We start from the raw sequence: 57,671 nt of genomic DNA on the forward strand, positions 1-57,671 counted from the left end.
CATAAACTCCTACAGTTTCACATTTGCAGCCCGTGCCCGCATTCACACGTGCAGCCCGCTGAAGGGCCGCCCCACGGTCGTCGACAAGCAAAAAGCGCCGAACCGGCAAACAATTGCTTGCTCAGTTCGGCGCCAGTTCAACGCTCACGGGTCAATGCTGAACCGTCAACGTTTAGAGGTTCGGGAACCAAATACCAATCTCGCGCTCAGCGGACTCCGGAGAATCGGAACCGTGAACAACGTTGTTAGCAACCTCAAGTGCGAAGTCACCGCGGATGGAGCCCGGGGTTGCGGCCTCAACCGGGTTGGTGCCGCCAGCGAGCTGACGCCAAGCAGCGATTGCGTTCGGGCCCTCGATAACACCAGCGACCAGCGGTGCAGAGGTGATGAAATCAACCAGCTCACCAAAGAACGGCTTATCGACGTGCTCTGCGTAGTGCTCCTTCGCAGTTGCCTCGTCAGCAACACGGAGGTCAAGCGCGACCAGCTTCAGGCCCTTGCGCTCGATGCGGGAGATAACTTCGCCGACCAGACCGCGGGAAACGCCGTCCGGCTTGATCAGAATAAGAGTACGTTCAGTCATGGTGAGCATCATACTATGACAAACCCCGCTGCACCGGAGTGGTGGTGCAGCGGGGTGAAAGTCGCGACTACGAGCGCGGGAGACTTACGAGTGCTGGGTGGTCAACAGACCGCGCTCCATACGCTGGATGAGGTTCTTCCGCAGGTGCAGAATGTAGGCCCACACCAGGGCGAAGAAGATACCCACCACGCCCATGGACACATGCGTGAAGATAGCCAGCACACCAAAGACCTGCAGCACAATGTTGGCCTTCAGGGCCCAGGACTGATTCTGCAGGAAGGCCATCGCAATCAGAGCCAGGCCCAGGATGGTGATGTACGTAACCGAAAAGGTCTGGTTGATCTGGCCGTCGGGAATGCGCGTGACCACAGTCAGACCAAGCAGCACCGAAATAGCCTGCATAATCAGCGTGCCGGACATAACACCACGCAGACCCTTCAGCGGGTCCTTAGCCGGATCGTGTCCCGCACCGAGCGGGCCATACTTGCCGCCCTCACTCAGGTCACGCCCCTCGCGGTAGGCGCGCAGGGCCTCGCGGTCGGCAGCGGTGTAATCCTCCGCGCCATTGCCCTGTGACTGGCTCGCCTGAGATTCGCTCATTGCGGGTCCTTTCCAAATAGTGTCCGGGCTTCGCCCGCGGTGACAACAGATCCAGTGACGATCACACCGGAACCAGAGACAATACCGTCTCCGGTATCGGTTTCCTCAGCCAGCGCTACAGCTAGCTCAACGGCGGACGGCAGAGTCGGTACGCGATGCACGCGCTCCTCGCCGAAAATCTCCTCCGCGAGGTCAGCCAGGTCGTCGTAGTGCAGCGCACGCGGCGAGGTGTTCTGGGTAATAACCACTTCTTCGAAGTAGGGCTCCAGCTCCACCAGCAGCCCACGAGCATCCTTCTCCCCCAGCACCGACAGCACACCGATGACACGGCGGAAGTCGAACTCAGCGGAGAGGGCCGTGCGTAGCGCACGGGCACCGTGCGGATTGTGGGCGGCATCGATGAACACCGTCGGGGTCGAGCGCACGCGCTCCAGGCGGCCGGGCGATGCGACCGTCGCAAAGCCTTCGCGAACCGCATCAATGTTGAGCGGACGCCCCGGACCTGCGCCGAAGAACGCCTCCACCGCAGCCAGTGCTGTGGCTGCGTTACGGGCCTGATGCGGACCGTGCAGCGGCAGATGGATGTCGTCATACTCGCCGGCCAGGCCCTTGAGCGTCAGGTTCTGCCCGCCGACCGCCAGCTGATGACTGACGACGCCGTACTCAACTCCAGCGCGGGCGACGGAGGCATCCATTTCCACGGCACGGCGCAAAACGACGTCCATTGCTTCCGGTTCCTGCTCGCCGACAATGGCGACATTGTCCGGTGGCGTGAGCAAGTCGTCCTTATTCCACCGCGACTTGATGATGCCGGCCTTCTCAGCAGCGATTTCAGCCAGGGTATCGCCGAGGTACTCCGTGTGATCGAGACCAATTGGGCAGATGACTGCCACGTCGGCCTCCACCACGTTGGTCGCATCCCATGTGCCACCCATGCCGACTTCCACCACGGCGACATCAACAGGAGCGTCGGCGAAGGCAGCGTAGGCCATGGCCGTGAGAACCTCGAACTTACTCATCTGCGGGCCGCCCTTTTCGGCGGACTTGGCGTCAACCATTTCCACGTAGGGCTGAATCTCGCGCCAGATGCGCACGTAATCGCGTGGATGAATGGGCTGGCCATCGATGGCGATGCGCTCGGTAACCAGCTGCAGATGCGGACTGGTAGTGCGGCCGGTGCGACGACCGAGAGCGCGCACCAGCGACTCAATCATGCGCACAGTGGAAGTCTTGCCATTCGTGCCGGCAACGTGAATGACCGGAGTGGCACGCTCGGGATGGCCGAGGATGTCCATCAACATCTCGATCCGCTCGAGCGACGGGTCAATCTTGGTCTCCGGCCAGCGCTGATCCAGCTCGGCTTCCACCTCTGCGAGTTCGCGCAGCTCCTCTGCGGTGGCCTCCAGCGGAGCCGGCTCGTTGACTGGGCGATCCACATCCACCGGCAAGCTCAGGCCTTCCTCGGACACGGAGACCTCACCGAGGCGCATGTCATCGGGCATGCGGTCATCAGCCATCACACCGGCGATTTCGCGAGGTTCGAGGTCCTCGACAATCTGGGAGTCAGCCGGATCGAATTCGAACTCAGACGCTGCGGTGGACTCTTCTCGCATCGCAGACTCTTCCTGCGTCACCGAATCGTCGCCGCCGCCAAGATTCAAACGAATCTCGCCTGCGGCCTCATCACGTGGTTCAGCATCCCGTGGATCGGTCATGCCTGCGGAAGTCCCTCCAAACGAGCCTTAATACGGTCAATCTCCTCCAGTGCGAACTGGTGGCGAGTCTTAATCTTCTCCACGACCTGCTCCGGAGCCTTGGACAGGAAGGCCTCGTTGCCGAGCTTCTTCTCGGTGCCGGCCAGTTCCTTCTCTGCCTTGGCCAGGTCCTTTTCCAGGCGCTTGCGTTCAGCGGCCACGTCGACGGTGCCGGAGGTATCCAGCTCGATCAGGACAGTGGCCTGAGACAGGCGCACCTCAATGGAAGCGGTAGCGGTGAATCCATCCTCCGGCGCCTCAGCACGAGCCAGCGAACGAATCATCTCTTCCTGAGCAGTCAGATCAGCATCCGCCAGGTTCATGCGTGCCGGCACGCGCTGCGACGGCTTCACACCCTGGTCATTGCGGAAACGACGCAGCTCGGTGACCAACTTCTGGGCATCGGCAATACGACGTGCGGCAACCTCGTCGACAGCAGCGCCGTCGGTGGTCATGGTGGCATCCGGCCAGGCGGAAATAACCAGAGAATCCTCGAAGCCCTCCGCGCCGTCGGTAAGCGCCTTCCACAGCGTCTCCGTGACGAACGGCATGGACGGGTGCAGCAGACGCAGCAGCGTATCCAGCACGCGGCCGAGAACCAGACGAGTGGAGGCGGCGCGGGCGGCCTGCTCCTCGGTCATGGTCTCGCCGTCGTTCAGGCGCGGGAAGTCAACCTTGGTCATCTCCAGGTACCAGTCACAGACCTCGTCCCATGCGAAGTGGTAGAGGGCCTCGTTGGCCTTGGAGAACTCGTACTTATCCAGCGCAGCGTCAACCTCGGCGCGGACCTGTTCCAGGCGGTCCAGGATCCAGCGGTCGGTGTCGGTGAGCTGGTCGCGGTCCGGCAGCTCGCCCACGTGGGCCCCGTTCATCAGCGCAAAGCGGGTGGCGTTGAACAGCTTGGTGGCGAAGTTACGGGAGCTCTGAGCGGCGTCATTACCGACCGGCAGGTCAGAGCCTGGGTTAGCGCCACGCGCCAGCGTGAAGCGAAGTGCGTCCGCACCGTAGTCACGGACCCAGTCCAGCGGGTCAATGCCATTGCCGAGGGACTTCGACATCTTGCGACCCTGCTCATCGCGGACCAGACCGTGCAGGAAGACATCCTTAAACGGCACCTGCGGACGACCGTCGCGCCCCTTACCCAGCGGTGAATCAGCCAGGGTGGCAGCAAAGGTCGAGAACATCATCATGCGCGCGACCCAGAAGAACAGAATGTCATAGCCGGTAACCAGTACGGATGTCGGGTAGAACTTCTCCAGCTCTGGGGTGGCTTCCGGCCAACCCATCGTGGAAAACGGCCACAGCGCAGACGAGAACCAGGTATCCAGCACGTCCGGATCCTGCGTCCAGCCCTCGCCCGTCGGAACCTCATCATCCGGGCCGACACAGACGACCTCGCCATTCGGGCCGTACCAAATCGGGATGCGGTGGCCCCACCACAGCTGGCGGGAAATACACCAGTCGTGCATGTCATCGACCCAATCGAACCAGCGCGGCTCCTGCGAAGCTGGGTGAATAACCGTGTCGCCCTCGCGAACAGCATCGCCGGACATCTTGGCCAGCTCATCGACCTTAACGAACCACTGCAGGCTCAGCAGCGGCTCAATCGGCTCACCCGAGCGCTCCGAGTGGCCGACCGAGTGAACGTACGGGCGGACCTCCTTGACAATGCGCCCCTGCTCACGCAGCGCCTCCGTCAGCGCAGTACGGGCTTCCGCACGATCCATGCCGTCGAAACGCGTGCCAGTGTTGAAGATACGGCCAGTGGTGTCAATGACCTCCGGCATATCCAGGTCGTGGCGCTGGCCCATGGCGAAGTCATTCGGATCGTGTGCCGGCGTGATCTTCACCGCACCGGTACCGAACTCGCGGTCCACATAGTCATCGGCGATGACCTGAATCTTCAGGTCCTCGCGGAACGGGTGGTCCAAAACCTTGCCCACCAGGTGCGTGTAGCGCTCATCCTCCGGGTGCACGGCAATTGCCACGTCGCCCAGCATCGTCTCCACACGAGTCGTCGCCACAACAATGGAGTCTTCCCCATCGCCGTAGCGGAAGGAGACGAGCTCGCCTTCAGCGTCCTCGTACTTGACCTCAATATCCGAGATTGCAGTCTGCAGCACCGGAGACCAGTTAACCATGCGCTTGGCGCGGTAAATCAGGCCGCGGTCAAACAGTTCCTTAAAAATCGTCTGAACCGCACGGGACAGGCCCTCGTCCAGAGTGAAGCGCTCACGGGACCAATCCAGGGAGTCACCAATCTGGCGCATCTGGTTGCCGATACGTCCGCCGTAATCGTGCTTCCACTCCCAGACCTTCTCCACGAACTCCTCGCGGCCATAATCGAAGCGGTCCTTACCTTCGGACTCCTTCAGCATCGCCTCGACCTTGGTCTGCGTTGCGATACCCGCGTGGTCCATACCCGGCAGCCACAGCACCTCGTAGCCCTGCATGCGCTTACGGCGCACCAGCGCATCCATCAAAGTGTGGTCCAATGCGTGGCCCATGTGCAGCTGACCCGTCACATTCGGCGGGGGCAGCACAATAGAGTAAGCCGGCTTGGAGCTAGACGGATCAGCCTCGAAATAGCCAGCGTCTACCCAGCCCTGGTACAGGTCCGACTCCACGTCAGCCGGGTTCCACGACTTGGGCAACTTATCTGCTCTGTTTAGGTCCACGTTGTTCTCAGTCACGCGTCACATCTTAGCGCCTTGCCCGGATTTGTTTTTCCAGGGGCTTTACGACGACCCTTGCGCCCCAACCCATATCTGCTATCGGCGACTTACGCACCGCCGAATTCAAGCTTTACTCACGCCCCGAGCCAATCTGCGATTACCGCAGTAAATGAAAAGGTGCCCTCTTGTGAAACCATCACAAGAGGGCACCTTTAAACAGGCGTTAAGCGACCCTTAGACCAGCAGGTCCTTAACTGCGTCGCGCTCTTCGCGCAGTGCCTTGACGTTGCGCTCGATGCCAGCGCGCTGCACCTCGGAGAGATCCAGGCCCTCAACGCGAACCCACTCGCCGTCCTTGGCGTAGCACGGAACACCAGCAACCAGGCCCTCGTCGATGCCGTAGGAGCCATCGGACGGAAGTGCGACAGAGACCCACTCGCCCTCTGGGGTACCCGTCACCCAGTCACGCATGTGGTCAACTGCGGCAGCTGCAGCGGAAGCTGCGGAGGAAGAACCGCGGACCTCGATGATTTCTGCGCCACGCTTGGCGACACGCGGGATGAAGTCCTGCTCGACCCATGAAGCGTCAACCTTGTCGGAGACCTTCTCGCCTGCAATGGTGGCGTAGGTGATGTCCGGGAACTGGTCTGCGGAGTGGTTACCCCAGACGATCATGTTCTTGATCTCAGTGGTCGGAACACCAATCTTTTGCGACAGCTGGGACAGGGAACGGTTGTGGTCCAGGCGCATCATGGCAGTGAAGCGCTCTGCCGGGATGTCCTTAGCGTGGGAAGCGGCAATCATGGTGTTGGTGTTAGCCGGGTTGCCGACAACCAGAACCTTGATGTCGTCTGCTGCGTGATCGTTCAGTGCGGCACCCTGCGGACCGAAGATCTTGCCGTTGGCGCCCAGCAGTGCGGAGCGCTCCTCGCCCTTGCCACGCGGCTTCGCACCGACCAGGAATGCGGCGTTGGCGCCGTCGAATGCCTTTGCCGGATCATCGGTGATGTTGATGCCAGTCAGAAGCGGGAAGGCGGAGTCAAACAGCTCCATGGCGACGCCTTCGGTGGCGTGCAGCGCCGGAGTAATCTCCAGCAGGTTCAACTCAACCGGGGTCTCAGGGCCGAAAACCGAACCGCTGGCAATGCGGAAGAGCAGGGAGTAAGCGATCTGTCCGGCGGCGCCGGTAACTGCAACCTTTACGGGAGTCTTGTTCACTACAGGCCTTTCTCGAGAGAGAATCAATTCGCTGCCCACTCTAATGCGACTGCAGAATTGGCGCAGACGGGGGCGATGCGCTCAGGCCATTTCTGAAAAACGGATAGCATTAGGCATGACTTACGGTCGTGTACTCATTTCACTAGAAAGAAGTCCGCGACTGACCAATTTCACCCCCGTTAGATAGCCAAAACCCCTTAGTCTCTCTCTAGTCCAAGCAAAGGATTTTCATGAAGTCTCCAGGCTCCTCTGATGCAATCCCCCATGCAGTCTTGGTGGCAGCACTTCAAGAATTCACCGCAAAGGGGTATGCAGATGCCCGTTTGGATGCCATTGCTGCCGCCTCTGGTGTCTCCAAGCGCATGCTTCACTACCACTGTGGTGACAAGATGGGACTCTACAGGGCGACGTGGGTACATGTGCTGGAGACCGTAAGGCCTGACGACGACGCCCTGCGTCCACACTCCAATGTGCCGGTGGAAGCCCTGCAGCATGTAGTCGGCGTTATCTACGACTATTTCTCGGCGAACCCGCTCGCCGTGCGGTTCATCATTCAGGAAAACCTACACCCAGTCCTGCCGCTTGAAGGCGTGACTGGGCTTGGTGGCCAGAGCCCAATTGTTTTGGAGTTTGACCGCATCTTGTTGCTCGGCCGCGATTACGGTGCATTCCGCACTGACATTTCCGCACTTGATCTTTATATTCTCGTGCTGTCGCTGGCCACCTTCCCCACCCTGCACCAACGGACTTTTGAAAACCTCTACGGCATTGAAATGCAGTCGACGGTGCTGTCGGACAAGCTGCGTGAGTTCGCACAGGACACCGTGACCAGCCTGTTGACATCCTCACCTCGCAACGAACCGGGCAGCTCGTACACTTCCCTGCTGGCCTCCCATGGCGCCAACTCGTCCGCGCTTGGCGCAGAGGTCTACGGCGATCAGCCCAACCCAGAGACTCAAGACTTGACTACTGACGATGCCCCGGATTACCGCGACATCTACGGCATGGACGACTAGGGCTCCATACAGACATCAAAAACCCGGTTAGAGCGGCTACTCTAACCGGGTTTTTAGCTACCTTTACGCAGTCTTCTTATCCTCGCTGCGTTCAACGAGTTCCGGCGCTGCACCGTCCGTGATGCATTCCTTGTGGACAATGACCTCCGCGACGTCGTCACGCTCTGGTACCTCGAACATCACGGGAACCAGGATCTCTTCCATGATGCCGCGCAAACCACGGGCGCCGGTATTGCGGCTAATCGCCTTGGCAGCAATGGCGCGCAGTGCCTCATCGTCGATGGTAAGGCGCACACCGTCCATGTCGAACAGGTGCTGGTACTGGCGAACCAGGGAGTTCTTCGGCTCGGTGAGTACACGAACCAGCGCGTCCTCATCGAGGTTGGTGACCGATGCGATAACGGGAAGGCGGCCAATGAACTCAGGAATCAGGCCGAATCGAACGAGATCCTCCGGCAGTACGTCGCGGAATGGATCCTTCATGTCCTCGTCGTTAGCCGAGGTGACATCTGCTCCGAAGCCCAGGCCCTTCTTGCCGACTCGCTCCTGAACGACCTTTTCCAGACCGGCAAACGCACCAGCGACGATGAACAGGACGTTGGAAGTGTCGAACTGAATGAACTCCTGGTTCGGCAGCTTGCGCCCACCCTGCGGCGGCACGGCGGCTACGGTTCCCTCGAGAATCTTCAGCAGCGCCTGCTGCACACCTTCACCGGAGACATCGCGAGTGATGGAAGTGTTCTCGGACTTGCGCGAAATCTTGTCAATCTCATCGACGTAAATGATGCCGCGCTGTGCCTTCTCGACGTCGAAATCAGTAGCCTGCAGCAGCTTCAGCAGGATGTTCTCCACGTCCTCACCGACATAGCCGGCCTCGGTCAGGCTGGTGGCGTCAGCGATTGCGAACGGCACATCCAGCTTGCGAGCCAGCGTCTGTGCCAGGTAGGTCTTGCCACAGCCTGTCGGCCCCAGCAAGAGAATGTTCGACTTCTGTAGCTCGACGTCGTTGTCCGACTTGGTCTCTGCAGCACGAAGGCGCTTGTAGTGGTTGTAGACCGCGACGGCTAGGGTGCGCTTTGCCATGTCCTGGCCGATGACGTATTCATCGAGGAAGTCGCGAATTTCCATCGGACGCGGCAGGCGGTCGTCGTTGCCAGTTGCCTCGCCGCCGGTGTTGAGCTCCTCTTCAATAATCTCGTTGCAGAGCTCGATGCACTCATTACAGATGTACACACCAGGTCCGGCAATCAGCTTTTTGACCTGCTTCTGACTCTTTCCACAGAAAGAGCACTTCAGCAAATCCGCACTTTCTTGCATACGCGCCATGAGGCTCCCGCCGCCGCCTTTCCGCTTCGTTGCCAATAATTGCTTCAGACCAGCCTACCGTGAGTGGGCGCAATTACCGGCTTCCACGCCAGGGCGAGGCGAATTTCACGCAATCTCGCTCGGCGCTTTACGACGGCCAGTGCGCAGCACTCCAGAGAGACCATGCCCCCTTTTAAGCGTTGTGCTTGCGGTACTCGAAGACCTGGTCGATGATGCCGTACTCGACGGCCTCTTCGGCGGTCAGGATCTTGTCACGATCGGTGTCCTTGCGGATCTGCTCTGCAGTGCGACCGGAGTGGCGAGCCAGAGTCTCCTCCATCAGCTTGCGCATGCGCTCGATCTCGTTCGCCTGAATCTCCAGGTCGGAAACCTGGCCCTGGATACCCTGGGTGGCCGGCTGGTGAATGAGCACGCGCGCATTCGGCAGAGCTGCACGCTTACCCGGTGCACCCGCAGCGAGCAGGACGGCTGCCGCGGAAGCAGCCTGGCCCAGGCACACCGTCTGCACGTCGGGACGCACGTACTGCATCGTGTCGTAGATGGCCATCAGCGACGTGAAGGAGCCACCTGGGGAGTTGATGTACATCGTGATGTCACGATCCGGGTCCAGCCCCTCGAGCACCAGCAGCTGCGCCATGATGTCGTTAGCGGCGGTGTCGTCGACCTGGGAGCCGAGGAAGATAATGCGCTCTTCGAAGAGCTTGTTGTATGGGTTGGATTCCTTAGCACCAAAGCTGGAGTGCTCCACGAAAGAAGGAAGCACGTAGCGCGACTGCGGCATCTGCATATTGTTCATCTCCATGTTGATTAAATCGCCTCTAATTATTCGCTACTGTCCGCTTTTAGCGTGCGGTGTCCTTGAGGGCGGTTACGACGTGGTCAACCAGGCCGTATTCCTTAGCCTCAGCCGCGGTGAACCAGCGGTCGCGGTCTGAGTCTTCCTCAATGCGCTCGACCGGCTGACCGGTGTGCTGCGCAATCAGGCGAGCCATCTCCTTCTTGGTGGCAGCGAACTGCTCAGCCTGAATGGTGATGTCGGATGCGGTACCGCCAATACCTGCAGATGGCTGGTGCATCATAATGCGGGCGTGCGGCAGCGCGTAACGCTTGCCCTTAGCACCTGCGGCGAGCAGGAACTGGCCCATGGAAGCTGCCAAGCCCATGCCGTAGGTAGCCACGTCGCACGGAACGAACTGCATGGTGTCGTAAATGGCCATGCCGGCGGTGACGGAGCCGCCCGGGGAGTTGATGTACAGCGAGATATCCGCCTCCGGGTCCTCGGCTGCCAGGAGCAGCATCTGACCGCAGAGCTTGTTGGCAATCTCGTCGTCGACCTGCTCACCCAGCCAAATAATGCGCTCCTTGAGCAGCTTGTCGAAAACCGTGTTCGTCGACATCTGGGCGTTATCGCTCATCTGTGTACTCCTTTTTCGTACGTGTGCGAGTTTTGTCGTTCATTAGAGGGTAACGAAAAGGGCCGCCCCTTTGTTTCGGGAACGGCCCTTGTTCGCTATAAGCGTTGCGGCATGAGGAACGCGCCGCGCTAATTGCGGGGCTTACTCAGCGGAGGTGTCCTCAGCCTTGTCGGACTCAGCCTTCTCAGCCTCCGGCTCGACCTCACCGAAGTACTCGTTCAGGTCGATTTCGTTGCCCTCGGTGTCCTTGGCGGAAGCCTTCAGGATCGAGGTAGCCAGAGCCTTGCCGCGGCGAACGTCTGCGAACAGGTTGCCGAGCTGTCCGGACTGCTGAATCTGCTGGATGAACTGGTTCGGGTCCATGCCGTAGGACTGAGCAGTGAACAGGATGTGGTCGGTGAGCTCCTGCTGGGAAACGTCCGGCTGGATCTCCTCAGCCAGTGCATCCAGGAACAACTGGGTGCGAACAGCTTCCTCAGCGGACTTCTTGGAGTCCTCGTCGAACTGCTCACGGGTGGTGCCCTGTGCCTCCAGCATGGAGTTCAGAACCTTCTCGTCGCCGCCGAACTGACCCAGCAGCTGCTGCAGCTGGCCCTCGACCTGCTCCTTGACAACACCCTCCGGCAGAGCGATGGTGGTCTGCTCCATAGCGGCAGCCAGAACCTTGTCGCGAACCTGCTGAGCCTGCTCACCCTTCTTGGTGTTCTCAACCTGGCGAGCCAAGTCTTCCTTCAGCTCGTCGATGGTGTCGAACTCGGAAGCCATCTGAGCGAAGTCGTCGTCAGCTTCCGGCAGCTCGCGGACCTTGACGGACTGAACGGTAACGGTGACCTGAGCGTCCTCGCCCTCGTGCTCGCCAGCAACCAGCTTGGTGGTGAACTCCTTGGACTCGCCCTGGGACAGGCCGACAACAGCGTCATCCAGGCCGTCAATCAGGTCATCGGAGCCGACCTGGTAGGACAGGCCCTCGGTGGAGGCCTCTTCCAGCTCTTCGCCGTCGATGGTGGCGGACAGGTCGATGGAGACGAAGTCGTCCTTCTCAACTGCACGCTCGACGCCGGTCAGGGTGCCGAAACGAGCGAGCAGGTTCTGCAGCTCAGCCTCAACAGCTTCGTCGTCGGCGACCAGCGGGTCAACCTCAACTGCGATGTCCTCGAACTTCGGCAGCTCAATCTCCGGACGGACGTCGACCTCAGCGGTGAACTCAACGAGCTCGCCGTCTTCCAGCTTCGTGATGTCGACCTCAGGCTGACCGATAACCTTCAGGTCCTCCTCGCGAACGACCTCGTCGTAGCGGGACGGGACCATGTCGTTGAGCACCTGCTCCAGGATCGGGCCGCGGCCGAAGCGGGCCTCAATCAGCTTTGCCGGTGCCTTGCCCTTACGGAAGCCCGGAATCTGGACCTGCTGAGCCAGTGCCTTGTAGGCGTTGTCGAACTCTGGCTTCAGCTCGTCAAACGGGACCTCGACGGTAATCTTCACTCGGGTCTCATTGAGCTTCTCAACGGAAGACTTCACTGGTGCACTCTCCTGCAACTCGATGATTAATTCATAGACCACGGGAGTGCCCGTGATACTGGTCGGGGTAGCGGGATTTGAACCCACGGCCTTCCGCTCCCAAAGCGGACGCGCTACCAAGCTGCGCCATACCCCGTATGCGTCATTCGAAACCTAGCAGAAACCCCTTTGGAGCATCTGCACCGGGGCCCTCATAGGCGCGAAATCGCGTTTCCACAACGGACCCGTATAGATTTACCTGACGATTAATGAAATCACAAAACCACGCGTTCAACCAGGCTAATGCTCTGTCTGAAAACGCTTTACGACGCCATCGAGAGCCAACCTGCCAACTACTACCGGTTTCATGAAAACCATGCATATCACAGGGCGTTTGCATCACCTCGGCACTGCTTTTGGCGGCTTCGTTTACTGCAAACACTCCATTCGTCGGCCGACTCCCCAAAGAAGCCTCTCAAACGACTGCCCCTTTGTTGAGTCGTGTGACAGTGTAATCAACGGCTATACGCCTGTTTCACATACCCCACGTTGCTTTAGCTTCATTTTCTGTTTTTCCCGGCCACAGCCACTTTTCTTTAAAGCCTTCGAGAAAAACCTGGCATCGATTTTTGTATGTGCGCGTTAACGGGTTAATATGCCTTGTACCAAGACACGGTCTGGTGGAGACGATTGAGCGTCTAAGCCGGATTTCTGTCTATGGGGATGTCGTATAGTGGCTAATACCTCAGCCTTCCAAGCTGAAGACGCGGGTTCGATTCCCGTCATCCCCTCCACGTAACCGGGAGCGTTGCTCCCGGTTTTTGTTTTTCCGAGCCGATGTCCGGGGCCAGAAATTCTTCTGCCCTCTGTTCAGGATCCAGTGCCGCGGGTACTCTGGGCACCATGAAGCCCACCATTATCGATGCCGATACTGGACACGAACTATGGACCGCGGTCGAATGCGCTGCTTTTTCCGGCACCGCACGTGGCACTTTCACCAGCTACGCTGGCCGCAAGAAGGCTCCTGAGCCCGTCGCGAAGCTTCATGGGTTGACCCTGTGGGATTCCGAAGAAGTTCGCGCATGGCACGCTAATCGAAAGAGCCGCACCAAGCGCACCGACTCCGCCGAGTCATAGATACCTACCCATACCCAATCTTTTCCTGGTTCCCGAGCTGCCTCTGTCGCACAGAGATGTTAGCTCGGGAACTTTTTGCGCTCTACGTGCGTTATTTCAAGTAATTACTAGCAATACTCGCAATTTCCTTTTGGAGGCCTAGCCCATGGGGGCTTTAATCCTGATCGCTATCACCGTCGGCGGTGCGATTATCATCGCGTCGATGGCTCAAAACCGCTCTAACAGGGCTTTTGATGCCCGCCAGAACAATCAATTGGAAGACGCCGTCGCAGACGCCCGCCGTTGGATTGAGCGGCTGGGCTCACAGGTGCTGAATCTCGCTGGCACCGATTCGGCTTCCACGCAGGCTCTTGCCGACGCATCCGAGCGTTACAACGCCGCTTCCTCGCAGATTTCTACTGCTCGGACCCCGGCACAGGCCCGAATGGCGCGCGAATCGGCGCTGGAGGGCCTGCACTACATCAATGCTGCTCGCGAAATTATGGGCCTGCCGGCGGGGCCGACACTGCCACCGCTGGAGGGGCAGAAGGCCGCTGGTTCTGTGACCGAAACTCGCACCATTGAGCACGAAGGCCACTCGGTTACCGCCTCGCCATACGCCACCCCGGAAACTCCGAACTACTACCCCGGCGGCCGTGTCGCTGGCCGTCCGGTTCCAGCCGGTTGGTACTCCGAGCCCTGGTGGAAGTCCGCGCTCCGCACCGGTGTCTGGACCGCTGGCTCGATGCTGCTGTTCTCTACTCTCTTCCACGGTATGGCCGGTGTTGCCTACGGCGCTGATGAGTTCGCCAGCGGCATGGGCACCGGTGCTGACGACTTCGGCGGCACCGAGGACTTTGGTTCCGATGACTTTGGTTCCGATGACTTCGGTGGCGATGACCTTGACGGCGGCGACTTCGGTGGCGGCGCTGCCGATGCTGGTGACGCAGGCGACGGCGGTGGCTTCTTCGACGGCCTCTTCGGCGGCGACGGTGGCAACGACGGTGGCGGGTTCTTCGACGGCGGATTCGACGGCTTCGATATTTAGGAAAAGCCCGGCGCCGCTATTTCGCTCGATTCGCAAAAGGATCGACAGTGCCGTCTGTCTGGGGCCGATACTCAATTTTTCTGACGGCAAGTCTCCCAGCTTCCTCGCCAAGGATGCTGCTAATTAAAGCAACAGCCATATCCATACCTGCTGCAACTCCTGATGAGCTCCACCGATTACCGTCTTCAACCCATCGGGCTTCTTTCACCCACGTCACTTCGTTTCCGAACGAGGTAGCCCAATTAAAAGCCAACTTATTACTAGTTGCTCGCTTTCCTTCAAGTAGCCCAGCCGCAGCTAGCAGTGCCGACCCCGTGCAGACCGATGCCACTAACCGCGCCCGGGACCCGATGTGCTTAAGCCAGTCCAAAAACTCTGCATCCTCAACTAGTGTTCTGCTCCCTGCTCCACCGGGCACCAGGAGAATATCGACTGCCTCGAGTTCAGCGGTGCAGCGCGTGGCGATAACCTCCGCCCCCTGAGCGCTGGTTATCGGACCGGCAATGTTGGCGACATATTCGACCTCAATCTCTGGGACATGGCCAAAAAGGCCAACCGGTCCAAATACGTCCAAGAGCTCGAACCCGGGGAATAGCACAACAGTTACTCGGCGATGCGCTTCTTGATTTGTCATACGACAATTCCTACTCCGTCTACACATGAAAAAGGGCCTGGTCCCAGAGTTTTCTGGAACCAGACCCCTTTTTTATTCCTATCAACAGATAGCGAACAGCAACCCCTTTAAGCTTCTGGCAGCTCCGGGGCAACGCCAGTCTTTTCGTACTCTGCCAGAATGTCGATGCGGCGCTGGTGACGCTCCTCCTCGCTCCACGGCTGGGAGACGAAAGCATCGACGATGGCCAGAGCCTCCTCCTCAGAGTGCATACGACCGCCGAGGCCAATCAGCTGAGCATTGTTGTGCTCGCGGGCGAGCTTTGCGGTCTCCACCGACCAAGCCAGCGCACAACGAGCGCCCTTGACCTTGTTAGCGGCAATCTGCTCGCCGTTGCCGGAACCGCCGAGCACGATGCCCAGGCTGCCCGGATCAGCGACGGTACGGGACGCCGCCTCAATGCAGAATGCTGGGTAGTCATCTGCAGGGTCGTAGGTGTGAGCGCCGCAGTCAACGACGTCGTGGCCAGCCTTCTCCAGGTGGGCCTTAATCAGGTTCTTCATCTCAAAACCGGCGTGGTCTGCACCAAGGTAAATACGCATGGCAGCAAGTTTAGCGGTTCCCACGGATTCCACGGCGTCTGCACCCGTTTTGGGTATTGCTTGACGACGTCTCCTGCGCAGCCGAATAGGGTGAAAAGTGACTGTATTTGCGTTTCAGCACGTCTTCGAAACCGGAAATTGGGTGCTTTTACCGTGTCTCCTGCGCCGCAAGCTCACTTCCAAGTCGATCCGGATTCCCATGGCTCCCATGGGAATCATCACGCACCGGTGGTGCGAACGGTTCGGCATGACATCAACAAGAAACCATTTATCGTCATTTGGGAGGTCACGCGGGCTTGTGGCTTAGTCTGCAAGCACTGCCGTGCAGATGCGCAGCACGAGCCGCATCCTCACCAGCTTTCAACCACCGAGGGCAAGATGCTGCTGGAGACCTTGGCGTCGTATAGCAAACCGAAGCCGCTTGTGGTGCTCACCGGCGGTGATCCTTTTGAGCGTGATGACCTGGAAGAATTGGTGCGGTTCGGCACGGAGCAGGGGCTGAATATGTCGCTGTCGCCGTCGGTGACGCCGCGGTTGACGCCGGAGCGGATCAGGTCGTTGCGAGAGGCCGGCGGTAAGGCGATGTCGATGTCGCTCGATGGCGCGACTGCCCAGACCCATGACAAGTTCCGCGGGTTTTCGGGCACTTTTGAAAAGACGCTCGAAATGGCTCCGCACATCAACGAGGCCGGTTACCGGCTGCAGATCAACTCGACCCTGACCAAGGGAAATATTCATGAGGCGCCAGCGCTGCTGAAGACCGTCATGGAGATGCAGGCCAAGATGTGGTACGTCTTTTTCCTCGTTCCCACTGGCCGTGGTGCGGATTTGGGCGCATTGTCACCGGAGGAACGCGAGGATGTTCTGCACTGGTTGTCTGATGTCTCCAACCGAATTGCCATTAAGACGACGGAGGCGCCGCAGTATCGGCGCGTCGTCATGCAGCAGGAGGCAGCAAAAGAGAAAGGGCTGCCACCCTATGAGGGCGGCGAGCTCTACCGCTACTTAACCGAGGAAACGACAAAGCTGCTCGGCACTGTGCCGGAGAAGCCACGTCGCCCGCGCTCCCCCATGGCCGTCAATTCCGGGTCAGGTTTTGCCTTCATTGACCACATCGGCGACGTCTACCCCAATGGTTTCCTGCCGCTTCACTGCGGAAATGTGAAGGCCACGCCATTCCAGGAAATCTATTCGAACTCGCCGGCGTTCAAGGCCCTTCGCGATCCGGACAATTGGCATGGAAAGTGCAGCGTCTGTGAATACCACAGCGTATGCGGTGGGTCCCGGTCGACCGCGTACGCGTTGACCGGGGATTACACGGCATCCGATCCGACATGCATCTACATCCCGCCACGGTGGGCTGCCATGAGCGAAGAAGAACGGCAGGCCTCTACCGGGCAGAATGCTGGAGCCGGAGCGGGTCAACTCTCCTAACTGCGCGCCCCAGCCGCTAAAGCTTTCTTAGTCGAAGCGCGGGCTCTCAGTGCGGGAGCGCTTAATTTCGAAGAAGTACGGGTAGCTGGCGACGGCAACCGCGCCATCAAAAATCTTGCCCGCTTCTTCACCGCGTGGGATGCGGGTCAGCACCGGGCCGAAGAAGGCAACGTCGTTGAGCTTGACCACCGGAGTGCCGACGTCGTTGCCGACCTCCTTCATGGCCTCTGCGTGGTTTTCACGCATGAGCTCATCAAACTCCGTAGTCAGGGCCTGGGCCAGGCGCTCTTCCGGCAGACCAACCTCTGCGAGGGCTTCCTTAATCAGCTCGTCGAATGCGTGCTCCGGCTCGTCGACATGCGCGTGGCGATCGATGCGGTTTTCGTTGTGGACCTTCGTGCCCAGCGCGGTGTAAAGCTTGTCGACGGCCTCCTGGCCATCCTGGGAGAACACGGCGTTGAACAGGCGTGCCGGGGTCCAGTTGCACTGCATCATGAACTTGTAATCTTCCGGCAGTTCATCGCGGCCTTCATTGAGCACCGACAGGCTCATCGGCTTCCACTCGATCTCGATGTCGCGGACCTTTTCGACTTCCTTAATCCAGCGCGACGTCACCCAGCAAAACGGGCAGGAAACGTCGAAGTAAAAAGTGACCTTGTCTCGATTGCTCATGTGAAAGTCCTCCTAAAGCATTGATTGACTTATCAACGACTATAGGGCGGAATTTTTCGGTTCGCATTCATGAATTCGGATGGGTCCGAAGTTCTATCGGGCCCGGTGCTAACTGACTCCCCCCCATCGGACGCCGTCCAGATTGCTTACCTAGCCGTTCCAGGGCAAGCCCGTAGCCTCCAGGGAATCAGCGGCAGCTTCCAGGTAGGCAGGCCAATCTGCGTAGTCCAGGAACTCCGAGCCCACCTCATGGTCCATGGAGACCATCTTCCCCGAGCGCATGTCCAGGCAGTAGTTGTTTCCGCCGAAGTCCATGACCAGAGGAATCCATGCCTCGTGATACCACTTGCCATCCGAGTCGGCGCTGTCCATGCCTTCGGCTTCAAAATCATCGAACTCGCCGTCTGCCTGCAGCTGAGTCCACAGCTTGTAGTCGTTCAGAATCGACTTAGGCGGCGCAATCCAGCCACCGTCCCACGGCTCACCGTCCACAGACGCGTGCCGCAGCCACGAAGCTCGCACGTAGTCTGGCAGCTTTACTCCGAGGTCAGCCTCAAGCTGATCCAGTTCCGCTTCTGTCGCCGGGGCCTCCAGAGCATCGTCGCCAAGCTTTGCTTCAATGCGACCCCACGCCGCGTTGACCCGTTCAACCTTGCTTGCATCATCACTGAGTTTGTACATGAAACGAAGTGTATTCACGATCGGCTTTGCTAGCATGCCAAAGAAGCCAAATCTCGCCCAATCGACCGCCAATCGACCGCCCCAAACGGCTAGGAACGAGCTAGGAAGTCGAGGTCACCTCACCCACCCCGCTACTGCCCGATTCCCAATCCGGGGTCGTGGTTACACTTGTCGCATGACTTCCACGAACCTAACCAGGACCGAGGCCGCCGACCGTGCGGCCATGCTCGAGGTGTCCCACTACGACATCTCGCTCGACCTTACGACCGCACCTGTCGGTGGGCCGCACAGCGCACCAACATTCGCTTCCAAGACCACAATTTCTCTGAAAGCGAAGCGCGCTAGTTCCACCTTTATTGACCTGCGTGATGCGGTTGTCAAGAGTGTGACCATCGACGGCGTCGACGCCACGGAGGCCGCTCGCTATGACAGCGAGACCGGCATTAACGTGGACCTGACCGAAGGTGACCACACCGTCGTTATCGATGCGGACTGTCGTTACACCAATAACGGCCAGGGCATTCACCGCTTCCAGGATCCCGCCGATGGCGAAACCTACCTGTACTCACAGTTTGAAACTGCCGATGCCAAACGCGTGTTCGCCTGCTTTGACCAGCCGGATTTGAAGGCGACGTACTCCATCCACGTCGTGGCGCCGAAGGGCTGGAAGGTTATTTCCAACTCGGTAGCCAAGACCGGCACCACCACCGATGTCCACGGCAATGAGGCCGACACCTTCGACTTCTCAGTGGATGTTCCGCTGTCGACGTATCTCGTCGCAGTCTGTGCAGGCCCGTGGCACGAAGTCACTGACTCGTGGACCGGCACTGTCGCACCGCACGCGGAAACCCCTGCCGAGCACCAGCCGGACGGCGAGCTGACCATTCCGCTAGGGATCTACTGCCGCCAGTCCATCGCCGAGTACCTCGATGCCGACACTCTGTTCAAGGAGACCAAGGAAGGCTTCGACTTCTACGCCAAGCACTTCGGCGAGCCCTACCCGTTCGGCAAGTACGACCAGATTTTCTGCCCGGAATACAACATGGGTGCGATGGAAAACGCCGGCTGCGTGACCATCCGCGACGAGTACGTCTTCCGCTCCAAGCCCACTCATTACCTCTACGAGCGTCGCAATGACACCATCCTGCACGAGATGGCTCACATGTGGTTCGGTGATTTGGTCACCATGCAGTGGTGGGATGATCTCTGGCTCAACGAGTCCTTCGCTACCTGGTCGGCTGCCGCCGCACAGGTTGAAGTTTCCGATTACAGCCACGCCTGGACCACCTTCGCCAACGTAGAGAAGGCCTGGGCCTACAAGCAGGATCAGCTGCCGTCGACGCACCCGATTGCCGCCGATGCCAGCGACATTGACACCGTCGAGCAGAACTTCGACGGCATCACCTACGCCAAGGGCGCATCCACCCTCAAGCAGCTGGCCGCCTACGTTGGTCAGGATGCCTTCCTCGCCGGTGCCCGCCTTCACTTTGCCCGCCACCGCTTTGGCAACGCCACCTTCGCGGACCTGTTGGAGGCGCTCTCCGAGGCCTCGGGGCGCGATTTGTCTGGCTGGGCCGATCAGTGGCTGACCACCACCGGCATCACCACCCTGGCGCCAGAGTTCCATCAAGAGGACGGCAAGTACACCTCCTTCGCAGTCACGCAGGAAGGCGCCGAGCCGGGTGCCGGTGAACTCCGTGATCACCGAATCGCCGTGGGCATCTACAACCTGCGCGGCACCGGCGCGGACGCTGTACTTGAGCGCACCAAGCGCGTCGAAATCGACGTCCGCGGTGCCCGCACCGAAGTCCCAGAACTAGTCGACACGCCAGTTGGCGACGTCGTGCTGGTTAACGACGACGACCTCTCCTACAGCATGATTCGCCTGGACGAGGGCTCACTTGCCACCGTCATTGACAACATCGGCGCTTTCACCGATTCGATGGCACGCACACTGTGCTGGTCCGCCACCTGGCAGATGGTTCGCGCAGGCCAGATGCGCGCTCGTGACTTCGTCAACCTCGTGCTCCGCGGCATCCCGGGCGAGGACAAGCTCTCCGTCCTGGAGCGCGTCATCGCTCAGGCGGTCAGCGCTGTCAACGTCTACGCCGATCCACAGTGGGCCGACTCCACCGGACGCAATCTGCTGGCACAGGGCCTATTGGACTACGCGAAGAAGGAAACCGACGCCGACCGCGCCCTGGTTTTCGTTAACGCTCTGGCTACCGTGGGCTCGTCGAATAGCGATGTCGTGGACGCACTGCGCGCCATCTACGCCGGCGACGCCGACAAGGCTGGCTTCCCCGCTGTCACTGTCGACACCGACATGCAGTGGCGCGCCCTGAAGGCTCTAGTTTCCGCTGGTCTCGAAGGCGAGGAGGCCATCGCAGAGCTTGAAAAGACCGACAATTCAGCACTCGGCGCACAGGCCGCCATCGCCTGCCGCGCCTCCGTGCCGACGCTCGCCAACAAGGCCCGCGTCTGGGCTGAGGCGACTGTCTCCGGCGACGACGTCCCATCGAACCTTGTCATTCGCCACCTGCTGGCCGGCTTCAACGCGCCGGGCTCGGGTGCGGTGCTCGCGCAGGCGCTTGACGACGACTCCCGTGTCACCATCAACGCGGAGCAGTCGGCGACCTCGCTGTCGGAGCACTTCTTCGCTATTGCCAACAGCTGGTGGAAGCAGTTCTCCTCCGAGACGGCCCAGACTCTCCTCGAGGGCTTCTACCCCACTTGGGAGATCAGCGAGTCGGCAATTGCGGCCGCTCAGCGCCTGCTCGACAGCGACGAGACTGCATCGCCGGTCAAGCGCATCATCTCTGAGCAGCAGTTCCTGGTGAAGCTCGCTCTTCGCGCCCGCGAGTTCGACGCGAAGTAACAATTGTTTTTGGCCGGAGCTTTGGCCGTTATCGTTTTCGTGGCATCAAGTCGATAGACTTGGTGCCATGACAACTTCTCAGACGCTCTTTGACTCCGTCGGCGGCGAGGATGTCTTCAATCGCATCGTCCATGGTTTTTACACGCGCATGCGTTCCGATGACCTCATCGGCCCGATGTACCCCAGCGATGACTGGGAGGGCGCCGAGGATCGACTCCGCATGTTCCTCGTCCAGTACTGGGGCGGGCCGCGTACCTACAGCGAACAGCGTGGTCATCCGCGCCTGCGCATGCGCCACATGCCGTTTTCCATCGGCGAGGCCGAACGCGACCGCTGGCTGGAAATCATGAGCGCCTCACTCGCAGACATTTCCGATGACGAGCTCCCCCGCCCCCAGCGCGAAGCCATGTGGAACCACATGGTGCAGGTTGCTGACATGCTCATCAACCGCTTCGACGCGCAGTAGGAATTAGGCCCTGCGCCGCTAGTTCAGCAGCGGCAGCACGCCAAAGGACTCGAGCGTAAAGATCGAGCCAAACCGCCCATCCAGCCGGTGCCACCGTCCCTTTGTGGACACGCGCACCGGCTCTTTTTCATCCGGTTGCTCCGGGATGAAGCCCATCGTGCACAGCGCAAACACGTCCCGCATGGTCACGTCCACCACGCTTTTCGACGTCTCCTGCGACTGCCCTTCCCCTGTATCAACAGTGGCTTCACCGGTACCGCCGCTGACAGTGAGAACCTTTTGGTCCAGCAGAGACGGTGGCATGCCCATCGGGCCGGAAGATTCGACGGCGACCGCGCGCCCTTGCTTCTCGAGAGTCCGGAAAGCAGTGGCTGGAACATAGTCGACAACCTGCCATCCTTCCGGCACTGGCAGGAATCCCGGCCAGGAGGACGCCGACTGCGCATGCACGCGGTATGGCAACGCGGTGAGCGAGGTTCCTTTCTCCTCTTCGTCCTCAGCAGTTTTTGCCTGCGCAAAGGCACGCACTGCGATGTCTTTAATCTCCGCGGCGGTGACGATGATGTCGTCGGGAAGCGCGTGCAGCGCAATCGTGCGCATGGCGAGCGGGCCGATTGGGGTCTTCACCCATACCTGCGACATTGCGGGCGCAGCGTTAAGTGCCGACGAGGAACTGATACCAGCGGCGGCGGTCTTACGTGCTCGGATGCGTAGCAACGTGCTCTCGTCGAGGGCGTAGGCCTTATGGGCCAGGACGCCCAGGTTCTTCAGGGCATCGGGAGTGCCGAAGGTCAGCTCGGCAGCGGGATGAGAAGTGGTCACGGCGAATTACTTGTCCTGGTCTTCCTTGTTGTCTTCGATTGCGGGAGCTGCAAAACGCTCCAGTTCACGGCGGGCAGACGGGGAGAGCTCGACTGCCTTCGCAGTCTTGAGATCAAACATCACCATCACGGTTTCGAGCACAGCAACGATGTGATCATGCTGGTCGGAGATTGTCTGGCGGAGTGTGAAAGAGGTGCGACCGAAGTTGATAATCTCGGTCTCAACCACAACTTCCTGGGTGTCCGGCAAAATAGCGCGGACGTAGTCAATCTCCAGGCGGCGCACCACTGCCGCAGGCATCCCTGCCCCGCCGCCGAGACCGCGCATCACAAAGTCCAGACGAGCCTGCTGGGCGTATTCCAGGAAAGCGGTGTTGTTAGCGTGGCCATACTGATCGAAATCAGACCAGCGGATAGCGACGTTGGTACGAAATGGTGCTGATTCAGTCATACCCAGAACTATAGGCGTTTTCTGGAGCTACGATCCTGCGAAAAACGCGAAAGCCCGGGACCTGTGCACTGGTGCGAGCCAGTCCACAAGGTTCCGGACTTTGCCGTTGGCAAAAATCAGATTCGCGAGAAAACAGATTAGCGAGTCAGGCGACGATGAGTGACGCGCGACGGGCGTGCAGCCTCCTCGCCGTAACGCTCAATCTTGTTCTTCTCGTAGCCCTCGAAGTTGCCCTCGAACCAGAACCACTTGCCCTCTTCGAAGTTGCCTTCCCATGCGAGGATGTGGGTACAGGTGCGGTCCAGGAACCAACGGTCGTGGGAAATGACCACGGCACAGCCCGGGAAGTTCTGCAGTGCGTTTTCCAGCGAAGACAGGGTTTCGACGTCAAGGTCGTTAGTCGGCTCATCCAGGAGGATCAGGTTACCGCCCTGCTTCAGGGTCAGCGCGAGGTTCAGACGGTTGCGCTCACCACCGGAAAGAACCTTCGACGGCTTCTGCTGGTCCGCACCCTTGAAACCGAATGCAGACAGGTACGCACGAGACGGCATCTCGTTCTGGCCGACCACGATGTAGTCGAGCCCATCAGAGACAACCTCCCAGACGGTCTTTTCCGGATCGATGTTTTCACGACCCTGGTCAACGTAGCTGAGCTGAACAGTCTGACCGACCTTGACCTCACCGGAATCCGGCTGCTCCAGACCCACGATGGTCTTGAACAGGGTGGACTTACCCACACCGTTCGGACCAATCACACCGACGATGCCGTTACGCGGCAGGGTGAACGACAGGTCCTTAATCAGGACGCGGCCATCAAAGCCCTTCTCCAGGTCCTTGACCTCAACAACCTGGTTACCCAAGCGCGGCGGGGTCGGAATCTGGATTTCTTCGAAGTCGAGCTTCTTGTACTGCTCGGCTTCCTCCACCATCTGCTCGTAGCGCTCCAGACGGGCCTTGTTCTTGGCCTGGCGAGCCTTCTGACCCGAGCGGACCCACGCCAGCTCGTCCTTCAGGCGCTTCTGCAGCTTGGCGTCCTTCTTACCTGCAACCTCGAGGCGCTCAGCCTTCTTCTCCAGGTAAGTCGAGTAATTGCCCTCGTACGGGTAGAGCTTGCCGCGGTCGACCTCACAGATCCAGCCAGCGACGTGATCCAGGAAGTAACGGTCGTGGGTCACGGCCAGGACGGCACCCGGGTACTTAGCCAGGTGCTGCTCGAGCCACAGCACGGACTCGGCGTCCAGGTGGTTAGTCGGCTCGTCGAGAAGCAGCAGGTCCGGCTCGGAGAGCAGCAGCTTCGCCAGTGCTACACGACGACGCTCACCACCGGAGAGGTGAGTAACCGGCTCGTCCGCCGGCGGGCAGCGAAGCGCATCCATTGCCTGCTCAATCTTGGAATCCAGCTCCCAAGCATCAGCGGCGTCGAGCTCCTCCTGGAGCTTGCCCATTTCTTCCATGAGCTCGTCGGTGTAATTGGTGGCCATCTCCTCGGCGATGGCTTCAAAACGAGCCTTCTTCTCGAAGATGTCGCCGAGGCCCTCCTCGACGTTGCCGCGAACGGTCTTCTCCTCATTCAGCGGAGGCTCCTGCAGGAGGATGCCGACAGTGGCGCCCGGCTCCAGGAAAGCTTCACCGTTACTCGGCTGATCCAGGCCAGCCATAATCTTCAGAATCGACGACTTACCTGCGCCGTTCGGACCGACCACGCCGATCTTTGCGCCCGGGTAAAACGCCATGGTGACGTTGTCGAGAATAACCTTATCGCCGTGCGCCTTGCGCACGTTTTTCATCTGGTAGATGAACTCACCCATGGTGGAATTTCGTCCCCTCGTAGAAAGGAAATAAGCAATCCCTGTAGAGGTTACGCATAGGAACCAAAAGGCACAATCTACATGGGCGTACCCGCAATCCTTTCCCACCAAAATCTCTGCCAGGCTGCTAGCAAAACTAGCTGCGAGATAACGCTGCCGAATCGTATGCGTTCCCTCCCCTTTCTCAGCAGCGTCACCTCACGTGCAGCAATTACCCCTCCCCTCTTTCCGCTCTTTCAGCGGCTCCCCCTCATTCCGCTCTACAACGATGTACTGGCTCCTGGGTTAGAACGGCGCACTGACTCCTGCATCAGCCATTTCTCGCTGCTCCGAACTAGCTGCACCTGTGTTCCCCGCCTCACCAGCGCCGCCCGTACTAGCAGTGAAGGTGCGCACGGCCCCGGCCTGAGACACAACTGTCTCAGTAACCGAAGCTTCCGAATCCCCAGTCGATGACTCACCAAGACCAGTCGGCGACTCATGCGGCTTCTCAGTCATAGTCTTCACCGTTGCCAGGTGACGGCGCAGATTCGGACCTACCGCCTTAGCAATGATCTTCTGGCGCTGATGCTTCGTACCATCATCGCCCTCCCAGCGATCCGTACGAACGTGACCGTGGACAATGACGGCTTGGCCCTTCCACACCGTGTTATTCACGTTCTCGGCGAGCTTGCCCCAACATTCAACATCAAAATATGACGTCTCCGACTGCTCCCAACCATTCTCCCCCTTCCATGACTTGCTGGATGCCACAGAAAACTTGCAGACCTTTGCCCCAGAATTGGTATTTCGATTTTCCACATGATGGACCACATTGCCCACCACGGTAATAACTGCCTCAGACATCGGGCTCCTCCCCCAAAGAAAGCGTTTACCTACTGCGGCCGAATAATTCGAAGGTGTCTCATTCGTGCCGTGCCAATTACTTTTCCGGCTTCGAGAAACAAATGAAAGAGGTACATAAAAAGCCTGTGGATAAGTTTGTCGAAAAGACAACTATCCACAGGCTACGTATGAAGTTGAGGGGCGAAGTCGCGGCAATCCTCGTCGTCAAGCATGCAAAATCAGCTTAACGACGCTACCTTCCGCGCCTCTTCGAGGCATCAATCGGATTATCCATGTGCACCGGATGCTGCGCGTCAACCTCCGAGGTGTAGTAATCGCGCTCATCCTCGCCGCCAACACCGACCTGCTGGCTCATGCGAGCGAGCATTTCGTTGTAAGCGGCCAACTCCTCATCATTGTTGCGGTCTGCGACGCGGTCGTAGCGGGCTGCATCCTTTTCATCGGAACGCCGCCACTGTACAAACAGCGCAACGGTGACGATGTAGAGCGGAACCTCACCGGCAGCCCACGCGACGGCACCACCAACGTTCTGATCTTCCAGGAGATTCACTGCCCAAGGGAGATCCAGGCTGGCGTAATAGGCCTCGGCAAGCACCTGCTGCGACTGCATCAGCGAAATACCGAACCAAGCGTGAAACGGCAACGACCCCATCAGCGTGACCAGCTTGACCGACGGCTCAATCTGCTGTGGTGCAGCATCGACACCGATAATGACCCAGTAGAAGATGTAACCGGAGATCAAGAAGTGGATGTTCATGAACACGTGGCCCGCGTGCTCATCAGCCAGGAAGTCGTAAATCGGTGTCATGTAGAGCAGGTAAAAGCCCGCGACGAACTGCACCGTTGCCACAACCGGGTGCGTGAGGAAACGCGACACCGGGTTGTTGATGAAGACCACCAGCCACTCACGAATACCAGGCAGACCATCGCGGCCGGCCGGCTTCAGCGCACGCAGCGCGAGCGTAACTGGGCCGCCCAGGACCAGCATGACCGGAATGCCCATGGAGTAAAGCATGTGGGCGATCATGTGAACCGAGAACAGAGCCGGCATGTACACGCCCAGCGCGCTGCACGAAGTAAACAGCAGCGTGGCACAGCCGGCGAGCCACCACAGGGTGTTGGACAGCGGCCAGGTACCGCCGCGCTTCTTCAGCAAGTAGAGCCAGTACAAGTAAATCCACGCGGCAATGATGGCGGCAGAGCCGAAGAAGATGTCAAAGCGCCACTGCGTGAACATGGCCTCCCAACCGAATGGGATCTCCAGGTTGTAACCTAGCTTGACCTGCATCTGCGTAATCGACGGCAGTCCCTCACCACCGGCCTGCTCAGAGAAATTCGGTGGCGGCGGAGTACGGCCCAGAGCTACGGCAACGCCGATTGTCAGCGCCATGATGATGACCTCGACAATGGCCAGACGCCAGAATGGACGATTCGACTGAGCGCGCTCAATCTCCGGAATGGTGATCTTGCGGTGCACATAGCCGCATAGGCCCAGCAAGATAGTGAGAACGGCCTTGACCAGCACCATGATGCCGTAGTTGTTGCTGACCAGGTCAGACCAGTCAATGTTGATGGCTGCGTTAATGAAGCCGGAGGCAGACATGGCGATGAAAGCCACCAACGCCACGAAAGAATAGCGCTTCACTACCTCTGGCATCCATTCACCGCGACGACGCGCGTGGCCAACCAGCGCCATCAAACCGCCGACCCAAAACACAGTGAAGGTCAAGTGCCAGATGTAGGAGTTAGTGCCGTAGTCATGGGCACCACCGGAGGCATTGTGGCTTACAACAGCCAGCGGCATCATCGACACCAAGCTGATGGCGAAGAACACCGGCTGCCAAATCCACTTACGAGTCAGCGATGAACCAAGCGCCACAATGCCCGCAAAAATAGCTACCCACAGCCACGCCAAGCCCTCCTTGGTCTGCTCCAAGGACACAGCCCAGTTGCTCAGCTGAATCGTCGTCGACAGCGGCTGGCCCGACACATCGGAGAGCACCAGCGGAATCTCCATCAGCGCCATGAGGCCCCAGCCGAGCATGGCCCACATACCCGTGCGGGATGCCGTGTAGCCGTCGAGGCCCAAAGTGCCGTCGGCACGCTGCTTCGTACCGAAAGCGGCGAGCATAAACGAACCGACACCGAGGCAAGCGAGCAGCTCACCGGCCGCCTTCGCGAACGGGAACCCGAAGGTGGTGATTGTGCCGGGATCGGGAATACCCAACGTGGCGCGCGAATCCATGTTGAACGCCATCGAGAGCAAACCAGCTAGAACGCCGCCGATAAGCACAAAAACAACGTACCAACCAGCAGATTTACGGACTTTCTTATCCTTGCTAACAGGCGGAGAGGTCTCGGCCTTGGTCGTGGCAGTCATAGCCCTAAGCTTAGCGACCAAAGTCCCTAGAACAGAACCGGTTGTGATTGGCTACATTAGAGACGCTACAATGCTTTTCTTAGCTAGCCTCCATAGCTCAGTGGACAGAGCAGTCGGCTTCTACCCGATTGGTCGAGGGTTCGAATCCTTCTGGGGGCGCGTTTTATACCCTCGTCGTGAACTGGTGTTTTTCGAGTTCAGGCGGGGGTTTACCCTATCTGACTACCCCGCTAATGTAGGCTCAGATTGGCTCTTGTTGGTTTAAATGCAGCGGAAATGCAGCGGATTTTGGGCATGAAAAAACGCCCCGCCGGTCAGCTGTTCGGAAATCCCGAACAACTCAAACCAACGAAGCAACGGCTCTTGGTTAGTTCTCGGTCGGTGGATTCCAGGCATTCGGCAACGCATGCAAAATCCCCCACACTTGGCGCCGCAAACCGGCTCTACAGCCGAGCCCGTGAACTGGCTCACGCACCCCGCTCTGGTAATCCGCATTTCGACACCAGAGCAGAACATTCCGCAGCCCAGACAACTACCGGGCTACTCATCTCTCATACCAAGTACGCTGCAGCGGAAGCAATCTACGAACCAGCCACTGGGGCCATAGCCCGGGAATTTGATGTCGCCACTCAGCTACTGCCAGTGTGGCGGGAATTGCTCGAGAGGACACGGACATGCGGTGGGCGATGTATCGGGGGTGTTTTACAGTAGGTTTTGAGGTCAAATTTACCCCCGTCGAGTGGTCAAAGATTGAAAACCATTCACCTTAACGCAGAATAAGGGCAGTCATAAAGAACGCCAAGAAAGGAATCATGCGATGGCCGCCCACACCGCCAAACGAGTCCTCATCATCGCAGCCTGTGTTGCAATTCCGTTCGCCGCTGCCTGCGGATCAAACAACGCCCCCTCCCCATCAAGCAGCAACATGTCGACCAGCTCGACATCAACGTCCTCGCCGTCAAGCACCACGTCCACTGAATCCACCACTGATTCTCCGTCTGAATCATCAAGCCCAAAGAACAGCCCCAACCCCACCCTAGAGCACACCACCGAACCTACCTCTTCACCCCGTGGAGGTGAGTCCACGTCCGCACGCACAACAGGGTATACCGAAGCCCCAGGCCAGGCAGAACCATCTGAAATGAACAAAACCGTGGCATCCTGCGGCGACCCCGCTTTGCATGAGACCGGGACAACATTCTTCACCGACGGTTCAAGCGGCTGGACGCAGCAGTGCGCCTCCCAGATGATGGCGCAGCAGCCGGCGGCGACACCAGAACCAGCTCCAGCTCCCGCCGCGCCGGCCCCTGAACAGCAGGAATCCTACGTAACCCCAGGCGCTTACTGTTCAGGAGGAGGAACAGGAGTCAGTAAGAACGGCACACCTATGACCTGCTCCGCTGGCCCGGACGGCCAAGCCCGCTGGCGCTCTCAATAAACAAAGGAAACGCAATGACTTTCGAAGACCGCACTACGCAAGCCGCCGCAAGGAAGCCGTTCTATAAGCGCTGGTGGTTCATCGCCGCGTCTTTTCTGCTTGTACTCTTCTTAGCATTACTAATCTTCACCCCAGCTCAAGAAAGTGCTCCGACAGACTCAGGTGACGTTGCTGAAGAGATCACCCTGCACCCAATTGGAGAACCAATCGAAGCACCTGGAGTCACCCTCACTGTCGAATCAGTCACACGTTCAGACAGTATCGAGCTCTACGCTGACGGATACAAACGCGGCTACATGCCAAATGAAACTCTCAACGCTGACAAAGGTGAATACGCCATCGTCAAAACTGACGTGAAGAACACCGGACAGTCCCCAATGGATCTCACATGCGGATTTGCCGTTCGAGCACTACTAATCAACACCGAAAATCAGGTTTACGACCCCATCGACAGTCTCTACCGCATTATCGATAACCCGGAATGCAATGACAGCCTAAACCCGGGGTTCGAGACACAAATGACTTGGGTGTACCAGATTCCATCGGACACCGAGCTTGGAGTATTTGGATTCACAAACCCAGATGTTAGCTATGACGATCTCGAGTTCGTCGATATTCGAGAATCGGAGTAAGCGAACTCGGAAAATAGGGCATTCACGCCGACTCATTTTCTTCACCGTCTGCCGAGCCACCAAAGAAAGGCAATAACCATGAGCATTGACCAAGCAGTCCAGAGTCTCGCCGCCAAGGTTCGAGAACTAAAGCCAATTATCGAAACGGAAGAAGCCACAAAAACGGCCTTTATCATCCCCTTCATAAGCACCGTCCTCGGCTACGACGTCACAGACCCCCGTGAGGTTATCCCGGAATATACCGCGGACGTGGGCGTAAAAAAGGGAGAAAAAGTAGACTTCGCCATCAAATCAGGTGATGACTTCCGATTCCTTATCGAATGCAAGAAAATCGGAGAACCGCTCCGACTAGATCACGCGAATCAGCTTGTCCGATACTTCAATGTCACAGATACCGAGTTTGCGATTCTTACCAACGGTGAAGTGTACGAATTCTATGCACAGCTAGACGCAGCGAATCGAATGGACGAAAAGCCATTCATGACAATCGACCTCGCTAACATCGATGCGCGTGTCTTCCCGCACCTCGAGATGTGCACAAAGACTCGCTTCGATTCTGAAACGATTGCGGCAAGCGCTGAGCAACTCAAATACATTTCTGAAATTCGCAAGGTTCTGGCATCACAGTTCAAGGAACCAGATGCTGATTGGGTTAGGCTCATCGCATCTCGAGTGACATCGCGCCGCATGACAGCGCAAAACCTTGAGATTTTCACCAAACTTGTCTCGACAGCTCAATCTCAGTTTCTTAAAGATGAGGCGAATCGTCGGTTGCGTTCGGCCCAGGATTTTGATGAAGTCCCAGGTGCGACACCGGCACCGTCGGCTGCTACCGCCTCCCCTGCCGAACCGGAGGAAACTGATGATTCCGGAATCGTGACAACGGAAGAAGAGTTGCAGGCATTTGGAATTATCCGCGCAATTTGCTGCAGCGAAGTCTCTGTTTCTGATGTGACCATGCGTGACGCGAAATCATATTGCGCAATTTTGTACCGCGATAACAACCGGAATCCGATTGCTCGTTTGTACTTCGACCGGCGCGTTCCACGTATCGGTATCTTCGATGCGTCGCGCACTGAACAAGTATTTGACCTCGGTGCGGTTGATGAGATTTACGAGCATGCGCAGCTTCTTCGCGAGCGCTGTATAGCGCTTCGCGATCAGTAACGCCAATGGCGCAGCAGACATAAAAATAATGATAGGGGCGCTCGACCCGACACCAATTCAGGGAACGCCCCAGGATGCCGCTGCATGTGGAGCCGTACTGGGGTGGGTGGCGGATTGGCCGGATTAAACGCTCTGATGTGCAAGCCTGGCTGGCCGAGTTCAGCGCTGGCGCGTCGACGGTAAGGAAGGCGCACGCTTGTCTCGCGCAGGTTCTCGATGTCGCTGTTGGTGACGAGGTGCTGGCTTCCAACCCGGCGCGCGGTGTGCGTCTACCCCGCAAACCGAAGGCGAAAAAGGTGTACTTGACCGCCGAGCAGGTCAAGACCCTAGCCAAGGATTCTAAGCGCCCTGAGCTCATCTGGCTGCTCGCTATCACCGGGCTGCGGTGGGGCGAAGCCGCAGCGCTACGAGTCCGTGACGTTAACGTTCTGCGCGGCCGTGTACACGTGGAACGGAACGCTGTCACCGTCGGCAGCAGAGTCATTATCGGCACGCCGAAAACACACGAGCAGCGCACGGTGGCAGTGCCGAAGAAGGTCATGCGGATGCTCGAGCCACTGCTGAAGGATAAGCTGCCGGATGCGCTGTTGTGGCCGGCAGGCAATGGTGGGCCACTTCCGACACCTTCGAAGCCGGATTGGTACTACGGGAACCTTGAACGCGTAATGAAGGCGAATAAGGGGTTTCCGTATGTGACGCCGCATGGTCTGCGGCATGTGGCGGCAGGATTGATGGTGGGATCTGGTGCGTCGGTGAAGGTTGTGCAGTCGCAGTTGGGGCATGCGAGTGCGGTAATGACTCTTGATACCTACGCGGATTTGTTTGATGGTGATTTGGATGCGGTGGCGGACGTGATGGATGAGCAGCTGCGTGGCGTGATTTAATGCAGCGGAAATGCAGCGGTTTCCCGGTTTTTGCATGCGTTTCTGCTGTTCATAGCGTCTTCATGGGTGGGTTCGAATCCTTCTGGGGGCGCAAAAATAACCCGCCTGAACTGGTTTTATACCAGCATCAGGCGGGTTTTTACTTCTTAGTTCTTCTTGTTATCCGCAGGATCCGGGCGCAAGTAGCGGTCAACCATGTCGACGACCTCTTCGACAGATTCCTTGTCTAGCGTCGCGTCCTTGCCATCCGGGCGCCACACCAGCACCATCGTCTGAATCAGACGGTAAATGTTGCGCGCCAGCAGATATGGATCGTGCTCGCGAATAGTGCCGTCTTCCTGCCCGTGACGGACACCGGGGAGAATGAATTTCTCCACAATTTCCAGCTGTGTATCGCTCATCTCTCCAGTGAGCGCTTCTAAGACACGGTCGGGATCTGTCTTGACCAGGCCAGGGAAAAAGTCACTTTCGATGATGCGTTGAACGACGATTCGAATACGCAGCAACATGCGAGCGCGCGAATCGCCAGGGACATAGCGGAGCCCCTCAAGCATGTGCAGGATTTCGCGGTTGGTCACTTCCCCCAGAAGCTCACCAATGTCAGCGTATCGACGATATACAGTCGGACGCGAAACTCCTGCCTTGCGAGCAATTTCTGCAATCGAAGTCCTACGCAAGCCCACAGTCATTACGCTTTCGCGCGCAGCGGCAATGATGACATCATCGACGGATGGTTTCTGTGCCGCGGTGGTGCTTTGAGCAGCGTCGCCAACACGCCTCGTCTCATCCATGTAACTATTTCTCCCGTTGGAATCCGAACTCAGAAGTAATTTTATCAGGCAAATAGGTCGATTTAGTTCATGCCCCGTTGCCCAATTCTAAGATCTTTCGTTCCAGTTAATTTCGTTTCCCCCACAATTCGCTCCACAAACCACACGGCAATCCACACGCCCGACCACAGCACAATCCACATCGCTAAGCTGGGCGTAGTCAGCGTGTGCCCACAGCCCAGTCCGGGCACAAAATGAGGCGCACTGCCGAATCATGCCGAATCTCAGCGAAAGGTGAAATCATGGCTCAGCCCGATCCCGATCTCAAGCTCTCCCCTGAGCTCGACCGCATCGTGTGGATTGACTGTGAGATGACGGGCCTCGAACCCGAGCGCCACGTCATTGTCGAAATCGCGGCTCTCGTCACCGATGCCAACCTCAACGTCCTCGGGGAAGGCGTGGACATTGTCGTGCACGCGTCCGAGACCGAATTGGCGCAGATGGACGATTTCGTCACCAAGATGCATGCGAAGTCCGGCCTGGATCAGGAAATTCGCGACAGCAAGACTAATGTCGCCGACGCCGAACAGGCTGTTTTGGACTACATCCGTCAGTGGGTTCCTGAGCCCCGCACCGCTCCGCTGGCAGGCAACTCGATTGCCTCCGACCGCAAGTTCATTCACCGCTACATGCCAGAGCTCGACCAGTACCTGCACTACCGCATGATTGATGTCTCTTCCTTCAAGGAACTGGCCCGCCGCTGGTACCCCCAGGTTCTCAAGGGCGCTCCAGAAAAGGGTCTCGCTCACCGAGCTCTTGCAGATATCAAGGAGTCGATCCGCGAGCTGGACTACTACCGCCGCGCCATGCTTCTGCCCCACCCCGGCCCCGAAGGCGACGCTATTTCTGCCGCAAGCAAGGAATCGACGGAAAAGTACGGTGAGATTCGCGGCTAGCTCGCTTTACGACGACCCAAACCCCACCCTTTCCCAAATTCATCCGGGTTGACCTGCTGTTTTTGTTTCCAGCCCACTGTGGGCTACCATATAGTTCGCTGCAGAGATGAGCTGAGAAAACAGCTCCTTTAATGCGGTAATGGTGACTGTAGTTCAGTTGGTAGAGCACCAGGTTGTGATCCTGGGTGTCGCGGGTTCGAGTCCCGTCAGTCACCCCAAGTAGAACCCTCGGCCAGGTTTTTCCGGGCCGAGGGTTTTGTGTTTCCGCCCGGCGCGTCGCCGGGGTGGGCCTTTTTGCTGCTAAGTCCCCCCCCCATAGTCACTACCGAGTAGCCACCAAGCCTGCATCCGCGGACTGCAGCTTGCCGTCAACCATCTCCACGATTCGGTCGGCACCGTGGAGCTGCCCCAGGTCGTGGGTGATGTACAGGGTGGCCACACCCATCTTCCGCGTCACATCCATAATCAGTCGCGTCACTGCCCCTGCACTCTTCTGATCCAAAGCCGCGGTCGGTTCGTCGACTAGCAGCACTTCCGGCTCATTCATCAGTGCGCGCGCAACATTGACGCGTGCCTGCTGACCACCGGAAAGCTGGCTCACGCGACGTTCTCCCAGCCCAGCCAGTCCGACTGCCTCGAGCAATTCATCTGCGCGCTTCTCCGCTTCACGACGGCCACCCGCGGGCCACCCGAAAACACGGCCCAATCGCCGCATTGCGATGAGCTGCTGCTTGACCGTCAGCGCTGGCAGAAGATTCGGCTGCTGGAAAACGATGCCGATGTGTTCGCGACGAATCTTGGCAGCATCCGCGCCGCGAGCGCTCAGATCAATGGCCTTCCTTTCCGCACTCTCGTCCGCGCCTGCACCGTTCGCGTCCTGCTTGTTGGAGTACAGCGTGACATGTCCGGTATCGGCACTCTTCAAACAACCTGCGATGGTCAACAGAGTCGACTTGCCGGAACCCGATGGTCCGACCAGTCCCACTACCTCGCCTGCCCGGATCTTCAGCGAGATGTCATCCAAAATGGTGCGTTTGTTGTCGCCATCTTGGACGGTCAGCGAGATGTTCTTCAGAGCGAGTGCCACGGGAGCCTGGTTGTCGATATAGGTAGTCATTTTGTCCTCAATTCCTCAATTCCTCAGTTGCAGGTTGTGCATGATTAACACGATGTGAGTGTTCTATGGGAAGCCGCCGTGCTAGGCCGTGCTAACGAGCCACTACGCATTCGCCAATGCGGTGGTCGGATCGACGCGGAATACCGGCACCAGTGCCAGCAGCGCACCAACTACGCCGGTCACGGCCAGAATGAGCCCCGGCACGACGGTCGTGGAAGCATCGACCACAATTGGCATGACGTCGCCGCTCTGCAGAGCCCAGCCCGCCGCTGCAGTCACCGCAACACCGCCGCCGACTCCGATTGCCAGCACGGCCAGGACCTGCGCCAGAGAGTCAGCCACCAGCACGGAGCGGGACGCACCGAGCGCCGAGGAAATGGCCACACCACGCAGTCGTTGAACAGTCCACACTGTGAAGAACGCGCCTACCACCAGCGCAGAAATCACATACAGCATCGAGGTCATCGCGTTCAGCGAGGTCTGCTCGCCCTGATAGGAAGCCGACAGGTTATTGCGCTCGCCGTCGCGCAGAATTGTTCCTTCCGGGACATTCGGCAGCTGCGTCGCAGACTCGTCGACAACCATCGCCGCCGGCACCATCTGCCCCGGTGTCAGGTCTTCCATCACGCCGCGCCCGGCATAAATGACCGCTTGGTGATCCAGCCACTTATCCCCCGCCACGCGCGCAACGGTGGTCTCGTGCTCGCCCATCGCGCCAGACAGGGTCAGCGAGTCACCTTCCGCAATGGCGGTTTCACTGACGCCGTCGGTGACGGCCACCTGGTCGTCGTTAAGCGAAAAGTCGGAGATGACGGTGACGGGCGTTTCATCGACGCGCGCACGACTGACGTAGACATCGCGGACATTTGCGCCGTTGTCGCTCGCCCACGTCTGGACGCTCTTTCGCGCCGTCTCTCCGATGCTTGACGACGACAACGACGTAGCCCCCTCGGAGACGACGACGGCGTCGTTTTTGCCGTAGACCTCGTCAAGTGCGGAGACGGACTGGGCGGACAGGCCGGCGGCCAAAGCCGAGAGGAACGTGACCATCACAGCAATCATCCCGACGGTGATGGTGATCAGTGCGGCACGGCCTGGAGCGGCTCGAAGTTCTTTCATTGACTGGTACATACTCATTATGGTCGTGGATTCAAAGGCGGATTTAATCGCCATGGAGGTTGAACTTCGTCTCCAACTTTCGGTTGATGTTGACAATTCCGGCTCGTCAGCGGTGTTTTGGCAGGCGGAACTGCCCTAAGCTCGAGAGCGTGGATACTCCTGAGACCCTGAACCGCAGCTGGCAATTACTGCGGTTTGCCCTGGATGTTTTGGTGCTGGTGCTGCTGGCGGTATGCGTGGTTCCGGATCCGCAGTGGCGAATCATCACCTATGCGGCGTGTTTTCTAGCGGTGTACATCGCAGGTTCGGTCGGGCCGATTGGTCGGGCTCGGCATGGCAACGTAGCCAACGAGGTCGCGCTGACTAAGCCGCGTGGCCTGCTATTGGGCTGGCTTGTGATTCTGCTGCTGTTCTGGGCGGCGTTGGCGTTTGCAACGCTGGATGCCTCGTTCCTGGTTTTCCCACTGTTTTTCGTAATTCTGCAGGTAACCGGCGGTCTTACGGCCGTCATCATGGTAGCAGCGACAACGGCGACGGCAATTGGCGCCATCGCTATCCATACTCCGCTAACATTTGGTGGTGTCCTCGGCCCCATTCTGGGTGGGACGTTTGTACTCACGGTGGGGCTGGGGTTCCGGCTCCTGCAGAAGGAGACTATCGAAAAGACCAAGGCGCTGGAAGAGCTCTCAGCTGCCCGCGCCCACTCGGAAGCACTGTCCCGTCGTGCCGGTGAGCTGGACGAACGCGCACGCCTCGCAGCCGATATTCATGACACCGTGGCGCAGGGGCTTTCCTCCATCCAGCTGTTGCTGCATTCGGTGGAGTCCCGCATGAAAAGTGCTCCCACTCAGCATGACCAGACCTCGGTGGATTCGCTACAACTCGCCCGCAAGGTTGCGGCCGACAATCTCGCCGAGACCCGGCGCATCATCGCAGCGCTTCAGCCAGCTCCCCTCGAAGGCGCAGACCTATCCGGTGCGTTGGAGAAAGTCTGCTCCTCCACGGTGCTGGGCGATGCTGTCAGCTTCTGCGTCGACGGCACACCCACGCGGCTGCCGGCCACCGTCGAAGCAACCATTATCAGGGTGGCCCAGGCGAGCTTGGCGAACGTCGTCAAGCATGCACACGCCACGCGTTGCCGTGTCACCCTGACCTACCAGCCCGACGAGGTTCTGCTCGACTGCGTCGACAACGGCATCGGCTTCGACCCCACCGCACCAACTAACGACGACAGCGTGGGGATCGCCAACGCGCGCCGACGTGTGGAGAAGCTCGGCGGCACCTTCACCATCGAGTCGGAACCGGGGCGTGGCTGCGGTGTCAGCGTCAGCATCCCGCACGAGCTCGCCTCTTAAAGTCCCGCGCCTGGTATGCAGGTAGGAAACGACCATTCACATCACCCGAGGAGTTAGCCAGGTGACCAAGCCCATCGGAGTCCTCATCGCCGACGATCACCCCATCGTCCGCGCTGGTCTTCGCGCAGTCGTTGAATCGGCGCCGGATATCGTCGTGGTTGGCGAGGCGGCCAGCGGTGACGAGGCGGTCGAGAAGGTGCGCGCATCGCTTGACGACGACTCTTGCGACCACATCGATCTGGTACTCATGGACCTTCGCTTTGGTGAGGCCCCTGGCACTGCTACCCGCGCAGGCGGAGTTGATGCCACCGCAGCCATCCGCGCACTGGCCGGGCGCGGCGCAAAGGCCCCAGAAGTGTTGGTGGTGACCAATTATTCTTCGGACTCGGATGTGCTCGGCGCTGTCACCGCAGGCGCAGTTGGTTATCTGCTGAAGGATGCCGCTCCGGAGGAGCTCATCGATGGTATCCGTCGTGCCGTTCGCGGCGAGACCGTGCTGAACACACAAGTGGCCGGTCGTTTGATGGGTCGGATGCGCAACCCCAATACAGCACTAACCCCGCGCGAACTCGAAGTGCTCGAGTTGGTCGCGCGGGGTATGTCGAATAGAAAAATTGCAGAACAGCTGGTGCTCACCGAAGCGACTGTGAAATCGCATCTGGTACATATTTTCACCAAGCTAGACGTCAGCTCCCGCACCGCGGCTGTTGCTCGGGCGCAGGAGCTGGGAATGTTGGGTGATTAGGAAACGGACTAACCCGTGTGATTTAAGTGATGGCCTCACTAAGAGGACATGAGCTACCAGGAGCTGGTCTCGTCGGCGTTGCCCTTCTTCCAGGTCTCCCACGGAATGTTCCAGTCACCGAGTCCATCAACACCGGAGAGCGTCTCACCAATCGTATTCTTCACAATCACGATGTCACCGCGCTTAGTGTTGTCCAGGAACCACTTAGCGTTGGCATCAGTGACGTTGATGCAGCCGTGAGACTGGTTGACGCTGCCCTGTGCCCACGTTGACCACGGTGCACCGTGGACGTAGATGCCGGAGTAGGACATCTGCGTTGCGTAGTTAACCGGCGTAACGTAACCACCGTTTTCCAGAGACAGGCCGTAGGTACGGGAGTCCATCACCATGGTCTCGTTGCGATCACCGATGATGTACTGGCCATTCGGAGTCGGGTGAACGTTCGACCCCATAGAGATAGGCATGGAGTTTACGACTTCACCGTTCTTCTTAATGACCATGGTCTTCGTCGCATCATCAGCGATAGCGATGACTTCATCACCGATGGTGAAGCTGGTTTCGGCGGACTCCGCACCGTACATATCGTCACCAAGATCCGTGCCGTAAATATCGGACTTCACGGTAACCTTGGTCCCCGGCTTCCAGTACTCCTTTGGACGCCAGCGCACCTCACTGTTATTCAGCCAGTAGAAAGCGCCTTCCACCTTAGGCTCGGTGGTCACCTTAATTGCTTCCTCAGCAGCCTTGCGGTCCGAAATACTCGCGCTGAACTTCACAGCAATAGTCTGACCGACACCCACGGTGGAACCATCCAGCGGGGACAGGTAACCATTTACCTGAGAAGTCGGCTCGACGGTGGTGAAAGAAGTAGCCAGCTTTTCTGTGCCCGAGGTGGCGTTAATCTCATAGGTCTTTGAGTAGCCCAGGGGTTCTGCAGTGGTCCACTTGGTACCACTGGAGTCGAGCTTGCCCTTGACCTCTTTGCCCTCAGGGTTGGTCATAACAACCTTGTCCAGGCGATGTCCCTCTTCCACCTGAACCGAAATCGGGTCAACCACCGAAACATCGGTGGCGTCGTCCTTCACACTGGCGACAAGACCAACGTCTGGCTTCTCCGTCTCTTGCTGCTCGGCATTATCTCCGCCGACGGTACAAGCAGCTAGCGAGATGGCGGTCGCAAATGTCACCACCGCCATCGACAGGCGCTTAAAAGATTGCCGCATGATCGTGCTTCACTCCAACAGTGCAATTATTAAGTAGTAAGTCCCGGGGACACACTGCGACACACAGCGGAGTCCTGCTACAGCCCCTGGTGCGCCCTCGAAAAAGGTCAGACTACCCTGCAGCGACACTAGCCACCGATAAAACGCTCGCCCTAACTGAAAAGCCTTATTGACTGCCCAATCGCAGTCATCAACCCCTCACAGGGCGCAGCACGCAAAGTAGCCCAACGGTTCCTACAGTTAACCCTCTGGAAAATTGCTGTGCAACCCCAAAAAACCGGGGCACTTCAACCGACCTGGGAAAACAGCGCCCCCTTGAAGCTGCGTTACCGAAAAGTAATCAGTTCGCTATTCAAAAGTGCCACCGGACGCTTCCGGACGTTACTGAACACTGTCGAACGTAACTCCGACATCTATGCACACTCCCAACGTTGATGGCATTGATACAGGCCCTACCCCACTTTGAGGATTTCCAAACTTTTTTTGAACTTTTTTCAAACGGTTGCGCAAAACCTTTCAAAAACATGCAAAAACACCGACCAAAAAACAGGGTCTGACCAGCCGATTTTACAAACAATCAGAAACCTGGTTATATATCTTCTCGTTGCCGGCGAGGAGCTCACACAGAGAGCACCAAGCAGGAAACAGTAAGCGCCATTAGCTCAACTGGCAGAGCAGCTGACTCTTAATCAGCGGGTTCGGGGTTCGAGTCCCTGATGGCGCACAATACAGACCGGGAAGGTAGAAATACCCTCCCGGTCTTTTTGTTGCATAACAAGCGTAGGCGCCAACTTGCAACCCTCGCTCGCACCCCACGCCTGACTCAAACAAGGGTTAGATACGCAAAAGCGCACGACCCCAGGCAACCACCCGAAGCGCGTGCGCTAATTACCGAAAAACTATTTAGCAGCAGTCTCAATCATCTCGCGAATGCGGTCAATTTCCTTGCTGCGATTGCGGTTGCGACGAATGCCCATTGCGATGCCACCAACAACAAGTGCGGCAACGACGCCCAGTGCTGCCTGCACCTTCGGCTCATTCAGAGCATCGAAAACACGGGTCTTTGCGTCATCCGCAACGTTCTTCGGATTCGTTCGCACGGTTAGCTCATCCAGAGTACGGGCGAGCTGGTTACGGTTACGCTCAATATCGCGCTGGATATCTTCAATGCTGCGAGCCACGTAAACTCCCTAAAAAGTTGAATATCTAAAGTGATTGTTCGCCTAAAAGACTAACACTTCCACTACAGCAACGTGGGCGAGCACGGGGAAAAACTCAACGCATTACTTCAGAGTCGCCACGCACCGCTCCAGAGTCGATACGATGAAGCCATGACTACTTCTTCCTCCAGCGACAAAGAATACGGCCAGAACAACATCCGTCTGGAAGCTGGCGACCCTGCCCCAGCGTTTACTCTTTTCAACGACGCCGAAGAGCAGGTTTCTCTGTCGGACTACGCGGGCAAGCCCGTGCTGATTTACTTCTACCCGCGGGCCAACACCCCAGGTTGCACCACTGAGGCATGCGACTTCCGCGATGAATCCGCTGCCCTGAATGATGCAGGCATTCCTGTCGTAGGTATTTCTCCGGACAAGCCGGCGAAACTCGCAAAGTTCCGTGAGGACCACGGCTTAAACTTCACCCTTCTGTCCGATCCGGACAAGGAAACCATGACCGCGTTCGGCGCTTTCGGCGAGAAGAAGAACTACGGCAAGATTGTCCAGGGCGTCATCCGCTCGACTTTCCTGGTCAATGCCGATGGAGAAATTGAAAAGGCCTGGTACAACGTTCGCGCCAAGGGGCACGTCCAGCGCGTACTGCGTGACTTGGGTGTGGAATCACAGGCTTCCGAAAGCTAACTAGCCGCAAGGCCTACTCTGACCCTGGCCCCAAACTCTCCTCCCACATCATCCCGATTAGACGGTTTCGTAGTAGTGACTCAATCCCAGGACGCACCGAATATTCTTCGTCCCCGTCGCACTCCGGCTCAGCAACGCAGCCGAGAGCGGTACGCACGCATGCTCAGCTCGGCACGCACAGTGCTCATCGAGCACGGGTTTGAGTCTTTCACTTTCGACGAAGTCGCTCGCATCGCCGATATTCCCATTGGCACGCTCTACCAATTCTTCGCAAACAAGTATGTGATGATCTGCGAGCTCGACCGCCAGGACACTGAGGCCGTCATCGAGGAGGTCTCACGCTTCGGCGAAACAGTCCCCACCTTGAAATGGCCGGAGTTTCTCTCGGAGTTCATCGATCACCTGGCAAAACTCTGGCGCGAGGACGTTTCTAGAAGAGCCGTATGGCTGGCTGTTCAATCAACGCCCGCCACACGCGCAACCGCAGAAGATACGAAGTCACGCCTGGTCACCGAGATTTCAAAGGTGCTGCGCCCGCTGGTGCCGTCGTCAAGCGATGCGGAACTGAACTTCATCTCCGACCTCATGATTAACGCCACGTACGCCCTGCTGAATTATGCGGTGGACCATCCGGGAAGCGATGCTGAGCGGGAAGCTCATTACGAGCTGACGGTGCAGGAAATCAAACGCATGACAATCTCTTATCTCATGAGCGTCGCGGAGGCCGCAGACTAGAGAGCACCCCTCGCCCACCTCGGCAGGGGCATTTATTGCCCTTATCAATACGCGGAGGGTAGGCTTGCCTTAGTTTACGCTTTACTCTGGTCAGCGCGGTGGGGTTCCCTGTTTTTCGCCGCGCCTGCGCCGGAACTCCCAAACAGAATCAGAGGTTCACATGTCCACGACGCAGGGCGCTTTCCGACGGAGCCTGCTTCCCCGCTCTATTGTTTTAGCTTCGGCAATCGTAGTGAGTACGGGATTTTTACCCGCAGTCCCCGCATCGGCACAGTCACTGCCATCGATTGGACAGCTCGGCGGTTCGCTCCCCGGCATCGGCGACCTTCTCGGCGGCAGCACCGATCAGTCTGAGCGCCAGCTCTCCGTGACCCCTGCCACCGATCTGTCCGACGGCGCCACCGTGACCATCAAGGGAGTCGGCTACCCCGCTAACGCAAATATTTACCTGGCCCAGACAATCGAGAAGCCAAAGTCGGGCTACCCTTCGACCTACGGCGAAGCGGCCAAGGTCACGGTTGGCGCGGACGGAAGTTTTACGCAGGAGATGAAGGTCGCGACCAGCTTTGGCGATGTCGACTGCACCTCTACCCAGTGCTACGTAGCCTCCTTTACTGCGTTCCCTAATCTTTCTGACCGCAGCAATGACCAGTGGGTCCCCATCACCTTCAAGGCGGGTGCTACTTCCCAGGCTGCTCAATCGCAGGGTTCCACCGGCGCGGCGCCGAGCGGTGGCCAGAGCGCTGGTTCGGGCTCCCAGTCACAGTCGGGCTCGCAGTCACCGTCGCAGTCACGGGGTAACGCATCGGTGAGCCTGTCCAAGACCTCAGACTTGAACCCGAGCGGCGACACCATTCGAGTCGAAGGCAAGGGTTTCAAGACCTCTGGACCGGGCATCTACGTCGGTATCGCGCAAAATGACCAGATGGATGTGACCAACGCCGATTCCTTCGGCCCGGATACCAAGTTTGTGTCTACCTCTCGCGGCAACCTGAAGTCCGACGGCAGCTTCAGCGTGGATCTTCCGGTCAGCGCGAAGTTCGGCACGGCAGACTGCATGCAGAACGCTTGCTCGGTCTACACCATTGCTGCTCACGGTTCTTCTGACCGCAGCCAGGACACGGCGACCGCGGTATCGTTTGCCGGCGGAGCTGCCAAGCAGGACGCTACCCTGCCCTCCGGCGGTGGCTCCTCACAGTCCGCAGGCAGCGCAAGCTCCGGCACCAGTGGCAGCACAGGGTCTAGTGGAACGAGTAGCACCAGCGCCTCCAGCGGCTCCAACGGCAGCAGCTCCTCGACCGGCACCCCGTCGGTAAGCCTGTCCACCACGGAACTGAATCCATCGGGCAGCACCCCAATTACCGTCTCCGGCACCGGATTCAAGACCAGTGGCAACGGCATCTACGTCGCAGTGGCTGAGAAGAACAAGTTCTCCACCACCAACGCTGATGCTTTCTCCGCCGCTGAGTTTGTCCGCACCTCCCAGATGTCCTCCGACGGCAGCTTCTCCACAACGCTCAATGTCGAGGCCGTCACATCGGCCGCCAACTGCGTCGAAAATGACTGCGCACTCTACACCTTTGCTGCTCACGGTTCCTCCGACCGCAGCCAGGACACGGCCACGGACCTCAGCGTCGGCGGCTCCGCCAAGGAACGCGAAGAAGCTGTGAAGACCGGTGCCTCCAAGACCGGAGAGTCCAAGGCCAGCGGCTCATCCAAGGCATCTGGCAAGGCTTCCGCAAAGTCCAACGCTTCCGGCAATGGCCTCGACGAAGTTGATGTGCAGACTCAGCAGGCCGCGACCAACTCCCCGCTCCAAACCGCCGCAGTCGCCGGAACCGGCGCAATCCTGGGCGCGCTAATCTTCGGTGCCGGCATCTTGGTCGGTCGCCGTCAGAAGTCCGTCGATTAGCACGGCGCCGGGCTAGTCCAAGCGTACGACGGCGATTGCGTAGTCGCCGTCGTGCGAGATGCTTAACGACGGCCCCAGCTGCCACTCCTGATCGTGGAAATGGCGGCTCACAGCCCCGTGGAGACTGATGCTCACGCGACCGTAGGCATCCGGCTGCACCTCTATTTCCCGCCAGTCCAGCTGATCGCGCGCAATCGGCGGTTGGCTGCCGAAGAGAGTCTGCGACCAGGCCTTGATGAAGGCTTCCTTCGCAGCCCAGCGGCCCGCTAAGTGACGCGCCAGAGCGCCGCCGACTGCTCCGCGGCGCCTAGCTACCAGTAGCTCCGCAGGTGTGAAAACAGCCTGCGCGAACTGACTTCCTGGCATATTCAGCTGCTCTTCGAAGCCCGGAATATAGACGAGGTCTACGCCAATCATGGCTGGAGGACACCATCGATCAGACGGGCGCCGTCGGAAAGCAGAACTGCCTTTTCCAATGCAGCGGGTGAACCGAACCGACCACCGTCCGCCAGGTTTCGCTCGCGTGGACGCTCGTAGAGAGCTTCCCCACCGTAAATAGCCTCATCAATGCTACGCAGACCAGCCGCTTCGCGGTTGTGCGCCGCGGACCGCCAACGCTCCGCAGCCTCAGCGCCATCGTGCTGCACTATCGCTTGGTAGAAAGCTTCCGGATGGACGACTGCCACCAGTGCCGAGACATGTCCGAACCCGAGCGAGGTAACAAAGCCAGCCTTCAGCGGCAACGTATTGCCGAAATTGACTGCCTTCGTTGGCCATACCAGACGCGAATGCGCAGCCAATGCGGGATCGACGCAGTCCAGCGATCGATTACCTGGCACAATGCCGCTGCGCAATACCTGGGTCAGACCAATGATCTGGAACGCTGCAGCACCACCCTTAGCGTGTCCCGTCAGCGATTTCTGAGAGACCACCAACAGCGGGTTAGAGCGCTCGCGACCGAGTTCATCTGCAATGCGTTCATGCAGTTCGGACTCATTTGGGTCGTTGGCATTGGTCGAGGTGTCGTGCTTGGACAACACCGCGACCTGATCCGCAGTGACATCGAGTACTGCAAGTGCGCGAGCCAATCGAGACTTCTCGCCGCCCTGAGCGGCCGCTAGCGCACCCAAACCCGGCGCCGGAATGGACGTGTGCGCGCCGTCGGCGAAGGACTGGGCGTATGCGACGACACCGAGCACGGGGAGCCCCATGTCACGAGCGATGTCTCCGCGAGCCAACAGCACCGTGCCACCGCCTTGCGATTCCACAAAGCCTCCGCGTCGACGATCGTTCGGCCTGGAGAAGTACTCATGGTCGATGCCTTTGTCTTCCATGGTGGCGGAGTCAGCTGTGGCGGCCATGTCGCCGAAACCTGTAATTCCCTCTGTGGATAGGTCATCGAAGCCACCTGCGACAACGAAATCTGCCTTACCCAGGGCAATCTTGTCGACGCCCTCCTCCACCGACACCGCTGCCGTCGCACAGGCTGCGACAGGGTGAATCATCTGCCCGTAGCCACCGACATAAGACTGCATAACGTGGGCGGCAATAACATTTGGCAATGCCTCCTGCAGGACGTCATTGGCTCGCGGTTGCCCCAGCAGGCCGTCGATGTAGAGACTGCGCAGCGACTCCATCGCACCAATACCTGTGCCCTGGGTCGACGACACTCGCGCCGGGTTGACCGCTTCCAGCAGTTGCGCTGGGCTGAAGCCCGATGACAAGAAGGCATCGACAGTACAGACAATGTTCCACAAGCTCACGCGGTCCAGATTGTCCATCATGTCTGCCGGAATACCGTATCGTGCCGGGTCAAAGCCCTGCGGAATTTGACCGCCAACATAGCGGCTCATCGCCATTCGGCGCGGAACCTGCACTGGTGTGCCAGCGGCTCGTGTCACAAGCCACTGCCCTGTCTCGGCATCGAAGCTCGCAGTGGTGTTGTCCGGGTTGGAACTGACAAAAGTCTCCGCTGCCGCGCGGTCACGCACAGCAAAGCTCAACGCACGATCCAGGTAGACCGTGGTCAGCTCAGTCATCGTATTATCAACCAAATCGCCATCATCGGCGTAACGACGCACACCAACTCGCGCCAGCACTTCATCGCGGTAACGCGAAGCAATGTCGCTTTCTGCCAACGGTTGCCCGTCGGCGTCGCGCCAGCCACCCTCATAGGAAATCAACCCCATTGACCAGGCTAATTCCACAATTCCTGCTGCAGAAATATCATCGACTTCAGCCTCAAAGCGCGTCCGGGAAGAACCGTACGGCCCAAGCTCACCGGCGCCCACGATGACCACCATGTCCTCCAGAGCCGCTGCGATGTCACCAAAGGTCGGTGTTGTCTGCGCAATTGGTCGGCGAGGGCTTGGCAGGCCGCTCAAAACACGGCTTGACGACGGCTCCTGCGAGCTCGCCCCGCTAGAGATCTCAGAGTTTTGAGCTGCTGGGGCAGCCGCCTGTGCAGCCTCCTGCGCCATTTGCGCAATGTTGAGGTCGACGTCACCCAATCCGCCGGTGAGATCGGCCTGAATCGGGCGGGTTTGTGCCTTCTTCCGAGCCTCCGAGCTCGCGAGCTCAATGAGTTCAGCTGCCATTTCTTCGGTGGAGAAGGTGCGTACTCCCTTTGCTTCCACTGCAGCAACCAATGGGTCGTTTCCACCCATCAGGTTGGTGCCTCGAACCCAACCAATCTGTGCATGAGCCAGAGTGGTGCGGGTGCGCCAAGCGTCCTCCACATTCCAGCGCGCCACCACTGCATCGAGTGCGGCCTTGGCTTCACCATAGGCACCATCACCGCCGAAGCGACCACGGTTCGGTGAACCCGGCAGCACCACATGCAAACGATGGTCCAGATTATTGTCCCCGCCAAGTGCTGACATCCCTGCGATGAGTCGTTCCACCGACCACAGAAGCAGACGCATTTGGGTCTCGGACGCAGGACCGGCGTCGGCAAGCGAACCCGAAACCGTAGGCGCCGCGAACGGGAATAGCAACGTCGGTGACAGTGCAGGCTTGGTCACAACCACTTCCGCACCAATCGTCGTAGTCTGCTCGGTTCCGATCCAGTCGATAAGGGAATCCAGGTCCTGGAAGCTGGACAGGTTCGCCGGTACCACCCACAGCTTCGCCTCGCCCTGCGCATGCATGCGGTAGAGCTGCTTGTAGAAGCTCAGGCGCTCATGTCCCAGGCGTGAGGTAGTGACAACAACGGTTGCTCCCTGAGACAGCAACTGTGCAGTCACAGCGGAGCCAATCGAATTTGGCGATGCACCGGTAACAACTGCGATGTCGGCATTCATCGATAGTTCGTCCACATTCGTGATGGACTCATCCGCCAGCTGTCGGTAGATACTCGCCAACTGTGTTCGCCCTGCCGCGTCTGCCTTGGCAGCCCACCACTGTGCCTGCTCGACTGCGGTTTCGTGGATACTGCCCGGCGCGGTGTCAGCCACGTCTTCATCAGCGGCTGCCCAGAGGCGTGCTAGGTCATCGCGGGAGGTGGCCCAGCGGTCGTCGAGCAGCACTGCCTTGGTGGGCGTAAACGTCGGGGTGACCAGCTTCGGCCAGTCCGCACCGAGTTCAGCAGTGACGAGATTTACCAGGTTGCTGTCGGCGTCTTCGGCATCGAAGTCAATGGCACCGGTAATCTCGTGGCCGAGTTGCTCCAGAATCGTGCGTGCAGCGGTGGCAAGAATTCCTCGTTGACCAGTCAGTTTATCTGCAAACTCAGTGAGTGCAGCCGAGTCGACCATCCCAGCACTACTGTCGCTTGCCGACGGCTTAGCGACAGATACACCTCGCTGCGAGGCGACCGCGAGGATTGCTTCATCGATCAGCTGGTTGAGTTCAGCAGTACTGGTTGGGGCGGCCGGTGCCAGATGCGCAAGATCACCGCCGCGCAGGGATGCGCCCTCGCGAGTACCGAGCATCATCTCGGCGCTAACTGCGGTTGCCCACCCCTTGCCGAGCTGCCATTCATCGACCACATAGTCATCGATGTAATTCGCGCCTGCACCGGCAGGACCGGTAATCCGGCGAATACCGTCGGCAATGGCTTCGGAGAGAATCGGACCGAATGCCGAATACCCACTGGCCAAGCTATCAATCTTGTCCTTTAGATCAGCCAGTTCCGCATCTGCGGCCCCTTCGATTGAACCGAGGTCGAATTCCACTCCGAGATCGAGCAGCAGTTGATTGCGTCGAGATGAGACTCCATCGACCAGAGTCTCAATGGAGTCGGCGGCGCCGAGCTGGTCGGGGCGCACCTTCGTCCATTGGCAAATAAGAACTTCCAGCGCTTCTGCCGGGCTGACTGCGATATCAGCAACTTCGGCAGCCGGAGTGGCAGCACTCGTGATCGTGGTTGCCTGTTCGGTCGCCGCGGATTGGTCTGCGGATACCGCCGGCGCCGCTGATCCTGCTTCTCCCGATGCTCCTGCTGCTCCAGATAGGGTCTGCGCCGCGTCCTGCTCTGGTGTCACCTCCGACTCGGGCTCAGTCTTTTCCGGCTGAATTTGGTCGCGCATAAACGCTGCATCAGCATCACGCTCGAGATTGAGCACTCGAATGTCACGGCTTCGGTGGCGGGGCAACTGGCAGGTACGGGCAGCCAGGTTTGCCAGTGTGGGCGCTGTACCTACACCGACTTCAATAATGCGGCTGACACCGAGATCCTCAAGCAACAGATCCTGAGTTTCGACCCACCTCACCGGTGAGCAGAATTGCCAGGCCAGCAACTCGACCAGCAACATGCGGGCCAGGCGCGCCGGGTTTTCAGCAGCAGTATCAAAGTCGGCAAGGATGTTTTCCAGAATGTCTGAGTCGACGACTGCAGCCATCTGGCGGACGAACTTCTCGGTCAGCTCAAAAGAGGTCGCGGTGAGATTCGGGATATAGCGTCCCACCAGGCGTTCTGGAGCGATTTCCGCTGGCAGCAGCCGCTCCAGGTGTTTACGGAAGGAATCCACACCGTCGCGTAGGACACTGGAGTGGAATGGCACATCAATACCTGGGATACGCACGTATCCCTTGCCGTCCGAGCTGCGGCGCTCGCACTGTTCAGCCAGTGCCGCAAGGCCCGCGACGGTGCCGGCGACGGCGTACTGCTTGCCTGCCAGGTTGAGATTTACGACTTCGAGGAACTCACCGGTTTCCTGCGACAACCGATTAACAAACTCAGTGACCTCGTCCTCGCGTACGCCGATCTTGTCCGGACGCAGGGCGCACAAACCATAGTTGGACCTCCCCTGCTCATCACGTTCGACCAGTTCATGCATGGTCAAACCGCGGCGGTAGACAACCTCCAACACGGCATCTGCGTCAAGCGCACCAGCGAAAGCCGCCAGCGCGTTGTACTCACCGACAGAGTGTCCCGCAAAGTGAGCTGTTTCATCCAGCAGCCCTGCTTCACGGAGCTCCGCAACCTGCGCCAGCCCCAACGTCGCCATCGCAACCTGGGTGAACTGAGTCAGATTCAGGACACCTTCTGGGTGGAAATAGCGCACACCATCCACAACCACCTCTACCGGGTTGTCCCGAACAATAGCCAGTACGGAAAAGCCAAGCTTCTCTCGGGTCATCGCATCCGCCTGGTCCCACACGCGGCGGGCCGCTACGCTGCGAGTCCGGGCAGACAGCCCCATCCCCTGTGATTGAATCCCCTGGCCAGGGAAGACATATGCAGTCGTCGGTGCGGCAATTACAGCAGTGGCAGTCAGTACCAGCTCGCCCTCTACTGTGGCCGTGACTTCACGGACTTCACCGGCGCCTGGACGGTCATCAAAACCACGGCGTTCGACAGAGAATTTCACTTCCTGACCAGGTAGAACCGGACTCAGCATAGTCGCAGTGAACTCAATCACCCGATTGCCAATGCCGGCATCCGACGTGGCAACAGCCGCATGCTCGGCCATCGCCGACAGCCACATTCCATGGACAATAACCCCTGGTAGACCAGCTAGCGCTGCTGCCCGGGAATCGACGTGGATAGGATTGCGATCGCCCGTGACACAGCTAAATGGCTCCATCGCCTTAGGCGCTTCCACGGTCAAGGCACCGCGGAAACTCCGTGGCGTATCCGTGACCGTTGGAAATGGCACAGTATTGGTCCGCGCTGTCTCGCCGCCGTTTCGGCCACGAATGGCAAAGCGTTCACTCAAGGTGGCGAGCAGCGTATCGCCATCACGAACCTCCGCGCGCACCACAACTAGTCGCCCTAAGTCCGTATCAACGGCCTCGTCGACACGCGCACTAATCCGCAACGTTGTGGTTTCCTGCGGCAGAGCTCCAATCATACGAATGTGATGCTCAAGGTGAACAAGCGCGAGCATGCCCTCAACAACATCAATGCCGGTCTCAGTACGCGCCTGCGCGACTGCCGCAAAAATCGCTGGCCAAGCATGCCCGACCAACGCGTCCGGCACCGTCGCCTGTGACTCATCGCCGGCAGCTGCAATAGTGACCGCATCGTAGTCAGCCATCGCCATCGGATCCCACACGGATTCCCACTCCGCGACCCCATCGACGATGTTTGCAAGCTCACCGCCAGCCGCGATTCGCGTCAGCTCCCGCATCGCGGCTGCCGCATCCTCATGCTTGACGACGGGCACTGCGCCCACCGCTGCACTCTGGCACAGGCGAATTCGCAGTTGCGTATTCTCCCCCGCAGCATCGGGCAGCGGAACGGTCAGCTGTGCCCAGACGAGCTCCTCCCCGCCCTCATCATTGCTGCCATCAGCTCCAATGGTCTCCAAAATGGCACCAGTACCTGGGTGCTCCAGGCGTTGTGAACGAGAGACATCACTTGCGTCAGATACACATACCCACTCATGTTCCGCGCCAAGTGCCAGCGCCGGATTCGGCTGCTGTCGACCAGCCCACCAAATCACAGGTGCTGCGAGCATCCGGCTGAGGGCGTCAACAGGTGCCTCCGGCAGGTAGCCGGTATCCGTCAATGCCTGTGCAGTAGCTTTTTCAAACCGACCCAGAATTTCCGCTACTGGCTCATTCGCGCGGGTAATGCCCGAAACAGCCTGCGGCCCTGGGATGATGCAGACTTGATCCGCATCGTAGCGAGAGTCATGCGCCTGCCATAGGGAGTCCGATCGCCACCAGCGACGAACCTCATCATCGATAACCGGAACGAATGGCACAGGTTTGCCAGGTGTGCGGCAGAGCTCAGAGATAAAGAAGGTGACATCTGCTGGGTGGAGCTGGGTATCCAGATCCAGCAGGCCGGACAGTCGCGAGATTTCGTTCTGCGGCTGGGTGTGCAAGCTGTCGCCGTCGGCAAGCGCGTCAAACGTGCCCGCGTCGACTGCATTCAGTCGTGCCTCTACGCGGTCGACGAGTGCGACGAAGCGCGTCGACCACGTTGGATCGAGGAACGTCCCTTCGGGCGCACACAGTTCGAGATAGCGGTTCAGCACCTCGGCATACGTCATGGTGCTGACATCTCCGAAGTACGGCTTCGCGGTGGCGTTAATCGCCTCGATGATCTCTGCGCGTCGTTCAGTCACCTTAGTGAGGTCACCTGCGACTTCGTCAAGCAATCTGCCTGCGCGTGCTGCGGCGTTATCAATTTCGTGGATATCAGCACCCAACTGGCTGCGCCCCGACGCCATGCCATCCATGGCGCTACCAGCGGGAATCCAGTTGTCAGTGCCGACGGTGTCGACCAACATTTGTTTCACGGACTCGGAGGCGGTCGACTCCTTTGCTGCCATCGCAGCTGTGCCGATGATGACAGCATCTACCGGCATCGGCGCCAATCCGCACCGTGTCGACCACGTGCCCATCAGATAATCACGGGCCTGCTCTGGCTTGCCGATACCGCCGCCAACAGCAAGCACCACATCTCGCTTGCGGATCTTTGCGTAGGTGTTAATTAGCAGGTCATCGAGGTCTTCCCAGGAATGGTGGCCGCCGGCACGCCCACCTTCAACCTGCATGATGATTGGATACGGTGTGCCCTGCTGCGCCAAGGTGTCTGCAATTTCGAGCACCGACTCGATTTGTGCGATTGTGCCCGGTTTGAAGGAGATATGCGGAATCCCGCCCTCACGCAGCTGCTTTACTAGCTCAACTGCCTCGTCCACCTCGGGGATTCCCGCGGAGATGGTGACGCCATCAATCGGTCGCCCCGCTGCCACTGCGCGCGGGAGCAAACGGCGGCTTCCAATGTGCAAACCCCACAGGTACGGATCCAAAAACATGGTGTTGAACTGTGCACTGCGGCCCTCCTCGAGCAGATCGGAGAGTCGCGCCACATTAGCCTCGAAGATTTCCGGCGTGACTTGGCCGCCACCGGCCAGCTCCGCCCAGAACCCCGCATTCGCAGCAGCCGCCACAATTTCAGGGTCAACGGTTGTCGGGGTCATACCGCCGAGCAGAATTGGCGAGCGCCCGGTCAACTTGGTGAACTTCGTCTCGACACGGGGCTTGTCTCCAGTGACCAGACGCGGCGCAAACTCCAGCCACGATGTCGGGTGCTCAATGTCGCTCTCAGACAGGACGCCCCTCCCCGCAGCTGTCGCCGCAGGAATCACCGCCACGCCATAGCCTTCAGCGTTGCGTTCTGTCAGCTTGACGACGCCTGTGTTCGGCCCCAGATCCAAAATGGTGGTTGCTCCTTGGTCGATGAGCCCCCGTACCTCGGCGCTCCAGTCACTGGGGTCAACCAAGATTGCACGCGCAAGCCGGTCCGCCGTTTCCGCATCTAGCCCAATGCGCTCAGCTCGCTCCACTACCCATGCCACAGCAGGTACCAGCGCTGGGTGATGGAATGCGCCACTAACTGGCAGAACTGTACATTCGACTCTCCGACCCTTCGGCTGCTGCGTTGTGAGCTGCTCTGCCAGCTGGTCTAGTTCATCCTGCTTGCCGATAACTACGCTGGTAGTCTGCGTATTCTTCAGACCGATGACACAGCCCTGGGGGAGGAAAGGCTCCAACTCCTCGACCGTCAGGCCAGAGATACTCATCATCGGCGCGTGCCCAAATCCGGCTACTCGGCTTCCGCGCGCACACGCCACACCGATGAGGCGAGCTAGCGCCAGAAGCTCTGCTGCCTTCTCTGGGCGAGCGACAATCTCAGCGGCAAGAACACCTTGCGAATGACCGGTTACCGCTACCGCTTCGGTGATATTAATTCCCTGCTTTTCCAGCAACTCGACAATGCCCAACTGTGCCAAGACGATGCCCGGGACGCTGACCGCAGGGTTGGTTGTATCTCCGGTAAATGGCTCGTCTGTAACGAGTGAGATTGCCCAGCCAAAGGGGTCGAAACCTGCGGGAAGCTGGCCGATGAGATCGTCGTCAAGCGGTGTGAGCAGTTCCTCAGCGCGAGTGAAAACTTCCCGTAGTTTCTTTGAGTTGCCACTGGCCATGACGCTGGAGAGAGTGTCCAGCCATGGTTGCGATTGACCGGCGAAAGTGACTGCAAAAGTGCCCAGGTCTGGAGCAGTTACGACGTTGGTCTGCAAAGTGGCGAGTTTTTCGTATTTCACGTGGCTGAGGTCCTTGTCTTGTGGAGTACGAAATGAAAACATCTTTTGTTTCCAAATCCTTGCCAGGACACTATGCCATAAATCATGAGGAATCCATCATGTTTTTCTCGCGCAGTTTCGCGGCGCCATCAACGCGAAGATAATTTGCAGCCCCAAAACGAGAGGCTGAACACGGCTGCGAAATCAGCGAGTACAACGCTTCGAAAGCGCAAGAACTTCGCAGGTAGGAAACAGTGTTCCCCTGTCGAAAAGTTGCTTGCGCTTCACCACCCTGGCAGCGCCGGCGGTGGAAAATAAAACGCGGAAGACCGAGCCAATTTATGCCCAATCGGTGATGAACATCACACCCGGAATGCGTGTCAATGGGCGCCGAGAACGCTCAATCTTTCCTCGATTAATCGCCTAGCATATCCAGAATTGTGGACTCCGCTTCTTCTAAGCGCCGCTCTGACTCTTCAAGATCCTGCTGCGACTTACCATCGCGCTCGACCTTGCCGTCGAAGATTGCGCAGGGATCATCGTTGACCACAGTGTCGTCGGGAACTATGCCACGACGCGCCATGTACTCATCCAGATGCATCGAGATGCTCATGTTGCCTCCCTGCTTCCACCTTACGATTCAAGATACGATTCGATCAGCGGCATTGTATCGACAGATTCGATTGCCCTACGCAGTGGAATGAGCGAACAAAGGTTTCCCAGAATGGTACTCACGCGCGCTGTGCGGCTGCCCCGTCTTGCGTTCCCCTTATCGATGCGAAAACTGTCGCAGGTCTACGACCGGTCTGGCGGCCAGGGTTTTCCATCGGGGAAATACCGGTCAAATTTCCAGCCCAGACGGAAGGGGAGCACGAACTTTGGCGGGCAGTTGTTGGCCTCCCACATTGTCTTGGGTTTTGCCGCGTGTTCAGCCACCTTGCGGTCGGTGTACACCCCGTGACAGATAGGGTCCCAGAAACCTGGCTCGTCAATCTTATGGGCAGGTGTGCCGCTAAACACCCCGTAGAGGAGCTGGTCGCGGCTTTCAACCTCAACTTCGAAATCTTCCCAGGTACCAATCATGTCGCCGGGTTGTGCGCGCCACCAGTTGTCAATCGCGAGGGCGGTTTCTTCAGACTCGACGAACCCGCCGAGAGGTTCAGTGTTATCTGGGTAGCGGGGATAAACGACGCAGACAACAATTTTCATAGTCATGGTTCTACACCGTGCACGGGAGATTAGCGACCTTGGAATAGCTTCGGGCGGGAAATGGGCCAGATTTTGGGCACGCAGCGTAATGAGGGCGAAAAATCTGGCGGGCTGGAGAACGAAAACACCCCGTGACCTGCATAGTCACGGGGTATTTATGTGTGCGCCTGGGGAGACTTGAACTCCCACGCCCTAAGGCACTGGAACCTAAATCCAGCGCGTCTGCCAATTCCGCCACAGGCGCCCGTCGCGAATCCGTGACAGTTACGTACAGTCTCCGTAAGCATGGACTACTGATAAGCCACCTACAGGCGCAACGAACCATCACAGCTCATTTGGACTGTACACACTTTAACGGGTTTGCCGCAGATTTCCTAATGTCCTAGCTGAATTCCTAATGTCCCATCGCCTGCCTTATCCAGCGAGCGCGCTAGCTTGGCAGGTCACGGACTAGCTATGGTGGTTATGTGTCCACTTCACAGCATTCCAATACCACTGACAAGCCAGCGAAGATTCCCACTCGTACCCGCGTGGTGCAACTAATCTTCTTGGCTCTTGCAGTCGGCGCCACTCTTGCACTCGCCTACTGGCAGCTCAGCAGGTGGAACACAACCAGCTCATTCCAAAACCTGGGCTACGCACTGCAGTGGCCAGCTTTCGGCCTGTTCTTTATTTGGGCCTACCGCAAGTATATGGAGTACGAACGCGAACGCCTGAGCGGCAATAGCGAGGCCGCATTTGAGGCTAAAGACGATGTCATGACGGAAATTCCAGACGAATTCCTGCCGACCAACCCGGATGGCTCGCGAAAGGTGCAGCGTGTGGATGAGACACAATCGACGGATTCTGGCACCAACGCCTAGGCGATAACTGCTTATTCGAGAAAAGGACTTTTAGTGACCAACATCAATCCAGATCGTCAAGAGCGCGTAAGGAAGGCACTGACGTACTTCTCCGTCACCGCCTACTTCACGGGTGTGATGCTGCTCTTGCTGTGTGCCGAGATGATTTACAAGTACCTCATCCTCGACAACTCCGCCGACGCGCCGCGGTGGTTCTTCTACACCGCCCAGATTCACGGCTTCGGCTACATGGCATTCCTCATTGCCACCGTAAACCTGGGTACCAAGGCCCGCTGGGAACCAGCAAAGTGGATTATCACCGCGCTCGGTGGCGTGGTCCCGTTCCTCTCCTTCTTCGTCGAGAAGAAGCGTCGTGAGGAAGTCGAGACCGCTTTCCAGCTGAAGTAGCGGGCTCTCGGCAGCCCGAGGGCTACCCCTTAGCCTCAACCTCAGCCAGAATTTTCAGCGCCGGAGTCAAGGCACGCAGTGCACGCCCCCTGTGGCTAAAAGCGTCCTTGTCTTCGGCGCTCATTTGTGCCGCAGACAAGGCCCCCTCAGCTTCGTTGCCCTCCCCAACTGCGGGCGCGAACACCGGATCGTAGCCGAACCCATTGTCCCCAACAGGCTCGCGCAGAATGGAGCCAGGCCAGCGACCCTCCACAACCAGCAGCAGGTTACCGGCTTCATCGAGGACGGCTGGGAAACCGCCGTCGGCAAGCGCGGACGGCACCTCCTTGACACCGGGGACGACCAACGCGCAGGCGGTACGGAAGGACGCCGTACGACGCTCATCTGGGCAGTCCCCCATCTGGGCGAGCAGCAGCTCGTAGTTAGCGACATCGTCGCCGTGAGTGCCGGACCAGCGCGCCGAGAGCACACCCGGCATGCCGTTTAGCTCATCGACGCTGAGCCCCGAATCGTCTGCCAAGCACGCGTAGCCGGTGTGTGTCGCACCATCGAAAGCCTTGATGTAGGCGTTGTCCGCAAAAGTGCGACCGGTTTCGGGGCGCTCTGGGTACTCCGGGACGTCGCTAAGCGAAAGAAGTTCCACCGAATCAATACCCGCCGCACGCAGGATGCGATCGAGCTCGACTAGTTTTTTAGAATTTCGGGTAGCGACGAGGAGCTTCACGGCAGTTCACCCGGGTACGGCGCACGCAGAACTTCCTGCTGCAAGGCGATGACCTCACGCAGACCCTTTTCCGCCGAGTCGAGCATGTCATTCAGCTGATCGCGGTCGAAGGTACCTTCCTCGCCAGTGCCCTGGATTTCGACGAACTTGCCCTCTGCGGTCATCACCACGTTGAGGTCGACCTCAGCACGAGAGTCCTCCTCGTAAGGCAAATCCAGGCAGACACGGCCATCAATAATGCCAACCGAAACAGCTGCGACTGGTGCCTTCAGCGGGGTGCCCGGAACTGCGCCCGCTGCATGCAGGTAGGTCAGGGCATCAGCCAGCGCGACGTACGCACCGGTGATGGAAGCGGTTCGGGTACCACCATCCGCCTGCAGAACATCACAGTCGATGTTGATGGTGTTCTCACCGAGTTCCTTCAAGTCGATAGCAGCTCGCAAGGAGCGACCGATCAGACGGGAAATCTCGTGAGTGCGACCCTTGACCTTGCCGCGCATTGACTCGCGGGGCATGCGCTCGTGGGTAGAGGCCGGCAGCATGGAGTACTCAGCGGTCAACCAGCCCTCGCCGGAGTCACGCTTGAATCGTGGCACCGACTGTTCGACGGAAGCGGTGCACATTACACGCGTATTACCGAAAGTAACCAGCACAGAACCGGCCGGATTGTCGGTGAAGCCGCGAGTGATGGTCACCTTGCGCATTTCATCAACCGCGCGTCCATCGGCACGGCGAAAATCGGAATTAGCTGTAGTCATGCCAACTACCCTACCGCCCGGCGCGAAAGCGGTGCGACAGCTGTACGGAAACCCGGTAGTCGCTGAGACTAGCCGCCTAGATCCATGCCCAGGTAGGCCAATTCAACGTCACCGGCAAAGGTACTCTTCGCAGCACGTAGTGCTTCTTCACCGTCGGCGTATGGCGGAATGTGAGTCAGCACCAACTTCTTAACCCCCGCCAGCGTCGCTGCCTTTCCGGCCTCGTAGCCCGTCAGGTGCATATCCGGTGGGGTGCCCTCTTCGTTGCTGCACCATGTGGCTTCACAGATGAAGATATCCGCATCCCGCGCCAGCTCCACCAATTCATCGGTCCACGCAGTATCTCCGGTGTACGCAATGGTCAGACCATCTGCTTCAATGCGATATCCAACAGCTGGCACCGGGTGGACCATGTTATACGGCGTGACGA

General features: G+C 58.7%; 49 protein-coding genes and 6 tRNA genes (1 of these 55 cut by a window edge). 22 read left to right on the forward strand and 33 right to left on the reverse strand.

The genetic code is table 11. The features are described 5' to 3' along the window. Positions 1–172 precede the first annotated feature (172 nt). From ndk to HMPREF2820_RS06090, 5 genes are all read right to left on the reverse strand, one after another. Positions 173–583, reverse strand: coding sequence for a nucleoside-diphosphate kinase (ndk, locus tag HMPREF2820_RS06070; RefSeq protein ID WP_038629458.1), 411 nt, complete (start codon positions 581–583; stop codon positions 173–175). An 84-nt stretch (positions 584–667) separates the two neighbouring features. After that, a complete protein-coding gene (locus HMPREF2820_RS06075; RefSeq protein ID WP_070603371.1) occupies positions 668–1,183 on the reverse strand; it encodes a DUF4233 domain-containing protein in 516 nt (171 codons plus the stop codon). After that, a complete protein-coding gene (locus tag HMPREF2820_RS06080) occupies positions 1,180–2,685 on the reverse strand; it encodes a bifunctional tetrahydrofolate synthase/dihydrofolate synthase (protein ID WP_187402728.1) in 1,506 nt (501 codons plus the stop codon). The genes HMPREF2820_RS06075 and HMPREF2820_RS06080 overlap by 4 nt, the downstream gene beginning before the upstream one ends. Positions 2,686–2,894: 209 nt before the next feature. Further along, the gene (locus HMPREF2820_RS06085) at positions 2,895–5,630 is read right to left on the reverse strand and encodes a valine--tRNA ligase (RefSeq protein ID WP_038628102.1); all 2,736 of its coding nucleotides are present in this window, start codon (positions 5,628–5,630) and stop codon (positions 2,895–2,897) included. Positions 5,631–5,846: 216 nt separating this feature from the next. Beyond that, positions 5,847–6,830 (reverse strand): malate dehydrogenase, encoded by a 984-nt coding sequence (locus HMPREF2820_RS06090; RefSeq protein WP_069359629.1) that lies wholly within the window; start codon positions 6,828–6,830, stop codon positions 5,847–5,849. Positions 6,831–7,060: 230 nt separating this feature from the next. On the opposite strand from HMPREF2820_RS06090, the gene HMPREF2820_RS06095 reads away from it, so the two are divergent. Beyond that, positions 7,061–7,846, forward strand: a complete 786-nt coding sequence (locus HMPREF2820_RS06095) for a TetR/AcrR family transcriptional regulator (protein ID WP_070603375.1) — start codon at positions 7,061–7,063, stop codon at positions 7,844–7,846. Positions 7,847–7,909: 63 nt separating this feature from the next. Here the strand turns inward: HMPREF2820_RS06095 and clpX are convergent, their stop codons facing one another. The 5 genes from clpX to HMPREF2820_RS06120 form a co-directional block, all read right to left on the reverse strand. After that, the gene (gene clpX / locus HMPREF2820_RS06100) at positions 7,910–9,172 is read right to left on the reverse strand and encodes an ATP-dependent Clp protease ATP-binding subunit ClpX (protein WP_042388518.1); all 1,263 of its coding nucleotides are present in this window, start codon (positions 9,170–9,172) and stop codon (positions 7,910–7,912) included. Between the two features lie 172 nt (positions 9,173–9,344). Beyond that, a complete protein-coding gene (locus tag HMPREF2820_RS06105; protein WP_369707172.1) occupies positions 9,345–9,968 on the reverse strand; it encodes an ATP-dependent Clp protease proteolytic subunit in 624 nt (207 codons plus the stop codon). 46 nt (positions 9,969–10,014) lie between these two features. Next, entirely contained in the window at positions 10,015–10,587 is a 573-nt protein-coding gene (locus HMPREF2820_RS06110; protein WP_016422302.1) for an ATP-dependent Clp protease proteolytic subunit, read from the reverse strand. Between the two features lie 141 nt (positions 10,588–10,728). After that, positions 10,729–12,192 carry a trigger factor gene (tig, locus tag HMPREF2820_RS06115; protein WP_101687704.1) on the reverse strand — a complete coding sequence of 488 codons (1,464 nt, stop codon included), beginning with the start codon at positions 12,190–12,192 and terminating at the stop codon, positions 10,729–10,731. After that, positions 12,165–12,241, reverse strand: a tRNA-Pro gene (locus HMPREF2820_RS06120). Before HMPREF2820_RS06120 ends, tig begins: the two co-directional genes overlap by 28 nt. 562 nt (positions 12,242–12,803) lie before the next feature. Between HMPREF2820_RS06120 and HMPREF2820_RS06125 the strand changes: the two genes are divergently transcribed. The 3 genes from HMPREF2820_RS06125 to HMPREF2820_RS06135 all read left to right on the forward strand — a co-directional run bounded on the left by HMPREF2820_RS06125 (position 12,804) and on the right by HMPREF2820_RS06135 (position 14,248). Then, positions 12,804–12,878 (forward strand) — tRNA-Gly (locus HMPREF2820_RS06125). 109 nt (positions 12,879–12,987) lie between these two features. Continuing rightward, positions 12,988–13,221 carry a hypothetical protein gene (locus tag HMPREF2820_RS06130; protein WP_040361601.1) on the forward strand — a complete coding sequence of 78 codons (234 nt, stop codon included), beginning with the start codon at positions 12,988–12,990 and terminating at the stop codon, positions 13,219–13,221. 145 nt (positions 13,222–13,366) lie between these two features. Then, entirely contained in the window at positions 13,367–14,248 is an 882-nt protein-coding gene (locus HMPREF2820_RS06135; protein ID WP_070603377.1) for a hypothetical protein, read from the forward strand. 16 nt (positions 14,249–14,264) lie between these two features. On the opposite strand, the gene HMPREF2820_RS06140 is transcribed toward HMPREF2820_RS06135, so the two are convergent. Beyond that, on the reverse strand, positions 14,265–14,882 hold the full coding sequence (locus tag HMPREF2820_RS06140) for a DJ-1/PfpI family protein (protein WP_070603379.1): 618 nt from the start codon (positions 14,880–14,882) through the stop codon (positions 14,265–14,267). 107 nt (positions 14,883–14,989) lie between these two features. After that, positions 14,990–15,463: a ribose-5-phosphate isomerase gene (locus HMPREF2820_RS06145; protein WP_005511109.1), complete on the reverse strand. Its 474-nt coding sequence runs from the start codon at positions 15,461–15,463 to the stop codon at positions 14,990–14,992. Between the two features lie 228 nt (positions 15,464–15,691). Between HMPREF2820_RS06145 and HMPREF2820_RS06150 the strand changes: the two genes are divergently transcribed. Continuing rightward, positions 15,692–16,897, forward strand: a complete 1,206-nt coding sequence (locus tag HMPREF2820_RS06150; protein WP_070603381.1) for a TIGR04053 family radical SAM/SPASM domain-containing protein — start codon at positions 15,692–15,694, stop codon at positions 16,895–16,897. Positions 16,898–16,924: 27 nt separating this feature from the next. Here HMPREF2820_RS06150 and HMPREF2820_RS06155 read toward each other — a convergent pair whose 3' ends face one another. Together HMPREF2820_RS06155 and HMPREF2820_RS06160 are read right to left on the reverse strand one after the other, a co-directional pair. Beyond that, positions 16,925–17,569: a mycothiol-dependent nitroreductase Rv2466c family protein gene (locus HMPREF2820_RS06155; protein WP_049189866.1), complete on the reverse strand. Its 645-nt coding sequence runs from the start codon at positions 17,567–17,569 to the stop codon at positions 16,925–16,927. Between the two features lie 150 nt (positions 17,570–17,719). Next, positions 17,720–18,250, reverse strand: coding sequence for an SMI1/KNR4 family protein (locus tag HMPREF2820_RS06160; RefSeq protein ID WP_246816234.1), 531 nt, complete (start codon positions 18,248–18,250; stop codon positions 17,720–17,722). A 175-nt stretch (positions 18,251–18,425) separates the two neighbouring features. Here HMPREF2820_RS06160 and pepN point away from each other — a divergent pair, with 175 nt between their 5' ends. Together pepN and HMPREF2820_RS06170 are read left to right on the forward strand one after the other, a co-directional pair. After that, on the forward strand, positions 18,426–21,128 hold the full coding sequence (pepN, locus tag HMPREF2820_RS06165) for an aminopeptidase N (RefSeq protein ID WP_070603383.1): 2,703 nt from the start codon (positions 18,426–18,428) through the stop codon (positions 21,126–21,128). 67 nt (positions 21,129–21,195) lie between these two features. Beyond that, a complete protein-coding gene (locus HMPREF2820_RS06170; protein ID WP_070546401.1) occupies positions 21,196–21,594 on the forward strand; it encodes a globin in 399 nt (132 codons plus the stop codon). An 18-nt stretch (positions 21,595–21,612) separates the two neighbouring features. On the opposite strand, the gene HMPREF2820_RS06175 is transcribed toward HMPREF2820_RS06170, so the two are convergent. The 5 genes from HMPREF2820_RS06175 to HMPREF2820_RS06195 all read right to left on the reverse strand — a co-directional run bounded on the left by HMPREF2820_RS06175 (position 21,613) and on the right by HMPREF2820_RS06195 (position 27,900). Further along, entirely contained in the window at positions 21,613–22,416 is an 804-nt protein-coding gene (locus HMPREF2820_RS06175; RefSeq protein ID WP_070546400.1) for a DUF8185 domain-containing protein, read from the reverse strand. A 6-nt stretch (positions 22,417–22,422) separates the two neighbouring features. Next, positions 22,423–22,866 (reverse strand): acyl-CoA thioesterase, encoded by a 444-nt coding sequence (locus HMPREF2820_RS06180; protein WP_016422286.1) that lies wholly within the window; start codon positions 22,864–22,866, stop codon positions 22,423–22,425. A 137-nt stretch (positions 22,867–23,003) separates the two neighbouring features. Next, the gene (gene ettA / locus HMPREF2820_RS06185) at positions 23,004–24,674 is read right to left on the reverse strand and encodes an energy-dependent translational throttle protein EttA (protein WP_016422285.1); all 1,671 of its coding nucleotides are present in this window, start codon (positions 24,672–24,674) and stop codon (positions 23,004–23,006) included. A gap of 285 nt (positions 24,675–24,959) precedes the next feature. Further along, entirely contained in the window at positions 24,960–25,520 is a 561-nt protein-coding gene (locus tag HMPREF2820_RS06190; RefSeq protein ID WP_070603386.1) for a single-stranded DNA-binding protein, read from the reverse strand. Positions 25,521–25,752: 232 nt separating this feature from the next. After that, a complete protein-coding gene (locus tag HMPREF2820_RS06195; RefSeq protein WP_049189874.1) occupies positions 25,753–27,900 on the reverse strand; it encodes a bifunctional copper resistance protein CopD/cytochrome c oxidase assembly protein in 2,148 nt (715 codons plus the stop codon). Between the two features lie 86 nt (positions 27,901–27,986). Between HMPREF2820_RS06195 and HMPREF2820_RS06200 the strand changes: the two genes are divergently transcribed. Next, positions 27,987–28,059, forward strand: a tRNA-Arg gene (locus HMPREF2820_RS06200). A gap of 651 nt (positions 28,060–28,710) precedes the next feature. Here the strand turns inward: HMPREF2820_RS06200 and HMPREF2820_RS10915 are convergent. After that, a complete protein-coding gene (locus HMPREF2820_RS10915) occupies positions 28,711–28,887 on the reverse strand; it encodes a hypothetical protein (protein ID WP_168164049.1) in 177 nt (58 codons plus the stop codon). Between the two features lie 154 nt (positions 28,888–29,041). Between HMPREF2820_RS10915 and HMPREF2820_RS11040 the strand changes: the two genes are divergently transcribed. The 4 genes from HMPREF2820_RS11040 (at position 29,042) to HMPREF2820_RS06220 (ending at position 32,021) form a co-directional block, all read left to right on the forward strand. Further along, entirely contained in the window at positions 29,042–29,338 is a 297-nt protein-coding gene (locus tag HMPREF2820_RS11040) for a hypothetical protein (RefSeq protein WP_246822231.1), read from the forward strand. A 14-nt stretch (positions 29,339–29,352) separates the two neighbouring features. Beyond that, complete coding sequence (locus tag HMPREF2820_RS06210) at positions 29,353–29,970, forward strand: DUF4352 domain-containing protein (protein ID WP_049189877.1); 618 nt, start codon at positions 29,353–29,355, stop codon at positions 29,968–29,970. A 78-nt stretch (positions 29,971–30,048) separates the two neighbouring features. After that, positions 30,049–31,137, forward strand: coding sequence for a type I restriction enzyme HsdR N-terminal domain-containing protein (locus HMPREF2820_RS06215; RefSeq protein ID WP_069359323.1), 1,089 nt, complete (start codon positions 30,049–30,051; stop codon positions 31,135–31,137). A 74-nt stretch (positions 31,138–31,211) separates the two neighbouring features. Next, on the forward strand, positions 31,212–32,021 hold the full coding sequence (locus tag HMPREF2820_RS06220; RefSeq protein ID WP_049189880.1) for a tyrosine-type recombinase/integrase: 810 nt from the start codon (positions 31,212–31,214) through the stop codon (positions 32,019–32,021). Positions 32,022–32,167: 146 nt separating this feature from the next. Here the strand turns inward: HMPREF2820_RS06220 and HMPREF2820_RS06225 are convergent, their stop codons facing one another. Beyond that, entirely contained in the window at positions 32,168–32,812 is a 645-nt protein-coding gene (locus HMPREF2820_RS06225) for a TetR/AcrR family transcriptional regulator (RefSeq protein WP_016422282.1), read from the reverse strand. A 281-nt stretch (positions 32,813–33,093) separates the two neighbouring features. On the opposite strand from HMPREF2820_RS06225, the gene orn reads away from it, so the two are divergent. Then, positions 33,094–33,747: an oligoribonuclease gene (orn, locus tag HMPREF2820_RS06230; RefSeq protein WP_069359325.1), complete on the forward strand. Its 654-nt coding sequence runs from the start codon at positions 33,094–33,096 to the stop codon at positions 33,745–33,747. A gap of 142 nt (positions 33,748–33,889) precedes the next feature. Beyond that, positions 33,890–33,965, forward strand: a tRNA-His gene (locus HMPREF2820_RS06235). 104 nt (positions 33,966–34,069) lie between these two features. On the opposite strand, the gene HMPREF2820_RS06240 is transcribed toward HMPREF2820_RS06235, so the two are convergent. Next, the gene (locus HMPREF2820_RS06240; protein WP_049172923.1) at positions 34,070–34,864 is read right to left on the reverse strand and encodes an ABC transporter ATP-binding protein; all 795 of its coding nucleotides are present in this window, start codon (positions 34,862–34,864) and stop codon (positions 34,070–34,072) included. A gap of 102 nt (positions 34,865–34,966) precedes the next feature. Beyond that, positions 34,967–35,983: an FtsX-like permease family protein gene (locus tag HMPREF2820_RS06245; RefSeq protein ID WP_246822232.1), complete on the reverse strand. Its 1,017-nt coding sequence runs from the start codon at positions 35,981–35,983 to the stop codon at positions 34,967–34,969. 149 nt (positions 35,984–36,132) lie between these two features. Between HMPREF2820_RS06245 and HMPREF2820_RS06250 the strand changes: the two genes are divergently transcribed. Next, positions 36,133–37,338 carry a sensor histidine kinase gene (locus HMPREF2820_RS06250; RefSeq protein ID WP_070603390.1) on the forward strand — a complete coding sequence of 402 codons (1,206 nt, stop codon included), beginning with the start codon at positions 36,133–36,135 and terminating at the stop codon, positions 37,336–37,338. A 61-nt stretch (positions 37,339–37,399) separates the two neighbouring features. Continuing rightward, positions 37,400–38,083: a LuxR C-terminal-related transcriptional regulator gene (locus HMPREF2820_RS06255; RefSeq protein WP_080969579.1), complete on the forward strand. Its 684-nt coding sequence runs from the start codon at positions 37,400–37,402 to the stop codon at positions 38,081–38,083. 53 nt (positions 38,084–38,136) lie between these two features. Here HMPREF2820_RS06255 and HMPREF2820_RS06260 read toward each other — a convergent pair whose 3' ends face one another. Continuing rightward, a complete protein-coding gene (locus HMPREF2820_RS06260; protein ID WP_070603392.1) occupies positions 38,137–39,306 on the reverse strand; it encodes a L,D-transpeptidase in 1,170 nt (389 codons plus the stop codon). Positions 39,307–39,957: 651 nt separating this feature from the next. Between HMPREF2820_RS06260 and HMPREF2820_RS06265 the strand changes: the two genes are divergently transcribed. After that, positions 39,958–40,030, forward strand: a tRNA-Lys gene (locus HMPREF2820_RS06265). Between the two features lie 175 nt (positions 40,031–40,205). Here HMPREF2820_RS06265 and HMPREF2820_RS06270 read toward each other — a convergent pair. Beyond that, entirely contained in the window at positions 40,206–40,487 is a 282-nt protein-coding gene (locus HMPREF2820_RS06270) for a DUF3618 domain-containing protein (protein ID WP_038628049.1), read from the reverse strand. A 150-nt stretch (positions 40,488–40,637) separates the two neighbouring features. Between HMPREF2820_RS06270 and bcp the strand changes: the two genes are divergently transcribed. The 3 genes from bcp to HMPREF2820_RS06285 all read left to right on the forward strand — a co-directional run bounded on the left by bcp (position 40,638) and on the right by HMPREF2820_RS06285 (position 43,812). Beyond that, a complete protein-coding gene (bcp, locus tag HMPREF2820_RS06275) occupies positions 40,638–41,165 on the forward strand; it encodes a thioredoxin-dependent thiol peroxidase (protein ID WP_070603394.1) in 528 nt (175 codons plus the stop codon). 75 nt (positions 41,166–41,240) lie between these two features. Beyond that, positions 41,241–41,900: a TetR/AcrR family transcriptional regulator gene (locus tag HMPREF2820_RS06280; protein WP_049172878.1), complete on the forward strand. Its 660-nt coding sequence runs from the start codon at positions 41,241–41,243 to the stop codon at positions 41,898–41,900. A 160-nt stretch (positions 41,901–42,060) separates the two neighbouring features. Further along, a complete protein-coding gene (locus tag HMPREF2820_RS06285; RefSeq protein ID WP_083308444.1) occupies positions 42,061–43,812 on the forward strand; it encodes a neocarzinostatin apoprotein domain-containing protein in 1,752 nt (583 codons plus the stop codon). 12 nt (positions 43,813–43,824) lie between these two features. Here the strand turns inward: HMPREF2820_RS06285 and HMPREF2820_RS06290 are convergent, their stop codons facing one another. The 5 genes from HMPREF2820_RS06290 to HMPREF2820_RS06310 form a co-directional block, all read right to left on the reverse strand. After that, complete coding sequence (locus tag HMPREF2820_RS06290; RefSeq protein WP_016422272.1) at positions 43,825–44,229, reverse strand: holo-ACP synthase AcpS; 405 nt, start codon at positions 44,227–44,229, stop codon at positions 43,825–43,827. Beyond that, positions 44,226–53,363, reverse strand: coding sequence for a type I polyketide synthase (locus tag HMPREF2820_RS06295; RefSeq protein WP_246822233.1), 9,138 nt, complete (start codon positions 53,361–53,363; stop codon positions 44,226–44,228). Before HMPREF2820_RS06295 ends, HMPREF2820_RS06290 begins: the two co-directional genes overlap by 4 nt. 352 nt (positions 53,364–53,715) lie before the next feature. Further along, entirely contained in the window at positions 53,716–53,913 is a 198-nt protein-coding gene (locus HMPREF2820_RS06300; RefSeq protein ID WP_016422270.1) for a hypothetical protein, read from the reverse strand. A 182-nt stretch (positions 53,914–54,095) separates the two neighbouring features. Continuing rightward, entirely contained in the window at positions 54,096–54,515 is a 420-nt protein-coding gene (locus HMPREF2820_RS06305; RefSeq protein WP_048733019.1) for a hypothetical protein, read from the reverse strand. Positions 54,516–54,671: 156 nt separating this feature from the next. Then, positions 54,672–54,753 (reverse strand) — tRNA-Leu (locus HMPREF2820_RS06310). A gap of 223 nt (positions 54,754–54,976) precedes the next feature. On the opposite strand from HMPREF2820_RS06310, the gene HMPREF2820_RS06315 reads away from it, so the two are divergent. Continuing rightward, positions 54,977–55,372 (forward strand): hypothetical protein, encoded by a 396-nt coding sequence (locus HMPREF2820_RS06315; protein WP_016422268.1) that lies wholly within the window; start codon positions 54,977–54,979, stop codon positions 55,370–55,372. Between the two features lie 33 nt (positions 55,373–55,405). Then, positions 55,406–55,759 carry a DUF3817 domain-containing protein gene (locus HMPREF2820_RS06320; protein WP_005511118.1) on the forward strand — a complete coding sequence of 118 codons (354 nt, stop codon included), beginning with the start codon at positions 55,406–55,408 and terminating at the stop codon, positions 55,757–55,759. A gap of 22 nt (positions 55,760–55,781) precedes the next feature. Here HMPREF2820_RS06320 and HMPREF2820_RS06325 read toward each other — a convergent pair whose 3' ends face one another. The 3 genes from HMPREF2820_RS06325 to HMPREF2820_RS06335 all read right to left on the reverse strand — a co-directional run. Beyond that, positions 55,782–56,483 carry a non-canonical purine NTP pyrophosphatase gene (locus tag HMPREF2820_RS06325; protein ID WP_070603398.1) on the reverse strand — a complete coding sequence of 234 codons (702 nt, stop codon included), beginning with the start codon at positions 56,481–56,483 and terminating at the stop codon, positions 55,782–55,784. Then, entirely contained in the window at positions 56,480–57,241 is a 762-nt protein-coding gene (gene rph / locus HMPREF2820_RS06330; RefSeq protein ID WP_070603400.1) for a ribonuclease PH, read from the reverse strand. The genes HMPREF2820_RS06325 and rph overlap by 4 nt, the downstream gene beginning before the upstream one ends. Positions 57,242–57,309: 68 nt before the next feature. Beyond that, positions 57,310–57,671 carry the end of an MBL fold metallo-hydrolase gene (locus HMPREF2820_RS06335; protein ID WP_048733014.1) on the reverse strand. Its footprint extends 421 nt past the window's final position, so only the last 362 of its 783 coding nucleotides appear in the window; the start codon falls outside the window, past its right edge; its stop codon occupies positions 57,310–57,312.

The sequence above is a fragment of the Corynebacterium sp. HMSC064E08 genome (assembly GCF_001811805.1).
Classification (GTDB): Bacteria; Actinomycetota; Actinomycetes; order Mycobacteriales; family Mycobacteriaceae; genus Corynebacterium; species Corynebacterium jeikeium_D.

Coding starts and splice junctions, on each gene's coding strand:
- HMPREF2820_RS06305 (WP_048733019.1), bottom strand. CDS start 54,515: ATGACTATGAAAATTGTTGTCTGCGTCGTTTATCCCCGCTACCCAGAT.
- HMPREF2820_RS06190 (WP_070603386.1), bottom strand. CDS start 25,520: ATGTCTGAGGCAGTTATTACCGTGGTGGGCAATGTGGTCCATCATGTG.
- HMPREF2820_RS06110 (WP_016422302.1), bottom strand. CDS start 10,587: ATGAGCGATAACGCCCAGATGTCGACGAACACGGTTTTCGACAAGCTG.
- HMPREF2820_RS06075 (WP_070603371.1), bottom strand. CDS start 1,183: ATGAGCGAATCTCAGGCGAGCCAGTCACAGGGCAATGGCGCGGAGGAT.
- HMPREF2820_RS06220 (WP_049189880.1), top strand. CDS start 31,212: ATGCCGCTGCATGTGGAGCCGTACTGGGGTGGGTGGCGGATTGGCCGG.
- orn (WP_069359325.1), top strand. CDS start 33,094: ATGGCTCAGCCCGATCCCGATCTCAAGCTCTCCCCTGAGCTCGACCGC.
- HMPREF2820_RS06080 (WP_187402728.1), bottom strand. CDS start 2,685: ATGCCCGATGACATGCGCCTCGGTGAGGTCTCCGTGTCCGAGGAAGGC.
- HMPREF2820_RS06300 (WP_016422270.1), bottom strand. CDS start 53,913: ATGAGCATCTCGATGCATCTGGATGAGTACATGGCGCGTCGTGGCATA.
- ndk (WP_038629458.1), bottom strand. CDS start 583: ATGACTGAACGTACTCTTATTCTGATCAAGCCGGACGGCGTTTCCCGC.
- HMPREF2820_RS06155 (WP_049189866.1), bottom strand. CDS start 17,569: ATGAGCAATCGAGACAAGGTCACTTTTTACTTCGACGTTTCCTGCCCG.
- bcp (WP_070603394.1), top strand. CDS start 40,638: ATGACTACTTCTTCCTCCAGCGACAAAGAATACGGCCAGAACAACATC.
- HMPREF2820_RS06105 (WP_369707172.1), bottom strand. CDS start 9,968: ATGAACAATATGCAGATGCCGCAGTCGCGCTACGTGCTTCCTTCTTTC.
- HMPREF2820_RS06145 (WP_005511109.1), bottom strand. CDS start 15,463: ATGCGTATTTACCTTGGTGCAGACCACGCCGGTTTTGAGATGAAGAAC.
- HMPREF2820_RS06170 (WP_070546401.1), top strand. CDS start 21,196: ATGACAACTTCTCAGACGCTCTTTGACTCCGTCGGCGGCGAGGATGTC.
- HMPREF2820_RS06240 (WP_049172923.1), bottom strand. CDS start 34,864: ATGACTACCTATATCGACAACCAGGCTCCCGTGGCACTCGCTCTGAAG.
- pepN (WP_070603383.1), top strand. CDS start 18,426: ATGACTTCCACGAACCTAACCAGGACCGAGGCCGCCGACCGTGCGGCC.
- HMPREF2820_RS06215 (WP_069359323.1), top strand. CDS start 30,049: ATGAGCATTGACCAAGCAGTCCAGAGTCTCGCCGCCAAGGTTCGAGAA.
- HMPREF2820_RS06295 (WP_246822233.1), bottom strand. CDS start 53,363: ATGTTTTCATTTCGTACTCCACAAGACAAGGACCTCAGCCACGTGAAA.
- HMPREF2820_RS06225 (WP_016422282.1), bottom strand. CDS start 32,812: ATGGATGAGACGAGGCGTGTTGGCGACGCTGCTCAAAGCACCACCGCG.
- HMPREF2820_RS06160 (WP_246816234.1), bottom strand. CDS start 18,250: ATGTACAAACTCAGTGATGATGCAAGCAAGGTTGAACGGGTCAACGCG.
- HMPREF2820_RS11040 (WP_246822231.1), top strand. CDS start 29,042: ATGAACAAAACCGTGGCATCCTGCGGCGACCCCGCTTTGCATGAGACC.
- HMPREF2820_RS06245 (WP_246822232.1), bottom strand. CDS start 35,983: ATGAAAGAACTTCGAGCCGCTCCAGGCCGTGCCGCACTGATCACCATC.
- HMPREF2820_RS06180 (WP_016422286.1), bottom strand. CDS start 22,866: ATGACTGAATCAGCACCATTTCGTACCAACGTCGCTATCCGCTGGTCT.
- HMPREF2820_RS06210 (WP_049189877.1), top strand. CDS start 29,353: ATGACTTTCGAAGACCGCACTACGCAAGCCGCCGCAAGGAAGCCGTTC.
- HMPREF2820_RS06135 (WP_070603377.1), top strand. CDS start 13,367: ATGGGGGCTTTAATCCTGATCGCTATCACCGTCGGCGGTGCGATTATC.
- HMPREF2820_RS06095 (WP_070603375.1), top strand. CDS start 7,061: ATGAAGTCTCCAGGCTCCTCTGATGCAATCCCCCATGCAGTCTTGGTG.
- HMPREF2820_RS06260 (WP_070603392.1), bottom strand. CDS start 39,306: ATGCGGCAATCTTTTAAGCGCCTGTCGATGGCGGTGGTGACATTTGCG.
- HMPREF2820_RS06285 (WP_083308444.1), top strand. CDS start 42,061: ATGTCCACGACGCAGGGCGCTTTCCGACGGAGCCTGCTTCCCCGCTCT.
- HMPREF2820_RS06130 (WP_040361601.1), top strand. CDS start 12,988: ATGAAGCCCACCATTATCGATGCCGATACTGGACACGAACTATGGACC.
- ettA (WP_016422285.1), bottom strand. CDS start 24,674: ATGGGTGAGTTCATCTACCAGATGAAAAACGTGCGCAAGGCGCACGGC.
- clpX (WP_042388518.1), bottom strand. CDS start 9,172: ATGGCGCGTATGCAAGAAAGTGCGGATTTGCTGAAGTGCTCTTTCTGT.
- HMPREF2820_RS06195 (WP_049189874.1), bottom strand. CDS start 27,900: ATGACTGCCACGACCAAGGCCGAGACCTCTCCGCCTGTTAGCAAGGAT.
- HMPREF2820_RS06140 (WP_070603379.1), bottom strand. CDS start 14,882: ATGACAAATCAAGAAGCGCATCGCCGAGTAACTGTTGTGCTATTCCCC.
- rph (WP_070603400.1), bottom strand. CDS start 57,241: ATGACTACAGCTAATTCCGATTTTCGCCGTGCCGATGGACGCGCGGTT.
- HMPREF2820_RS06290 (WP_016422272.1), bottom strand. CDS start 44,229: ATGATTGGCGTAGACCTCGTCTATATTCCGGGCTTCGAAGAGCAGCTG.